We start from the raw sequence: 57,671 nt of genomic DNA on the forward strand, positions 1-57,671 counted from the left end.
CTGGGAAACTAGAGATAGATTAGATGACTCAGAGTTAGGAGAAAAATTTCGATAAAAGCAGTGCCATAAAGCTCTTAATTTCTCCCACAACTATAATGAAACGAGTCTTTGATTTTCTCAATTTGCCTCACTATCAAATTCCCCACTACCAAAAATTCAATGGAGGATATTATCCACCTATCAGGAAATTACTGCCTCAAAAATTGAGAGATTTCTCTCAAGCTGAAATTCACAACAAAGCAGTGCCATAAAGCTCTTAATTTCTTCCACAACTATAATGAAACGAGTCTTTGATTTTCTCAATTTGCCAAACTATAAAATTCCCCACTACCAAAAATTCAACGTAGAGTCTTATCCACCTATCAAGAAATTACTTCACCAAAAATTGAGAGATTTCTTTCGAGCTGAAATTCACAACTATGAATCAGACTTACAGATGAAATTTAACTGGGAAACTAGAGATAGATGATTAAAAGTTAGGAGAAAAATTTCGATAAAAGCAGTGCCATAAAGCTCTTAATTTCTTCCACAACTATAATTAAACGAGTCTTTGATTTTCTCAATTTGCCAAACTATCAAATTTCCAACTACTAAAAATTCAACAGAGGATATTATCCACCTATCAAGAAATTACTTCACCAAAAATTGAGAGATTTCTCTCAAGCTGAAATTCACAACTATGAATCAGACTTACAGATGAAATTTAACTGGGAAACTAGAGATAGATGACTCAGAGTCATCACTCAGAGTTAGGAGAAAAATTTCGATAAAAGTAGTGCCATAAAGCTCTTAATTCCTCCCACAACTATAATGAAACGAGTCTTTGATTTTCTCAATTTGCCCAACTATCAAATTCCCGACTACCAAAAATTCAACGTAGAGTCTTATCCACCTATCAAGAAATTACTGCCTCAAAAATTGAGAGATTTTTTTCGAGGTGAAATTCACAACTTAAAATCAGACTTAGATATGAAATTTAACTGGGAAAACGGAAGATGAAATGATTATTTAATTTTCTTAATTTGCCAAATTATCGAATTCCCGACTACCAGAAATTTAACTGAAGGTTTTATCCATCTATCAAGAAATTACTTCAGCAAAAATTGAGAGATTTCTTTCCACCTCATAAGCAGGTACACAAATTAATTACACATTTTTTAAGACTAAGTTCCTTAGATTGTAAACATTATATAGAATCAGAGTAAGTCAATAATTTTGTTTAGGTGCTTAATCACAAACTAGAATCAGACTTATATATGACATTTAATTGGAAAACTAGAGATGAATTACTACGAATTAGGAGAAAAATTTCTAGAACAACAACAGTGGGATAAAGCCGTTAATGCCTACCATCAAGCAATAAAGCTCAACCCAAATTTTTCTTGGTCTTACTATAAATTAGGACAAGCTTTGACTAAACTACAAAAGTGGGATGAAGCTATTACAGCTTACCGTCAAGCCATCAAATTAAATCCTGATTTTCCTTGGTCTTACCATAACTTAGGAAATGCCCTTATTAAACTAGAAAAATACTCAGAAGCTGTGGTTGCTTACCGTCAAATTCTGAAAATTAATCCTGATAGTTATTGGGATTACAATAAATTAGGAGAAGCACTGGTTAATGTTGGAGAATTTGAGCAAGCCATTGTTTCTTATCAAACAGCAATTCAACTCAAACCAGAACTTAAAGGTACTCATCAAAAATTAGCAGATATTCTCTTTCAAATTGGCAAACTAGAAGCAGCAGAAATAGCATATCGTCAAGCAATAAAACTAAATCCAGAAGTAGTTTGGTATCGCCAATGTCTGGGAGATGTTTTACTTAAACAAAAAAAATTAGATGAAGTGATCGCTACTTATTTGGAGGTTGCTCAAGTTAGACCGGATTTACCTTGGATGCACCTACAGTTAGGAGATGCTTTTGCCCAACTTTCTCAATCAAATTTAGATGAAACTATCAATTATTATTGTCAAGCTATTAAAAATCCAGACCAATATCCTATTTATCAAAAAGCACTATATCTCATCAGAGAAAATCCAGAACTATACTTAAAATTAGGAACAGCTTTAGCACAAGCAAATCAGATTTCTGGAGCCATCATTATCTATTATATGTTGCGAGAAATATTCCCTAGTAAACATCAAATAGATATCTTTCGGGAATTAGAGAAAATATTACGGCAAAAAATTCAACTAGAACAAGATTTAAACTCATATTATGCTGCTGTAGAAACTAATCAAGATAGTCAATCTTACTATTATCTAGGATTAGTTTTAACCCAACAACAAAAATGGTTAGAAGCTTCTATTGCCTATCATCGTGCCATAGAAATTAATCCTGATTTTGCTTGGTGGTCTGATACTCGTCTCTGGGAAACTTTTGAAAAATTAGGCAAACTTGAGGAGACAGTAAATTTATTTCAGAAACTTATTGAAAATCAAAATAATTCAGTTTCCACTTACTTAAACTTAGCAGAAGCTTTAACTCAAGTAGGGAGAATTAATCAGGCAATAAAATATTATCAAATAGCCTCTAAAAATTATATTTATAAAACCCATCCCACCTTTGTTAACCAACACTGGAATTCAAAACAATTATCTGAGGCAAACTTTCTCATTATTGGAGTAGGCAAAGGAGGAACCACTTCTCTTTATAGCTATATAACTAAACATCCCCAAGTTTTACCTGCCATCAAAAAAGAGATACATTTTTGGTCTTTCAATTTCCATAGAGGTATAGATTGGTATCAAGCACATTTCCCTTGCATTTCAGAGTCAAAAAAATTTTTAACTGGAGAAGCAAGCACTACCTATTTTGATGCTCAATATGCTCCCTGTAGAATCTTTCATTTTTTTCCCAAAACCAAATTAATTCTGATTATGAGAAATCCTGTTGATCGAGCAATTTCTCATTACTATCATCAAGTACGTTTAAATAAAGAATTTCGTTCTTGTGAAGTAGCAATTAATTCTCAACTTGAAAAACTCAGCAAAATTTATCATCCTAATTATTGGAATTTTGCAGGAGATTATATAGCTTCTGGGGTATATGTAGAATTCCTCAAGAAATGGTTAGCTATTTTCCCTAGAGAACAATTACTAATTTTGAAAAGTGAAGACTTTTATCGTGACTCGGCAACTACCATGAAGCAAGTTTTCGACTTTCTAGATTTGCCAGATTATCAAATTCCAGACTATCCAAAATTAAATGCTGGTTCTTATTCTTCTATTAGTGACTCACTCCGACAAAAATTAAGTGATTATTTTCAACCTCATAATCAACGTTTAGAAGCATATTTGGGTATGAAATTTAATTGGTAGAAAGTCAGCATTCAGCTATTAGCAGTCAGCTATCAGCTATTAATTCATTGCCTTGAGAGGTAGAAGAAGTTTTGAGGTTTTAGGCAGAGCGGTTTTATTCTAAACTGTGCCATTTTATGTATTGAGGAAACTCCCTTATTTCAAGCTTGAGGAAATTTATGTTTCGCTGTCTGAAAATCAATAAATTTATTACCAAAATCTAGAATGAAATGAACCTGGGTTTTAGGTGTTGGTTCAACAATTAACAATTGTCTCTCTTTAGAAGAGATAAGGTTGACTCATAAGGATTTATTTCTCTTTTATCCTTGTATCATTCCTGATAATGAGTGACCAAAAAACTTTCTCCTCCTTATATCTTAATCAACTCCCTCTCCTTACCGAAAAATTCTGGTCTAAAGCCTCCTCTTTTAAGGAGATAAAAAAAAGAGAATGTTCCATATTTCAACCCTCCTTATTGCAGAGGTACTGATAACTGATAACTGAAATGACTTCTCTTTTTAATCTTTACTATTTGTCAATGGCTAGTGCAGGATGGCGGAAATAACTGACCAGTTATAAAACCCTAAAACAATTACAAATCAATACTTTTGAGTTTTGTACGGGCGAATGCCATTCGCCCCTACGACTTTTAACTTCCGTGTAGCGGCGCTAGAATTACTTAAGTATTTGCACTTGTTCAAAATTTGTTTTTTTGAGGTTATATCTCTCGGCTGAAAATTGGCAGATTTGAGGTGTGATTAACGTAAATACTAGGTTGTAGCCTTGTATTGAAGAGCCTATTCTTAGGTTTAGTTACAACATTGGCACAATATCTAATGTACAAACTATGTACTAAATCGCTGAAACAACGCAAGCTCGTGAAATATTTTGTAATAATTTGGGGAAAATTAGGCTACTTTGATTTAGAGAAATAATATTAAAAGCTGATTTGATTAGTCAAAGCTATATTGAGCGATCGGGATTTAGTTCTATTTTTGAAAGTTACTTTGCAATACTCTGAAAAAGTAGAATGGGAAGTAGTAATAATTTTCTGATTGCTTTGTCATACTATAATTCTTTGCAGCGATCGCTCTATTTCTGGATTTTCCTGTTTTGAGTAAGTTGAGAAAAGTCTATGGAGAAAGATTTAGCTGAATCGCCGAGAAGCCTCACACCATCATAAGCAGATTTGGTGGATGAATCGGCTGCAAATTGAATAGATTCGATGCCCATTCAATTTGCATGCTATCTCAAGCAGAAGCTTTTGCCCTAGTTGAAAAACTTGTATTATGATATTGCAATAACCCCGGAAATTTTCCACCATGCGCACTGCCTACCAATATAAATTAAGGCCCAACAAAGAACAGTTAGCCACAATAGAAATGTGGTTAGAATTGTTGCGTCGGCAGTACAACTATAGATTAGGCGAGCGGTTTTCGTGGTGGTCAGAAAACCGTTGTCCAGTTAACGCCTGCCCCTTGGTGATGCCCATTCCTCAACTAAGAGACCACCCAGATTATTACTCTCAAAAAAAAGATTTAGTCAATACCAAAGACAAATTTCCAGAATATAAGCTAATTCATTCTCAGGTCCTGCAGGATTGCATAAAACGGGTAAAACTTGCCTTTGATAGATGGTTGAAAACAGACAAAAAAGGAACTAGATTAGGGAAACCAAGATTTAAAGGAATTGGACGTTATCGCAGTTTTACTTATCCTCAAATCAAGCAAAACTGCATAGAAGGAAACAAGATAAACTTGCCAAAAATAGGCAATATAAAGTTGATTCAACATCGACCGTTACCTGATGGTTTTCAAATTAAAACAGTAACAATTAGTCGTAAAGCAGATGGTTATTATATAACTTTATCCCTAGAAGACAAATCAGTTCCAGCTTTCACAAATAAAGTTGAACCTACATTAAAAAACACTCTGGGAATTGATATGGGATTGAAAGAATTCTTAGTAACAAGTGAAGGAGAGTCTATCCCCATCCCTCAATACTATCGCTCATCTCAGAAACGGTTAAAGACTCTACAAAAACGTTTATCTCGAAAGAAAAAAGGAAGTAAAAGGTGGCTCAAGGCTGTTAAAGCTGTAGCCAAACAACATAAAAAGGTCGGTGATAAACGTAAAGACTTTCACTTCAAAACAGCCAATGAATTATTATCAAAAGCGGATATTATTGCCCATGAAAACTTAAATATCAAAGGGCTAGCAAAGACTCATTTGAGTAAATCAATTAACGATGCTGGATGGGGAAAATTCCTTTCTATTTTGACTGTCAAAGCCGAGAATGCTGGACAGAAAACCATAGCAGTAAACCCCAAAAATACAAGCCAAGATTGCTCAAATTGTGGTGAAAAAGTCCCCAAAGAATTAAACATACGAACCCATTATTGTCCGCACTGCGGCATAGCAATAGACCGCGACTTGAATGCAGCGATAAATATCAAAAATAGGGCGGTAGGGCATTCCGTCTTTAAAGCTTGTGGAGCCCGACGGGATACCGGGGCTACGAAACGAGAAGCCCACACTATACCGTCAGGTTAGTGTGGGAGTATGTCACACTAAGTACCTTAAATTCTGGTTCATGCTGTTAATAGTAGAGTTAAAAATTATTTCCATGAATAATCAAATCTTATCCAACCAAAAAATCAAAGAGCAAGAACAATCAAATACTGAAATTTGTTCTACATGGCCTTGCGTAGCTGACCGAACTATAAACTTTATCATTGTGCATTGAGAAGCTGGTTTGTTAATTTCTAGTGCTGTTGGTTTATCTATAATTATTTATGTAGCCACAATTTCGGCAGTAAAATCAATCAAAGCGATCGGGAAGTAATATCAAATCCGGTATAGCAATGAGCGCTCAGGTATTTACAATGTCCAGCTCAAAGTGCAGTAAGCGAAAAGGTGTACAAAAAATAATGTGTAAATATGCCAGCGCACATTGCTATAGTAATCGACCAAGAGAAAATCAAGTTCAATATTTCAATCCCAATGCTTTCCTACGGAATGCTACGCAAACAGGCAGAGGAACTGATAACTGATAACTGAAATACCCCAAAAACTAATATCGCGACAACAGAATCTTAACCTCCTCCTCTATATCCATATCCTTCATCGCCTCCCACTGAGCTTGACGCACAGCAATAAACCCTTGAGCCAACTCAGACCCCAAAGCATTTTTCAAAACATCATTATTATTTAGATGAGCGATCGCCTCTCCCAAAGAACTAGGCAAAGCATCTATCCGCCGCGCCTCCCTTTCTGTAGAAGGTAGATTTCCTGGGTCAACTGCCACAGGTTCCCTAACATCAAGACCACGATTAATCCCATCCAAACCAGCAACTATTACACTTGTTCTAATCAAAGTCTGAAATTAATTGATTGGATAATCACTTCTGAGTATAAACTTCAGTTATTTACTTTTTTTATAGTAATCTTCTATTCCCGCCTTTAATACATTGACAACTGGGTGATTTACTGATTGCATCAATGCCTCAATTCCCATTGCTTGAATTACACTGATAATTTTGTCTTTCAAAGTTGGGTTATCGTCGATTTTTTGAATAATTTCGTCTGCCACCTTTCCTTTCTGAGTTAATGTTTCAGTGGGATAATCTTTCTCTAGTTGTTCGAGTAATTCTTGGATTTCTTGTGCTGCTTCTTTTAATGATTTTTCTTTACTTTCATTGAATTCATTGTTTTGTGTAATGTTGTTAGTATTGTGGTCACCGGCGATAGGCGCAATTATATTTCCGTTACCATTACTTGTTACTTTCTGTGAATTTGTTTCCATTTGTCTCTCCTGATTGTTTTTTAATTGAATATGCAAATTAACGCTTAGTTGATATATAAATTGAGTGAGTTTGTTTTATGGTTTTTGTTCACTTTCATTGGATTCATTGTTTTGTTCAATGTTGTTAGTATTGTCTTTACCGATGATAGGCGTAATTGTATTTTTGTCACCATTACTTTTGACATTTAGTGAAGTTGTTTTCATTTGTCCCTCCTGACTGCTTTTGAATAGATTCTCAAAATGAACGCTTAGTTGATATATAAATTGAGTGAGTTTGTTTTGTGGTATATGCTCCTGGTCTACATTAATTAGACCTGGTATATTCTGATTTTTCAGTTCCTTCAATGCTTCTTGATAATTGCTACGGAAATTTTGTTCAAAGTCTTTTTTTGTCAAGTCACCTTTGGAATTAATTTTAAAATAAACGTTGCTATTTTTTTGGATACTTAATTGATTCATACCAAGAAGCACAACTTTCTTCTGATAATTTTCTTCTACTTTTTTAAAGCAATAGATAAAAGCTTGCCAATTAAAGTCTTCACTTTGATCAAAACTTATCTTTACTATTTTAGCTCGTGAATATGCATAACAACCCCATATAATCAGGGCAATGAGAATAATAACAACTAAAATACAAGATATAAGGGATAGTTGAGATATTTTTAAGGATAGTTCATCTATTTTTTTGGCATTATCTGAGAAGGATAAGCTCTGATACTTCCCTATCTGATACTTCCCTAGTTGTTTTTGAATCTCATCCTGTGCTTTATTTCCATCAATTAATTTGTTAACATAATCACGCCATTCTTCCTGACTTTCATGAAATGCGAGTCCATAGGGTTCACTATTTAACAAATTATATTTAGGATATAAATAGTAATCATTTGGATTTTCTATTCTTGTTTTCCTTTCTAATTCACCTTCCAAAAGCACACTATCAGTGGCAAATCCTGTAATATTACCTTGTTTCAAAAGATCTATTCCGTCTGCTCTTGTCTTCAGATTATCGTGAGTTGTAGTAGCTAGTGGAAATAACAGTTTAACAAATGAAATTGTAGTTGTATCTTTGATTAAACCAATACTTAAGCCCTCAAAATCCGGTTTTTCTTGAACTTTTTTTTGATTCTCTCTTTTGATTAAAATTCTCGTACCTGTTTTAAAAAAAGGCTTAGAAAAAATTATATTCTCATATATCTTATTGTCGGTATTCTTTACTATCGTATTTGGGCCACATTCAATATCAATAGATCCGTCTCTCAATAAATCATATCTTATTAATTTTTCTTTTTCATCTTCTGCTTTTGTGACATCTTCATCTTCTGCTTTTGTGACATCTTCATCTTCTGCTTTTGTGACATCTTTATATTCTCGTGTTATTTTTATTCCTGTTTTCCTGTACTTTGCGTTTAAGTCATCTAATAAAATGTTTTCAACAAAATTTTTGCAGAAACCGTCTGCTTTATCATCAGGATTTTCAAAATAACTAATAGGATAAGAGTCTGGTCTAATGCCAACAACCAAAGTATCCTTAGTCCCATTTTCAAATTGTTTTAAGATAGATTCTCTATTAGTTTTCTCTTGAGATGAATTTTCCTGTGACATCACAGGTACATTAACAGTTAATGCTACTAGGAGTGGCATTAAACTAAACAAAAACTCTAGTTTCATAGTGCTTTGAGAAACCTTGACTTTTGAATATTTGTATGAGGTATTACTTGGTAGGCATTCCGCTCCCGGTGTTGCGCCTAATGGCTGTGATTGAGTTTTTCTACTTATCGCGGATCTGAGATGCACCCAACTTTGATGTCGGCAAGGGGTCTCCCGTTATACGAATGTTAACGGGAGGGGAATTGCCGACCAACAAATAAACCGCGTAGCGTCCACTTAGTTTCTTGCATTTTGTACTTTTTTGTGTTAAATTTGATTGAATCAGGAGTAGCGGTAATACGCACCTGATAACAGCACATAGAAAACGACATAGAGTATGGGGTTCAATTCAGAAGTTAAGCGTCAACCCGTGAAAAGGTAAAACTCTTGAGGGAACTTTCCGGAGTACAGAATTGTTTAGTACAAAAAGGCGGTGGGTCTCATCGTCTCTGTCTGTGGAGGGTTAAGTGGTTGCACTCCCTTTGAAACAGAAAGCCCGCGTCCGTGAGGTGGGGAAGCCTACATCATAATCTTTGATTTGATGTAGGAGAACGTCACTTAACCTGCTTTAACACTTTTCCCTCTTTGATGCAAATATCCGGAATTTTTTTGACTATTGTAGAGTTTTCATAATACAAATTAAGGAGCAGAATGTCAGTTTAATTATTACTCAATATAACTATCAATAACTTTCATAATATTAACCGCCGTTAATTTCACATAATTATCCATATATTTAGTACCAGGAGTAAGCACAGGTAAATTTTTCCTGTAAGTAGGCAGCCAAAATTCACTATTAATACTCCAATTTTTAACAGTACTTTGATAATTTTCCAGATAATTTTGAATCAAATACTCATAGACAAACTGTTTTCTAACACTTCGACTTTTAACTTCCTCTCGATTTCCTGGATTCAGATAATAATCAAAGTTGGCATATTTAATATCAATCACCTGAATAGAGATTTTATTCATAATTTTATTCAGGAAATTACTAAAGCTTTGATTGATTTCTTTGAGAGAGCGGAGTCTATCCTTATCCCGAAAGAGAGACAGATAAAATATGTTGTCTTTAAGGAGATATTCAGACCCCAAAACATAATCAATAAACCGTTGAAAAAATCTATCGGCAGATAATATGCCAAATTTAAGAGCTAGATAAAATATGTGATTCAAATTTTCCATCATTTGTAGTTGTTCGAGACTAAAGTCATCCAAAATTTCCCAATAAGAATAAAACTGATTTGGCAAGGAGTTAACTATCAGTGTATCTCCATCAAGTTTGCAGAATTTAGCCAACTCGTTAAAAGTATGATTTTCTAGTTCTGGGTTTTGATTAAGAAAGGCAATTTTTAATTGATATTTATTGCATTTAAAGGTGGTGTAGTACTGTAAGTCATTCCAATTTTTGACTTTTTCAATTTTATATGAAGTTGTAGGTGGGATTGAATTTGGAAGTGTGGAGTTTGAGCGATTATTTTTAGTATTAAATGAAATAACTACAGCATCGGGAAAAATATCCTTGCCGTTGACATGAAAAATCTTACTCAAATCAATAATTCTATTTTTGTAATTCAAATGAGCAATTATTTCAGAAGCAATATATCGGCTATTCAGATAACAGACAAAACATGGATTTGTGTATCTGAGCAGATAAGTTAAACACATTCCCTCCCAAACACTATGAAAATTATTAAATCCCCATATTTTGCCATCTTCTACATCATCCAATTCCCCAAATAAAAATTTCTCAACTGCATCATAAAAATCCCAATAATCTATATCTTTTAACGCTGTATAGTTATCAATTGTTTCTAAAGCATCTCTCAAAGTATTGATGATTAAGGAATAATAGTTTTCGCTAAACAGACTATATTCATACCCAATATACTTTTGCCGAAACCTAGCAGATAGAGCAGTAATTTCTGGATTAACATTTTCCCCTAATTTTTGTTTAATCTCAGTAAATATATAACAATACATTGCCACAATATCAGAAGCTTCATAAGATATTTGTTGGCGAGGAATATCAATAGAGTCAATAAAAATAGCACCATTATTCAGGAAAGTAGATTTGTGAAGATAACGATGAATTTTACTATAGTCTATAGTTTCAGATTTACTAAGACGAGAGACAAGTGCTAATATTTTCAATTCATCGTAGACATCTAAAATATTATCTAAGGCATCAAGTTTGCTATAAAAAATGCTTTCTTGATTATTGTTTATAATAACTTCTTTTCCTGCTTCCTGTTTTAATACACCGTCACGGTCATTAATTTTGATATTTTTCTGCAAATATCCTTTTTCTTGATAAATATTTTGCACAATTTTCAGAACTTTATAGAGCTTGAAAAATAACTCACATTTAAAGTCAAATTTATTAATATTCGGGTCATCCTGAGTGAATCCTTTAGGTAAATGAAAAATCAACTTACCCCCCTTTTTTTCAATGCCGACAAAAGAATATTTAGTATTAACTCTAGGCTTTAATTCGGCAAAATTTATCATTTTTATCAGGAAGGAAAAAAGTGTTTAGTTATCTAGGAGAGAGGGAAGCAAGGAAGAAGTAAAGCAGATAAATAAATTTAGGGACTAATGTTAAGTCCAGATAGTTAGTGATTGAAATAAACCAGGGCAATAAATTTAGAGACTAATATTAAGCTCAGATAATCGGTAATTATAAAACCAAAATATGAATTTCTTATCCACAACAAAGCCACTGACTACAAAATATCAGACTAAGCAAAAATTTCTATTGCGACATACGCAATAAAGCCACCGACTGCCAAAATATCAGACCGAGTAAAAATTCCTATTGCGACATAGGCAACAAAACCACCGACTGCCAAAAAAAATATCAGACTAAGCAAAAATTCCTATTGCGACATACGCAATAAAGTCATGGCAAAATATCAGACCGAGTAAAAATTCCTATTGCGGCATAGGCAACAAAACCACCGACTGCCAAAATATCAGACTAAGCAGAAATTCCTATTGCGACATACGCAATAAAGCCATGGCAAAATATCAGACCGAGTAAAAATTCCTATTGCGGCATAGGCAACAAAACCACCGACTGCCAAAATATCAGACTAAGCAGAAATTCTGATTGCGACATACGCAACAAAACCATGGCAAAATATCAGACCGAGTAAAAATTCCTATTGCGACATACGCAACAAAACCACCGACTACCAAAATATCAAACTGAGTAAAAACTCCTATTGCGACATACGCAACAAAACCACCGACTGCCAAAATATCAAACTGAGTAAAAATTCCTATTGCGACATACGCAACAAAACCACCGACTGCCAAAAAAATATCAGACTAAGCAAAAATTCCTATTGCGACATACGCAACAAAACCACCGACTGCCAAAAAAATATCAGACTAAGCAAAAATTCCTATTGCGACATACGCAACAAAGCTACTAGACTTCTCCTAAAAATAAATTGCGATCTAATAATCAAAAATCTTATTTTGGTCTAGAAATTATGAGCAGAACATATCCACAGTCATCCTCAATTCAATCGCAACCTTTACTGAGAATTAAGTATGAATAAAGAGAAAAATTATTAGATACAAGCAATAAAACTACACGAACAACGGCAGGAGTTAGTATCAACAAAAAAGGTGAGAATTATTACACATGGTAGTAGTAGAGCGCCATGATTATCCCCATCAGAGAAAATCATTTTCACTTTAATTTATTGAAGAAATTTGACAACATTTCAACTACCTTTGAATTTAATTCGGAGGAGTATAAAACTAATGCCAATGATATCTTTAATTAGGGCTTGCTGATTAAATATAAAAGCACTGACAGATAAAAAATCAAGCCTTTCAAGGAGCGAAAAAAGTACCTGATTTTCAGTTGAAAACCCTCAAAAACTTAGCATAAGAGGCAGAAATTTTAGCAGAAAAATCAAGGAAAAAATATATCCGACTATCCCCTAATTAATTCCTCGTTTCTCCTAACTACTCTCTACTCCCCTACTCCCCTACTCCCCCGCTCCCCTACTTCTGAAAAAGACTTTTTCAGCAAACCCTAATTACTGGTTTCTAATAATTGGGTAATTGTTACCACCAAGTCTGCTAAAACAGGTCATTTCAGTTATCAGTTATCAGTTGTAAAAAAACTCAAGCAATCGAGAAATTGTTAAATAAATTACGAGCAAATTAAGTAACAATTTTTATAATACTAAATCTGGTTGAAAATCTTACCGAAAAATTAAGGTATAAAGCCTCTCCACTCATGGATACAAAAGCGGTCGTTTTGCTAGCGCATAACTACGTTAACGGCTGTCGCCGACATGTTTGCGTAGCATTCCGTAGGAAAAAGCGGAGCTTCCTGAAGGGTGGGATGGCTAGGTCTCCTCACCATATCCAATCGACCAAGAGAAGAAAAAAATTCCTTTTAACCCAATCCTCTTCTTTTCAAGGAGAGGTAATTCTAAATTCTAAATTCTAAATTCTAAATTCTTGAACTCTTTCCTTTTTTATTCTGCCTTTTCCTGTATTAAATATCCTCTAGAAACAGCCAAAAATAAAATCAGTTAAAAAGTCAACCATTCACAAGAAATAATCGCATCAATAAAATCATCAGATAAAGCAATAAAATCAGAATATGTAATTAATTTCATACTTTGTTTATCCCCTTTTGATAATAAATCTTCCAAAGGTCTTCTATCTCTAGGAAATACACTATCCCACAGATAAAACATTAACTTATTTTCTATAGATTCTTTAGTAACTTGATTATCTTCAGACTTCAAAAACCAAACCCCAATTTGTTTATCTTCAATGCGGCGAATTAGATGATGATTTACCTTAATAAAATCATTCAACTTATTCACAAAAGAAACCCATTTCTCATCCCTACCTTCGATCGCTATATCTTTAATTTTTTCTATTCCATAACCAGGCACATCCACATATTCCCAATCCCATCTCCGTTTGAAAGCACTATCTAAATAATAAATCGACTCATCCGAAGTATTAATCGTCGCAATAATTGATAAATTTCTAGGAATAGAAATTCTCTGACTTGTCAAATTTTCTAATACCCTTAAACCATCCTGATTATCACTCATTTCTAAATTCATCTTTGTCATCTTACAAAAAACATCAAAATTACTTCCATCCACTTGTATATTTTTATCAGTTGTTTGAGCATCATACCCCATCGAACCTAACAAAGCCACTATTTCTAACTGTGATAAATTGATATCATAAGTTGACCAATTATCTGTTTCTCTATCTAATAATTGAAAAATAGGACCGAATATAGCAGCAGCATTACCTCGGTTTAATTCGTCAATTACTAACAGCACATTCTCATTATTATTATTAACTAAATGTTTGTAAGCTAATCCTAATGCTCGTAAAAAATGACCTTGATAAAATTTATATATAACTGAACTGCCGATAGTCTGTGGCAATAACTTTCCGACAAAATCAGCATAAGTATATTCAGGATGAAAGACTGTTTTAATTGTATTTTCTAAGGATTTTGTTTGCTCATTCCATTGAATTTGTAAAGAATTATTTGCTATCTCCCGTACTTTATAACTTTTGCCAGTACCAGGACTACCAAATAGAATTTTTTGAATAGGTTTAGTTGCTAGAGCTATTTCTGACATAAATTAATTTCATAAGTCTACTTTAACTACTCAGAGTAACTTAATACCAATTCCCAAAAATAATGCTATACTTCCTCAAGACTTCAGTTATTAAGTAATAAATAAGTAAGAGTAATGTTTTTAACGATTCGTTTCCATTAAGTGAAGATATCTTATGTCTTTGAACCCTACTTCCTACTCCGTAGGGACGTTAGATATAACTTCCCTATCTTCTCTCAAGAAGAAGATGTAGCAAAAATGCATGAGATTTGGTATTATACACAATTATTCCAGTCTACTCTTGACTATTTAAAATTTACCTGTTATTGTATGCCTGGAATATAAATAGCAATCCTATAATAGGTTTTAACTAAATAGGTTTTAACTAAATAGGTTTTAACATTTAATCATAGTGGTTTAGTTTCCAAATCTCATTTACGCTTGGGTTTGGAGACCAAACCCCTACAGTTTTTTTTTCACAAATCATTTAGGATTACTAAACTTGAATAAATATCTAGGCAAAATTAATAGTAGAGGATTTCAAGATGAAAAGAGAACACTACACTGAAGTCAAGCTTCCCAATGGGATGAAAATATTTTGTCTGCTCAAAAATGAAGTGAAGTTGGTTTATTCAGAAGTTCAGGATTACATAAAAAATGGGATTGAGTTGCACGAAGGCAATACTGTGTTTGATGTAGGAGCAAATATTGGTTTGTTTACTCTATTGACATATCAACTATGTAATAAAAATGTAAAAGTTTATGCCTTTGAACCTATCCCAGAAATTTTTGAAGTGCTGCAAGCTAATGTGCAACGTTTTGATGCGGAAAAACTGATGGTATTTCCCTATGGACTTTCTCAGGAGTCCAAGAGTGTTACCTTCTTTTACTATCCAAAGGTTACTATCGGATCTACAATGTACCCTCCTTCAAAAGAGGAAATAGATGAGCTTAAGCAGACGCTGATGCAAAATCTCATAAAAAATCTCAACATTGGCTGGACTAGCTGGATTCGTTGGATTCCACCATTTCTACGTCAGCTTATTATCGACAACCAAATAGAAAAAGGTTTTCAAGGAAAACAAGTCACTTGTCAGTTAAGAACATTATCGGAAGTTATACGGGAGCATAATGTTGAGCAGATTGACTTGCTCAAAGTGGATGTGGAGAAAAGCGAGTTAGATGTACTTTTAGGTATTGAGGATCGGGATTGGCAAAAGATTAAACAAGTTGTAGTGGAAGTTCACAATTTAGATTTTAAAATCGAGAAAACTACTTCCCTCCTCAAAGAAAAGGGATTGAGCAAGATTACAGTAGAGCAGAACCCTTTTTTCAACAATAACAGCATTGTATCTTTGTATGCCTTGCGACAGAAGTCTGAAGAAAAATAGGCGTTGGTGAATCAAGCTATAAATTAGAGTGATTGAAAAGTCAAAGTTAATTTTGGGCGTTATGTGTAATTTTCACCAGATGTCTAATAATGACAATAGACCACCATTAAAGTGCACCACCTAAATTTTTAACAAAAAAAATTATTTCTAACTAAAAATAGTAACGGTGCGCAGTAACGCACCGCCAGCTATGATTTATTTGACATCCTCTCCCGTTATAATCTTTGATTTAACGGGAGATTCCCAAACCTCACCAGTATGAAAATTGCTATACATAATAATCTCACCCAAAAAATAATCAGGCTAAAGATTGACGCATCGGAGTACGACCGTAAGGATGTCCCTTATAACTAATTACGATTTGATGAGCTAACCATAAATCTAAACACCGACGCATTAATAGGTAGCGATCGCGCCAAAGCTGATGGCACTTGTCCGTAGATGGGCAGTCAATCACCATTACTACCCTAGACCCAACTAATTCGCGGCTTAACTGACAACTGTCTAAATCTATAGGACTACGAGTCTGAAACCGTTCAATTGCGACAGATTCTATATTATTCATCTAAAAATACTTTGGTAATGTGACGTTCTCCTACATCAAATCAAAGATTATGATGTAGGCTTCCCAACCTCACGGATCGGGCTTTCTGTTTCACAGGGAATGCAACCACTTAACCCTCCGCAGACAGAGACGACAAGACCCACCGCCTTTTTGTACTAAACAATTCTGTACTCCGGAAAGTTCCCTCAAGAGTTTTACCTTTTCACGGGCTGACCGCGAACTTCACTCCTTAAACCTCATACTCGCTATTTGTTTTCATGGTTCTCTCAGGTGCGTACTACCGCTACTCCTGATCTAATCACAATAACGCAAAAAAAAGCACACAATGCAAGAAGTAAGTGGACGCTACGCGGTTTATTTGTTGGTCGGCAATTCCCCGACTGTTAACATTTGTATAACCTAGACTGCAAAGGTCTAAGGCTAGTCAGGTGTTGGCTGGCAAAGACTTCAAGCAGTCTGTCCAAGCCTTTGAACTTTAGTCCTTGGGTTCCTGACTACTATCTTTATTGATTATAAAATAAATATAAAGAACTTTGGGAATAATGTAAAGCAGAAATTTGTGTAATTTATAGTTTTCTTGCTGTCAAAATAGATACCATTTATTCAAACAAAAGTCAAAAATAAAAAGTCAAAAGTTTTTGTTTTACTGATAACTGATACATTTTATTTCGGATAAAATGTTTAAAAGCCAGTAGAGATTAAAGAAAAAAAAGTCTATAGCTGAAATGACAGTTACTCACAATGCACCAGTTTTTGATCGGCGCTATCCTAATATTTTAGATATATTCAGATTGTCCCTATAGGTAAAGCAGTTGAAAGAAAGGTGAGGACAGATCAAAAGCAGAAAATTCAGACCACGCCAGATTTTTCCTTCTGCCTTCTGCCTTCTGCCTTCCGCTATAAAGCAAATATCAATCCAATCATTGGGAGGCCCCGTGTTATCTAGCCTGACAGCAACTAATTCTCGCCGAGCTGAAATAGTCGAAATTGTGTTCCGTAATGGTTGGGGCTATATGAAAACCCTTCTCACAGGGGGCAAAACTGGCGAACCAGATATACCAACACCAGAAGTTCTACGCAATATTCTGGTAGATTTAGGCCCAGTATATGTAAAGCTCGGCCAGCTACTTAGTACCCGTCCAGACTTATTACCAGCAGACTATATAAATACCTTGTCAAGTTTGCAGGCCAATGTACCAGCAGTACCTTGGTCAGAAGTGGAAATCTTAATTCGTCAACAATTATCCCAACCTCTAGAAGAAATATTTAGCGATATTAATACTGAGTGTGTAGCAGCAGGGTCTATCGCTCAAACTTATAAAGCGACCTTAAAAGACGGTACTGAAGTAGCTCTAAAAGTTCAACGTCCAGGTATTGACAGATTTCATTGTATATTCTATTAAATTGTAAAGTAACAAATAAGCACTTGTTTTCAGAGTATTTTCTAATTCAGTCTCTATTTTTTTAGCTTTACTACTTCCTTGACTTTCTGTAATTAATTTTATTTTTCCTTGCTGTAAACTTTGGAGGAAAATAAAATATTTACTTACTTCTTCAGAACGTTGATTAAAATCTTCAAATGATATAGCCATTATTTACCTAATAGTCGATCTCTGGCATATTCAATTCGCCGAGCTACCTTAACCTTGGAACTACTTGCATAACGCTTTGCGTACTCTTTAAATTCCTTTGTATTGAGTAAATCATTTCCTTGATACTGAAGATTATTTTTTTCTCTCAAGGCAAGAGCAATACCCACAGAAAGAGATTCAAATTTAACTCTACTTGTTGTTTTATCCAAATTTTTACCTGAGCGAAAACCATTAGGAAAATGTTTGATCACAAAATCTATCATTGCTTCAAATTCAATTTTCATTTCCTTTAAATTTATTTTTTCATCTTGATTCACATTTCTCAAATACTCATCAAGAAAATTGCCAATTACTATTTTACTTTGAAAATTTTGATAATTATTTAAGAATGCAAAAAAACGTAAGACATATTCTTGAGGTTCACGTCTATCAATAGCAGTTTCAGAAAAAGAGCAAAGGTCTCTAAATGTTGATGATTCTGATAATTATTGTAATAAATTAGTAACTTTTCCAGGTAATATGCCTATACGTTTCTCCATTTCATTTAATTGAACACTACCAGTATTAATTCTTTCAAAAACATCTCTTCGTGTTTCCTCATCTGCTTTTTCTGTTAATTCAATTATCCGAACAGTAGCTCTGTTGAAGCGTCTCTGACGAGAAGGGAGTAAGTCTTCAAATCTAAAATTATTTAGTTGACTTAACTTTTTCAATTCACATAGTTTGAGTTCATTATTAATAAATCTAGTTAGGGTACGAATACGTTGAGTACCATCAATAATTTCTAAACGAGCTTCATCTTCTTCATTTTCCTTATCATTAATATCAGCCACAAATATAGGAGGTATTGGCAATCCTAAAAATACAGACTCAATAAATTTTGACTGATCTTTTTCTTTCCAAATCATCTCTCTTTGATAATCAGGTATAAATAACTCATTAGTATCGTCTTCTATTCCTTCCATATATTTCTGAACAATAACTTCTACTGGATATTCCGTTGTTCGATAATCAACAGCCTTTTGCTTTTCCCTAATCTCAGCTTCAGCAGCTTCTTTTTGTGCGTTAGTTATTTTGGGTTTACTGTTAGTAATTTTCGACTTTGATGGCATATTTTTGTTTTAAGTAGTTTGTTTAAACCTCAAAGTATATTATAACAGTCGAAGGAAAGGTTAGGACAGATAAAAAGCTTAAAACTCAGACAAAATAAGATTTTTCCTTCTCTCCTAGATAACTAAAATCTTCTTCCTTCTGCTATATAACTTCAGAGACTATTCATCAAGTAAATATTTAAGATAATTACAAATAAAAAAGACATATATTCTGTATAAAATATTTGGTATAGTAATCCTAAATAATTCGCGATCATTGTTATTGCTTCGGTTTTTCTCATTCCCTATTCCCTATTCCCTATTCCCTATTCCCTATTCCCTATTCCCTAAAATCTACAATATCTCACAACTCAAATAAGATTGCTATATTTTGATATAACAGTCATTTTTTGTAGTGCTAATTACAAATAATATCCAGTAGAAATTTCACCTATTGACAGGACAGGAATCTACTATTGTTATTCTTTGATATCTATAGCAAGCTAGAATATATGATAGAAATAATTCTAAAATTTAAGCAATAAAGTTATGACAAACCAACAAAACCAAATTACCCAAACTTATGCTCAAGATGATGCCCAACAAATTCTGCAAATTGCCCTAGCACGTCGCTCTGAAGGAGGCGAACTAACAAGAGCACAAGTATTAGAAATTGCTAATGAGATGGGTATTTCTCCAGAAGACTTAGCAGCAGCAGAACAAGAATGGCTTTCCCACCGGAGTGAGTTTCAGGAAAAACAACTTTTTAATCAAGTTCGTCGAGACAAATTAAAGCAAAGTTTGATTAAATATGGCATTGTAAATTCATTTTTATTGTTGCTGAATTTAGTAACTGCTCATACTCTTTCCTGGTCTTTACCAATTTTATTATTGTGGGGATTATGGTTGGCTTTAGATGCCTGGAAAACTTTTCAAATTGAAGGAGAAGAATATGAAAAAGCCTTTCAAAAATGGCGTTTGAAAAAACAATTAGGTCAATCTTTTGGCTCTTTAGCAAATAAAATATTAAAAAATTTACAGTCTTGAAAAGAAATGGATATACTGCCTAAATTATAGATAGGAAAGATAAGGTTTGTTCGATTAATTAAAACCAGGAAAAATCACTCCTAATTCCTTACCTAACAAATAAGCGATCGCTCACTTAAATTAAAGTTTACAGTCTTGAAAATAAATGGAGATACTGCCTAAATTATAGATAGGAAATATCGGGTTTGTTTAATTAATTAAAACCATGGAAAATTACTCCTAATTCCTTACCTAACAAATAAGCGATCGCTCACTTAAATTACTCAAATTATTGAAAAAGCGAACACCTATTATATCAAGTCTGCTAAAGAATAAGGAAGAAGACTTAAAAGCCTGAAAAAAACTTAAATTTTCTGTAGATATTCACCCTAACTTTTACACAAACAATACCAGTGGACATGATATTATTAGTGTGAAAATATTTATTTTAAATAAATTCAAAAACACCATGAGATTTATTAACCCCAAAATTGATTATGCCTTTAAAATAATCTTCAGTTTCGATCAAAGTCAAGATATACTAAGAAGTCTTTTTAACTTCCTTCTTCCTTCTTTCTTCTTCCTTCAAAATAAACAGAAACGATCGCTCACCTCAGTAATTAAGAGAGCGATCGCGACAAATTTCTTACTAATTTTTTGACAAAGTAGCCGATATTAAACTGATGATTTAAGCATCCAAAATAGAAACAGTAACTTCACCAGAATTATCATCTTCATAAACATCAAGAAATAAAGCACTAACTATAATTGCTTCTTTGACTTCCAATGTAATCGTATCATCATATCCATTTAAAGAAGACCATGTAGCTGAAGTTTCAACATTTGTCTTCAAGTTAACAAATTTGCCACCATATATCCAGAGTAAAACAAATGGTTCAGCACCCATACCACTACCATAGCTAAATGATCCACTCTTAATCCGCAAAACATACATACCAGGATCTAAACTTGCAGATGCAGCCTCTTTCTGCAGGTTTTCCATCCATGTTTTGTCTACTAATAAACAATTCTTCTTACTATCAACAGTGAGGTTTTTCATGTTACTATCTTCTTTTTAGTTAGATTAGATGTTAGTTTTTGGCCTGTTTAAAACAGATTCAATTGGGCTTACCTACCACTATGATTACTGGAGTAAGCATCAATCATACTATCACAATACAGCCCATAGAAAAATAATAAATTTAGTTAGTTATACCATTTTAAAAAAATAATGTTACGAATAATAAGTCTGATTAAAAGACACCTGCAGTAGATATTCCTTTGACATAAAAGAGAATTTCCTAGCTCAAAACTGGTATTGGAGCCATTTATCCTGACTCTGTACTCCTCACTCCTGACTCCTAATAAATAGCCTAGTCATTTGTAGCAAACATTTATCAAATTGGTATTAGACATTTATTAAGACTTTTGCCCAAAATTTAGTCCTTCATCTTTGACGTATTACTCCCAATTAGTGAGATAAGCAATGATAATAGCTTCTATAAAAATAAATGATTAAAGCATCCTATTGAATGAAATTCCATAGAAAAAAATAAGACTAAAAGGGTGCATCTCAATATTTGCAAAAATACTTTTTTCCTATATATTCCCTGTTGCCTGTTGCCTAAAAGCGATAATTTTTTGGCTTTATTCAAAATTGAGATGCACCCGACTAAAATCTTTCAATTTTTCGCGCTTCATCTGATAATTTTGCTTCCTTTTGACCAATAATTCTTGCCCTACCATTGAACAAACCAATAGGAGTATCAAACAACTCTACCAATTCTGCTTTACCTGATATTATTTTCATCGTTGTTAGAGGCAACTCTTTTAATAACCATCTACTCAAACGATACACATATTCCTTTGTTTTCAACTCTCCCATTAAATCAACACCATAGAGTTCATGCAAATATTTATTCGACTTTCCATACCTGCGCCATTGACTTTGTAAATCTTTCCAAGTTGAACGATGACGATGTTTAACTACAGCATTTTCTACAAACTTAAACTGATAAGAAGTTTCTCGTAAAATACGCCAACAAATATCAGCATCTCCACCCGTTGTTAAATAAGGACGAAATAATCCTACCTCTACAAAAGCTTGTTTTCTAATCGCTAAATTAGCAGTTTGACCATAAGGACAAAATGAATTAGCTAAAGTATGTTTTTGAGAAAGAGTATCTTGTTTATCAGCATATTTTTCTAATAAACTATCCCCAGGTAAAGCAAGTATTTCTCCCACGACAATACCAATATTAGAGTCAGAAAATGGCTGAATTAAACTTTCTAACCATTGAGGTTGAGGACGACAGTCACCATCAGTAAAAGCAAATATCTCGCTACTAGCAGCACGAATACCAGCATTACGAGCAGCATAAGAACTTTGAATTTTATTTTCAGTAACTAGACAAATTGTAATTTGACTTGACCGTGTTGCTGCTTCAATTACTGACTTACTGCGATCGCCACTATTATTATCCACAAGTAAATACTCTACTTGGTCAGCAGGATAGGTTTGCGACCGCAGACATTCTATCAAGTCTGGCAAGTCTTTCTCACCATTATAAATTGGTACAATTACCGAAACTTTTGTCATGATCGGTTTTTCAATTAATAATTTATATCATGTCCGAATAATTAGACATCTTCAGAAAAGAGGCAACAGGTAACAGGCAACAGGCAACCCACCCCTAGCCCCTCCCCCTCCCAGGAGGGGAATAATTGATAATTTATCGATAATAATTGATTTTATTTTTGATTTTTGGAGATGTCTATTAGTGATCAAAAAACTTTCTCCTTTTCCCGATCTTCTTTCTTGCTTCTTTAACTTCCCTCCTGACTCGGTCCTCCTGACTCGGTCTTCCTGACTCCTTTTTTTTAAAATAAACACAAGCTAGCCAAAATTGCACTAACTGAGTAAAAACATCCCACCACTTGAGTTTCCGACCAACCAGATAATTCTAAATGATGATGAAAAGGAGCCATTTTAAATAAGCGCTTACCTACACCATCTGGTCTTTTTGTTGCCTTGTAATAACCCACTTGAGCAATAACCGAAAGAGTTTCTATTAAAAAAATCACACTAAGAATTAATAATATCCATAAAGTATTAGTTAGTAGAGCAACTGCAGCTAAACTTCCACCCAAAGCTAACGACCCTGTATCACCCATAAATACCTTAGCAGGATTGCGGTTATGAGCAACAAAACCGAGACAACTACCACTCATACAAGCACAAAAAATCATTAACTCCGGAGCAGTAGGAGCTAAATAAGCAGCTAACCCTAAAAAAGCAACTGCTCCCAAACCTCCCATCAAACCATCAACGCCATCCGTAAGATTTGTCGCATTACTTTCTGCGACTAAAACAAAACCTGCCAGAGGCCAAAATAGTAATCCTAAAGATAATTGTAAACCAAATGGTAAAGCAATATTAGTAACCGTACTAGGTTCACTCCATGCTAGCCATCCACAAAATAGCATTGCAAAACCCACCTGCAAAGCCAATTTCATTTTTGGAGATATTCCCTTATTAGACTTACGTTGCAAAATTCTCCAATCATCCAACCAACCAATAAAACCATAAGCTAGAGTCATTGCAGATACTGCCATGACATCTGGATGAAATTTCGATAATAACAGAGCGATCGCTACTCCTACTGGTACAAAAAATATACCTCCCATAGTTGGAGTACCTGCTTTTTGTAGATGTGCTTGGGGGCCATCCTCCCGGATTATTTGTCCAGCTTTTAGTCTTCTCAGCATGGGTATAACCCAATACCCCAAACTTGCAGTTGCTAGACCACATAGAATTAGAGGTAAGCTCAGAGATTCTATACCGATAATTCGATTAGCCATGCTATCTAAAATTAGGGCAAAAGAGCTTAATCCTAAACCCAGACCCAAGAATAAATTTTCTCCCGATAAAGCAATAGATTTGCGAAAAATTAGCTTATTTTGCATAAAAAATCTCCTCCACACACACTTTTTGATACTTTAGGTTTGATTAAATAATTATCAAATTCATCTTTTAAATGAATAGCTTTTTGGTAATTAATTATTAATTATTAATTATTAATAATTAATTGTTGAAAAATATCTATTCACCAGAGTCATCGGCATTTCCTTCTAAAACATCATCATCACTAAAATTGTCATCTACAGCTATCAATTCTGAGATTTCCTCTTCCTCTTCTAGATAATTATCTGATTCTGAAGGATCTCTAGGTAACATTCTGCCTGATGTTTCTAACCAGTCCACTATAGATGAGTCTCGTTGGGTAGGAATTACATCTGCCGGTTCATGACGAGGTATTAGAAGCAGGGAGGGATTGTAAACTAGAACTGGTTGTGACTGAGATTGGTTATTTCTACGACTAATAACTCCTACTGGTTTTTCTACTGCTTGTTCTACCTTTGCCTCCACCATACTTGGTGACACAACCTGTAGTTGTGGGTTTACTGTTTCCTGTACCGTAGTCGGCTGTTGTACTACAGGTTGTGGATTTACTGTTTCCTGTACCGTAGTCGGCTGTTGCACTACAGGTTGTGGATTTACTGTTTCCTGTACCGTAGTCGGCTGTTGCACTACAGGTTGTGGATTTACTGTTTCCTGTACCGTAGTCGGCTTTTGTACTACAGGTTGTGGATTTACTGTTTCCTGTACCGTAGTCGGCTTTTGTACTACAGGTTGTGGATTTACTGTTTCCTGTACCGTAGTCGGCTTTTGTACTACAGGTTGTGGATTTACTGTTTCCTGTACCGTAGTCGGCTTTTGTACTACAGGTTGTGGATTTACTGTTTCCTGTGCCGTAGTCGGCTGTGGCACTACAGGTTGTGGATTTACTGTTTCCTGTACCGTAGTCGGCTGTGGCACTACAGGTTGTGGATTTACTGTTTCCTGTACCGTAGTCGGCTTTTGTACTACAGGTTGTGGATTTACTGTTTCCTGTACCGTAGTCGGCTTTTGTACTACAGGTTGTGGATTTACTGTTTCCTGTACCGTAGTCGGCTGTGGCACTACAGGTTGTGGATTTACTGTTTCCTGTACCGTAGTCGGCTGTTGTACTACAGGTTGTGGATTTACTGTTTCCTGTGCCGTAGTAGGCTGTGGCACTACAGGTTGTGATGGATTGTTTGTTTGTTGTTTTTCTTCCATATATCCTCAGTCAAGGAATTTTAGTAAGTCTATCCTAATATCTTTATATTTACTAATCTCCTCTATCCGGTCTATTGGATTTTAGGGGATTTTGTTTGAAATTTGCCAGCAAATAATATATATAAATGTTTTTCCTGTCCTTTTTTAAGAGATTAGATGAATTTACTTGCATCAAATCTTGAAAAAGTAGTCAGTAGTCAATAAATGAGTGAGAATGCGGTCGATGGAAATGATAACTCCACCAAATCCCATTGGCACCCCCTGTAATATCATGTCCGGAGCATTCCTCATTACACAGGGCAAATCTTCCTATTCTCACTATTATCCCCGCTCCCTAATCTCTTACTTATTTATAAGTATTCAACCGGAAATGATATAAAGTGGGGTATTAAACCCATCCCCACCAGGGAAAAGAGAATTTAAGAGGTTAAGTAAAGAAGCAAGATGGATAATGTTGCACCTAAAGATAATCTAAAATATAAAATTTTTAGATTCATTCAAACAAAGTAAAATCAATCCCAGTCGTAAGCTTATCTAAATTTTTTGCTACTATTAAGGATATCGTTAAAATTGCTTAAAACCCGGATACCCTAAGAATGTTTTTGAAATTTTCTTCTTCTGCAATAAAAGAAAATTGTCAGCTTAGAATCAACGCAGATTGACAATAAACAAGAATTATGATTTATAAATCCAGATTAATAGAGACACTTACAGGCAAAAATCGTGGTTTACTAGCAAATAAATATGACCAACAAGTAATTCTAGCAGCGATCGCTCAAGTAGAAGATGATAATCCTAACCCTTGTCCCTTTGAAGCAAAAGAACTATTAAATGGCAATTGGCGATTACTTTATACTACCAGTCAAGAATTACTACGCATTGATAGTTTTCCTTTCCTGAAACTAGGAGAGATTTATCAATGTATCCGAGTCCAAGATACAGCAGTCTATAATATTGCTGAAGTATCCGGTTTGCCTTTTTTAGAAGGAATAGTTAGTGTTGTTGCTCAGTTTGAAGCTGTGTCCGAAAAGCGAGTAAATGTTAAATTTAATCGTTCAATTTTAGGTTTACAGAGTTTAATAGGTTATCAATCACCTAATAAATTAATTGCCGAAATAGAATCAGGAAAAAAATTTACTGCTGTTGATTTTAATATACAAAACCGAGAACAAAAGGGATGGTTAGATATTACATATTTAGATGAAGATTTACGCATTGGAAGAGGCAATCAAGGCAATGTATTTGTACTAACTAAAGTTTAAGGTAATATACTAACTAATTTTTGTTAATTATGAATAATACAGTGCAAATACCTAACAATTATTTTTACTTTATTGATAATTTATTAATCATTTTTAATAATCAAGTCTACTAGAAATTATGTCAAGAAGAAAAGCATTCTAAAATAGTCTCTAAAATTATTTTTCTGCCTCTTAATACCAATCATCAAAAAGAATGCTATGAACAGGAAATTGGCAAATTATGTAGATCGAGAGTTTCTCCAATCTTAATTTGTTACTTAATCTCTATTATTAGTTTCTTTTTTTTCTTTCTTCTCTCTTCTCTCTTCTCTCTTGTTAACCTTGACTATTTTGCCATTACTCGCTCAAACTGGTAAGAGTTATTGTTGCGAATAAAGGTATATTGAAACATAATTAATTAGAACTCTTCTAATAGAGAACTTAAGCGCTGCAATAAAGGATCTGCATCCGTTTTTGATTCTTGAACAGATAAATCTTCTTCTGTTGTTTTAGTAGGAGTTAATTCTTCTGACTCTTCTTGAGCTGATTTAGTAATAGGTATTTCTATCTGTGACAACTCTGTCTTGAAAGTCTCCATAACTTCGATTAATTTAGCATCTAAATTCACTTGGATTTGAGTCAACTGTTGATGCAATTGATTCAAGTGTTTTTTCAACTCATTTTCATTATATTGAACTGTGTTATTAGGTGTCTTCAATTCTTCAGAAACCAATTTTGTTTCTAACTCAGAAAAATGTTTTGTAAGCTTCTCATAAATGCGGTGTTCTAACCGTTGTAAATTTGACGCAGATTGAGCTAATTCTGTCGATGATGAAGATACATCCAAAAATTGCCATAGAGCTTGTTTACAAAGATTGCTAAAAGTTCGATATTTGTGAGAATTTAACTCTTTTTCTATAGCTGCCAATAATTGCCTATCTGCTGCCTCTTCGGTAAAAAAGACGTCTTTTTTCTGATTTTTTTCCCAAAGCATCAGGTAATATTTATGTTAATTTAACACGGGGACAGAGAAAATTTATTTTCTACTGTACCCCCGTTATTTTTTACTTCCAGACCTAGAAAAACTACACAGGAACTCAGTGCTATACTCAATTATCAACTGGATTTTAGCACCTGGGGCCATGTAAAATTGCTTAGATTGTACAACCTCAAATATGTTTGTAATGTTAACTAGCTATCAGCTATCAGCCTAAAAAGGCAGTGCATAGATAATGGTATCTGTTTGCGGAGCATTCCGGAACGTCCAAGCTTGGGTTGCTCATCCCCTTAACGCAAAGCTGTTTGCGTAGCATGACCTAGGAAACGCTGATTGCTGAAATGCTGTTTGCGGAGCATTCCGTCAGAAAATGCTTTTTAAAACTTATCTAGATATTGCTAGTTGAGCCTCTCCATAAATATATTGTCCCAGAGCATTTGCTTCTCTAGGTGGTTGAGCTAAATGAGCATTGAGACCTGCCTCCTGTAATAATTTTTCCAAATCTTCCTGGAAAAATTCTGCACCACCGCCAGTCATAACAACATCTGTCACCCTTTCTGGTAGCCACTTAATCAAACGGTCACAGAGTTTAGCAGCAAAAACCTTACGCAACTCAGGGACCACACCATCAAGATTAATAGGCTTTGTCGCTCCTTTGGGACGATAGGAACGCTGGCCTTCTGGTTTATGGACTGCTTCTAGCAAATACAAAGACTGAGCATCTGCTCCCTCAATCTTAGAAGCAACATCTTCATAAAATTGGCTCATGGCAAAAGGTTCACTCTTAGAAGCAGCTCTAGCAAACCGAAAACGGTCTACCATTAAGAAGTCTGTAGTTTGATGGCCAATATCAACAACAGCAAGAGATAGTTTGGGTAACTCTGGCTGAAATTCCTTGCCATTGTTAGCTTCACACCATAGCAAGCTACCATATCCCTCTGGCATGACCCAAACCTTATTAATTCTAATTTCGATAGGTTCGCTACCTCGATAAGACATTTTATGAGGACATTGTAATTGACTAACAATCTGTTCCTTTTCCTTTTCAAATTGCTCTTGGGAATAAAATGGTAAACCCATCACAACTGAAAATTCGCCCTTGAGCTGAAAATAACCAGCACAGGCCAAAATTTTAATGAGAGCATCCTCGACTTTGGACTTGGCAAAAGAGCGTTCATCACCGAATAGATTGGCCCCGAAATCAGCAGCCAACTGACCTACAGCATATCCAGAGCCTTGATATTCTAGCCACATATCTAATAGTGGGTCTGTAGGTTTAGACTCAAAATTACCCGATCTGACTTGTTCTAAACTTAATTGTTTGACATTAGCTGGAATAAAAACTACACCATTTGGAGTCCGACTAACACAAGCTTTACTAGCTGTCCGTCCTAAGTCCACACTAAGGATTGTTTTTTGACCGACACTAGGTGGTTTCTGGGTCAGCATTGCTGCTGCTGCTGGCTTTTTAATAACCATTAGGCTGTATTACCTCACTAAACTTTTAAATCAAAATACTGCCGTTGTTAAAAATCCTAAGTTTATAAATGAATTAAGACCTACGGCATTAAGCGAATAAAATCGCTGAATAAAATTAACATAGAAGGTAGAGGTACAGTACCTTCAGAATTTCCATGTCAAGATGGAGAATACACACTCTGTACTTTTACACCTTCACTTCTGTAGTAGGGGGAGATTCCCATATCAGGTGTGAGACCTTCTTCTATATGAAAAGTGGAGATTTTCAGACTTCCTCCAGATAGCTTTTTGGTCAAACCTGTTCTTTTGAGCCGAGGACATATAGCTAACTAAATATAATATTAGATATTAGTCCGATCAAAATTATGATTAAAGCTTCGTTTCACGAAGCTCCCTTCATTAATTAAACAAGTTAATGACACTTTGCAGGAATTGTTATAAGAATTTCTAAGTTAATTAAAATAACTTTCCATGAACTTAGCATCTTAAGTTAAAAATATTTAGCACATACAAAAGAAAAGGAAGAGGAAAAAAGTTGATTTTTTGACCGTGCCTCACTTCACTTCTTAGGTTAGTGAAACCTCTAGGGAACTAGAGTAATCCCCTACTTCTGACAAAATGACTTAATTCATTTAGGGATTTAATAGGGATTTAACCTTAAATTAATACTTCCTTCTTAATATTCTTGATAATACCCTTCACTTATTTTCTCATCAAAACAGAGAATTTCAGTATTCTCTACTCAATATATATGTTGCTAACCCTAGCCTCAGATTACTTACATTGGGGATAACTCTACAGGAATTTCTAGTCCCCTAATTTTTTTGTTTCAATGCCAGGAGATTTGTTCTGGAAGTCCAAGTAGTTGCCCTAATGTCTATTGTTAAGTTACATTTAGTTAAGATTATGAGTATTTTTTGGTCGCTGGACTAGCGGTGTCAGTGCCAGTAGCTCATGGGGAAACCACGGCAGTTGCTCCACTTGGGGAGACCCCAAGACCGCACTGCCTCCCCAATACCACCCTGGCTTATCTGTGGAGCAAACCTTTAGACCTGAAAAGCAGGTGCATTCTTAGCCTTTGCCTAACATTCAGTAGGAAAGCTCCTCTGGAAGAGGCCGCAGAAACCCAAATAGTAATACTTGGGACTCTCCGCCTTTAATCAAACTAGGTGGGTAAAGATGTCAAGAGTGTAAAAAATCACACTATCTATTTCAATTCAATTTTACTAAAAGAGGCCAATAATTTATGAAAATTTCTTGGAGAACAATTGTACTTTGGAGTTTACCAGCTCTAGTCATCGGTTTTTTTGTCTGGCAAGGAGCATTTTCCCCAACAGTAGCAAACATGGGTAGCAATACCGCCAGTACCCGAATGAGCTATGGTCGATTCTTGGACTACTTACAAGCAGAGCGAGTGACAAGCGTAGACCTTTATGAGGGTGGCCGTACAGCTATTGTTGAAGCAGTCGATCCAGAACTAGATAATCGGGTCCAACGACTAAGAGTAGATTTACCAGCTAATTCCCCAGACCTAATTTCTCGTCTACGAGAGGCAAATATCAGTTTTGACAGTCATCCCCCACGCAATGAAGGAGCAATATGGGGCCTATTAGGAAATTTGATTTTCCCAGTTTTGTTGATTGTCGGTCTGTTTTTCCTCTTCCGTCGCTCCAGTAATGTTCCTGGTGGCCCTGGACAAGCAATGAATTTTGGTAAGTCTAAGGCCCGCTTCTCCATGGAGGCGAAGACAGGTGTACTGTTTGATGATGTGGCTGGAGTTGATGAGGCCAAAGAAGAGTTACAAGAAGTTGTGACTTTCCTCAAAAAACCAGAAAGATTTACTGCTGTAGGAGCGCGTATTCCTAAAGGTGTATTGTTAGTTGGCCCTCCGGGAACTGGTAAAACTTTGTTGGCCAAGGCGATCGCTGGTGAAGCTGGAGTTCCATTTTTCAGTATTTCTGGTTCGGAATTTGTGGAAATGTTTGTGGGTGTGGGTGCTTCCCGCGTTCGCGACTTATTCAAAAAAGCTAAGGAAAATGCTCCCTGTATTATCTTTATTGATGAAATTGATGCGGTAGGTAGACAACGTGGTGCTGGTATCGGTGGTGGTAATGATGAAAGGGAACAAACTCTTAACCAGTTGTTGACAGAAATGGATGGTTTTGAGGGTAATACTGGTATCATTATTATTGCTGCTACTAACCGCCCTGATGTATTAGACTCTGCATTATTACGTCCAGGTAGGTTTGACCGTCAAGTTGGTGTTGATGCTCCAGACATTAAAGGTCGTTTGTCCATTCTGGAAGTTCACGCTCGCAACAAAAAGATCAGTGAAGAAGTATCTCTAGATGCGATCGCTCGTCGTACTCCTGGTTTTACAGGTGCAGATTTGGCTAACTTGTTGAATGAAGCTGCAATTCTCACTGCTCGTCGTCGTAAAGAAGCAATTACTATGCCGGAAATTGATGATGCTGTAGACCGGGTGGTCGCAGGTATGGAAGGAACTCCACTCATGGATGGTAAGAGCAAGCGATTAATTGGTTATCACGAAATTGGTCATGCGATAGTTGGTACTTTGATTAAAGACCATGACCCGGTGCAAAAAGTTACTTTGATTCCCCGTGGTCAAGCTCGTGGTCTCACCTGGTTTATGCCCAGTGAAGACCAAGGTTTAATCTCCAGGTCACAAATTTTGGCTCGTATTACTGGTGCTCTTGGTGGTCGCGCTGCTGAGAAAGTTATTTTTGGTGATGCTGAGGTGACAACTGGTGCTGGTAATGACCTCCAACAGGTTACAGGGATGGCACGTCAAATGGTGACTCGTTATGGTATGTCCGATCTAGGTCCGATGTCTCTGGAAACTCAACAAAGTGAGGTATTTTTGGGCCGCGACCTAATGACTCGTTCAGAATATTCCGATGAGATCGCTTCTCGTATTGACGATCAAGTTCGTACTATTGTTGAACACTGTTATGAACACGCTTGTAATATAATGCGTGAGCACCGGGTTGTTATAGATCGTTTAGTCGATCTGCTGGTTGAGAAAGAAACTATTGATGGTGATGAGTTCCGACAAATTGTGGCTGAGTACACTAATGTTCCAGAAAAAGAAACTTATGTTCCAATTATGTAATTGAGGTTTTACACTTCAATTAATTTAGTAGGTTGATGATGATACAGCAGATTCGGTAGTATATGAGGTACAAATATTAACGAGCAAGTGCGGGCTTCTTGCCCGTCATAGTAGTCATGGTAGTGCGGGTATCTTGCCCGCCACAAATGTACCTCACTGATTATGAAATATGCTGTATATTACCTGATTTACTAATAGTTTAAGTGCGAAATATAGAGTCTAAGAAAAGAACTGAAAGTTAAGTAACTTTTGTACTTAATTTTTGGTTCTTTTAAGATAGCAGAAGGAAGAAGGAAGAAGGAAGAAGGAAGAAGGAAGAAGGAAGAAGGAAGAAGGAAGAAGAAGGCTTTATATCAAATCCGTTTAATTAGGTATAAAAATATTGTCCATCTTCACCATTACCGAATAATTAATGTTTAAAGCCTCTCCTTTAAAGGAGAAAAGTGGTCGTTTTGCTGGCGCACAACGCACGTTAACGGCTGTCGCCGACATGAATGCGAGCGCATTCCGCACCGAAAAGCGGGCGTTGTCTGAGTTTTAAGCTTTTTATCTGTCCGCGCCCTTTCCTTCGACTGCTATATGAAATAGAATTTTAATGCTATAGTTTTAAATAGCAAAAATTTGGGTATTTAATATAAATATTGAACCCAAAATCAAAATATTTTCCTTCTTTCTGATTCTTTTTGACTTCTAAAAAATATGACAATTTCAACAGAATATCAACAACGACGCGAACAATTAATGGCAAAAATTGGCAATGGTACAGCTATATTTAGAAGTGCGCCAATGGCTGTCATGCACAATGATGTAGAATATGCGTATCGTCAAGATAGTGATTTTTTTTATTTAACAGGTTTTAATGAACCGGAGGCAGTAGCAGTTATTGCACCACACCATGAAGAACATAAATTTATTTTGTTTGTCCGACCAAAAGACCCGGAAAAAGAAACTTGGAGTGGTTATCGCACTGGTGTGGAAGCTGCTAAGGAATTATATGGTGCTGATGAGACTTTTCCTATTAATGAATTGAATGAAAAATTGCCTGGATATTTGAAAAAGGCAGATAAAATTTACTATCGTTTGGGACGCGATCGCCACTTTAATGATACAATTCTTCGACATTGGCAAAATTTGATTCGGGTCTATCCGAGAACTGGTACAGGACCGATCGCTATTCAAGATGTGGGGACAGTTTTGCATCCGATGCGTCTGGTTAAAAGTACTGCGGAATTAGAACAAATGCGCAAAGCTGCTGATATTGCTGTTGATGCTCATAATTATGCCATGAAGTTTGCCAAAGCGGGGCAGTTTGAATATCAAGTTCAAGCTGAAATAGAGTATATTTTTTCTCGTAATGGAGCGACTCCAGCTTATCCTTCTATTGTTGCTTCTGGTGCTAATTCTTGCATTCTTCATTACATAGAAAATAATCGGCAAATGCAAGAAAATGATTTGCTGTTAATTGATGCTGGTTGTGCTTACAATTATTATAATTCTGATATTACTAGAACTTTTCCTATTAGTGGTAAGTTTACACCGGAACAAAAGATTATTTATGAGTTGGTTTTAAGAGCGCAACAAGCAGCAATTTCTGAAGTAAAACCAGGAAATCCTTATAAACAATCTCACGATACAGCAGTACGAGTTTTAGTGGAAGGATTGATGGATTTAGGAATGTTAAAAGGTGATATTGAGGAAATAATTAAAGAGGAAAAATATAAGCCTTTTTATATGCACAAAACCGGACATTGGTTGGGTTTGGATGTACATGATGTGGGTGTTTATCAGTGGGGAGAAAATCCTCAAAATTTACAACCGGGGCAAGTTTTAACTGTGGAACCTGGTATTTATATAGGTCCGAATATTAAACCAGTTGAAGGGCAACCAGAAGTAGATGAACGTTGGCGTGGAATTGGAGTGAGAATTGAGGATGATGTTTTAGTTACCGCAGAAGGAAATGAAGTATTAACTGCGGGAGTTCCAAAATTAGTTGAGGAATTAGAAGATTAAATTTGTCTTCTTTTACTTAATAGACATCTCCTCCAAAAGAGGGAATAGGGAACCCACCCCTCGCCCCTCCCCCTCCCAGGAGGGGAGTAATTGATAATTTATGTACGATAATTGATTTGATTTTTTATTTTTGGAGATGTCTAATAGACATCTCCAGAAAAGAGGGAGTAGTAGAGACATTGTATGCAACGTCTCTACAGAGTAGGCGGAAATAATTAATGATTTATGTACGAGAATTAATTTGATTTTTTATTCTTGGAGATTTCTAGTGAAAAAAGAGTCAATTAATATCATGTCCGTTTGAATAGTTATAAATAATAAGGGAAGAGTCAGGAGTCAGGAGGGAAAAAGAGGAAAAAGTTTTTTCATCACTAAAAACAGCATTTAGCTGGAGCGCTAAAAAAAAATCAAGGGTTTACAGCAGTTTTCTAGTTGATGAGGTACAAAGTTTTATTGCTTTAGGCAACAGCTCCGGAAGGCAACAGGCAACAGGGAACAGGGAATATAGGAATAAATAGTCTTATAGCTGTACCTCACTATCCTCAAAAGTGCTGTAAGTCTACCACTATATTTGAAAAAATTAGTGGTGCGCCTTTTATGGGGGTTTGAATTCCCCATTATACACACTGAAAATGCTGACTGCTGAAGTCCTGATAGCTGACTGCTACTTCAATACCGAGAATAGTTACAAACATTGCTGAACCATTATTATTTTTGGGCATTGGTATCACACAAAACCAGATTTTTCCTTCTTCCTTCTTCCCTTTTCCTTCTTCCTTCTTCCTTCTTTATACCAACTTAAAACTAGAAATAATGAACAATAAAATTGAAATTATAACAGCAGATAAAGTAAATTTAACTAATTGCGATCGCGAACAAATTCATATTCCTGGTTCGATTCAACCTCATGGGGTATTGCTAGTTTTGCAAGAACCAGAATTGGATATTATTCAAGTTAGTAATAATACAGAAGAGTGGTTAAATATTCTCCCTGAAAATTTGCTCAACCAAAATATCAAATATCTATTAGAACCTCAACAAATAGATTCTATACGTAATAGTTTAACAGGAGATTTTGAATATCTAAACCCACTAAAGTTATCGATACAATGTGGGGATGAAACCAAATTATTTAACAGTATTGTACATCACAATAATCAAGTAATAATTTTGGAACTTGAACCTTGTCAAATTGAATTAGAACAAGATTTTTTCCAATTTTATCGACTCACTCGCCACACTATTACTCGGATTCAAAAGTCTGCAAGTTTACAGGAACTTTGTTCAATTGTAGTGAAAGAAATTCGTCAATTGACAGGGTTAGACCGAGTGATGATATATAAGTTTCATGTCGATAATTCAGGAGAAATTATTGCCGAAGCTAAACGGGAAAATTTAGAACCTTATTTAGGTTTGCATTATCCAGCTAGTGATATTCCTGAATCATCACGACATTTGTATAGCATTAACTATCTGCGGATTATTCCAGATATTAACTATCAACCTGTGGAGTTGTTTCCTAAAAATAATCCTTTGACCAACCAACCCTTAGATTTAAGCTTTTCTGTATTGCGGAGTGTTTCCCCAATTCATATAGAATACCTACAGAATATGGGTGTAAAAGCCTCTATGTCAATCTCTTTATTAAAAGAAGGAAAATTATGGGGATTGATTGCTTGTCATCACTACTCAATTAAATATATTCCCTACGATTTACGAACAGTTTGTGATTTTTTTGGACAAGTAATGTCTGTTCATATTACTACAAAAGAAGAACATGATAATTTAGATTATAAAATTCATCTAAAATCTATACAGTCTCAGGTAATAACAGCTATTTCTAAATCTGAAAATTTATTGACGGCCTTCACAAATATTGGAGAAAAATTATTAACAATAGTAGGGGCAACGGGAGCAATAGTTTATGCAGAAGGAGAACTGCAAAAAATAGGAGAAACTTTCAAAGATGAAGAAATTGAACCTTTGCTTAATTGGGTCAAAACTAACATAAAAACTGACATATATTATACAGATTCTTTACCGAAAGTTTATCCTCCAGCTAATGAATTTAAAGAGATTGCTAGTGGTTTATTAGTGTTAGAAATTACCAAAGTCCAAAAAAATTATGTGTTATGGTTTCGCCCAGAGGTAAGTCAAACAGTTAATTGGGCTGGAAATCCACAAAAACATGGCAAAATTGAATCGGATGGTAGCATTACACTTCTGCCTCGAAAATCTTTTGCAAAATGGCTCGAAACAGTTGAATGTCATTCTCTTCCTTGGCAATCTTATGAAATAGAAGGAGCACAAGAACTCAAAAGTGCTATTTTGGGGATTTTAATGCGTAAAATGGCTAAATTAGCAGAAATAAATCTAGAATTAGAACAAAGTAATAGTGACTTAGATTCTTTTAACTATATTGCTTCCCACGACCTAAAAGAACCTTTACGAGGTATTCATAATTATGCTACATTTTTGATGGAAGATTATGGTGAAATTATTGAGCAAGATGGTCGCCAAAAATTAGAGACTTTGGTGCGTTTAACTCAACGGATGGAAGATTTAATTAACGCTTTATTGTTTCTTTCCCGTTTGGGTCGTCAAGCACTTCATAAAGCTCCGATTAATCTGAATGAATTAATTGAAAATGTGTCAGAAGTTATTAGGATGAGTAAACCTAATGAATCTATTGAAATTATCACAATGGAGAATTTACCGATAATTTATGGTGACAAAATTCTCATGGAAGAAGTATTTAGCAACTTAATCAATAATGCTGTTAAATATAATAAAAAAACTCATAAAACTGTAGAAATTGGTTATAAACAAACTGAAGAATCTGCCTGTTTAATATATGTTAAAGATAATGGTATAGGTATTCGAGAAAAGCATATAGAGACTATTTTCAAACTTTTTAAGCGATTACATGGAAAAGATAAATTTGGTGGCGGTACAGGAGTAGGTTTAACAATAGTCAAAAAAATCATTGAACGTCATGGCGGTCAAATTTGGCTGGAGTCTAATTACGGAGAAGGAACAACGTTCTATATCAAATTATTGGAGAATTAATCATCAATGAGTGAATTACTAAATAAACAAAAAAAAAATTTATCTTTGCTAATAGTTGAAGATAGTGAAGAAGATTATATTACATTGATCCGACTTCTAAGAAAACAAGGTTTTGATTATCCTATCTATCACTGTGTAGATGGAGATGACGCATTAGATTATGTTTTCCAGACAGGAGAATATTCTCCTGAAATAGCTCCTCGTCCTACAATGATTTTAATAGATTTAAATCTGCCAGGAACTGATGGACGGGAAGTAATTGAAATTATCAAAAATCATCAACAATTAAAAATTATCCCTATAGTTGTATTTTCAACTTCATCCAATACTAAAGATGTTCAAAGTTGTTATGAACAGGGAGTGAATAGCTATATGGAAAAACCAGTGAATCTTAAAACTTTTAGCAAAAACATAGAAGATTTTTTATCCTATTGGTTTGAAACAGCTATTTTGCCTAATAGTTGAGTTATATCATGTTCCTATAAGTACCTGTGCAAAATTAATTTAATATTTGTCAGCAGAGAGTAGGGACGTTGCATGAACATTCGTATGTAGTAGTGCACAAAAAATATACTTGTGTGGTTCAGCAGTAGCTCTAAAAATCATCTTTCCTAGTTATTACCCAATCATCAAAGATACAAGTAATTTAGCTTTACTACTTAGAAATACATAACATAATACCATTTTGATAAATATTTACTAAAAATACTTAAGGTGTTTTTAATAGTCAGTAGTTCAAGAGTCATGAAAAATCAAATCTATTGTTTTCGTAAATATAGATATTAAAATAATGGCGTTGCTGAATTGAAGTATGAATGTGCGATTGTTTGGTTCTGGTAAAGCCCCCGCGCATCCCCCATTCAACAAAAAGCGAAGCATCTTCTGGCTTCCCATCCTTGAAAAGCGAAGCATCCTCTGGCTTCCCCCTTTCCAAGGGGGACGGGAGAGGGATAAAAAAGGGGGACGGGAGGGGGATAAAAAAGGGGGACTTTTAGAGTTTTATTCCCCCCAATTTTGGGGGGCTAGGGGGGCAAAATCATACCCAGAATCAGCAACGCCAAAATAATTTAGTAGGAAAACTATGCTGTATTTATCGCATTCTTTTTTCACCTTTGTATTAAGAATTTATAAGACATCTATACATTCTTGTTCGCCCCTATTTCTATTGAACAAAAGGAGAAACTCCGCCAGATATCTTAGATTTAGATGCGCCTTATTAATATTAGAATATTTGCCGTGCTAGTACAGTAACTATTTATTTATTTTATGCCTAGTATTGCGTGATTATAACTATTAAACTATAATCTACAATATATTTTAGGGTGATGAATACAGTAACAAAAACTTGTTAACTATTTTGAAAATATAGGAGATCGATCAAATCAAGAAGTTTACTTCATTAACTTGCCAATCTAAATATTTAGTATATCTAGCTGTAGTAAGCTTAACCATTAATAATTGTGGCCTGATAGGTTGAATACCCTACCATCACTCGCATTGTTATCACTCATACTGACTACTTCCTCAAAGAAGCACAAAAATGCCTAACTCAAGCTATAGCAAAATTCCCCATGGTGACAGCAATGTTAGCACGCCTGAAGCCTTATCACCGACAATAACTATTTTACTCCTAGATGATTCTGAGGTCGATCGCTTCACCTACATTCGTTATCTTCAATCAGATCCAGACCGCACTTACCACATAATAGAAGCCGAAACCTTAGAAGAAGGAATAGAAATGTGGCACTCGGAGCGACCAAATATAGCCTTGGTTGATGTAAATTTGCCGGATGGAGATGGATTGGAGTTCTTAGAAGCAATTGCCACTCACTACCCTAAAGCTCAATTACCCGTAATTGTGCTAACTGGATTGGGGGATGAGCGGGTTGCAGTACGAGCAATGAAACTAGGAGCAGCAGATTATCTGGTCAAGGGAGATCTTACAGCTACCTCACTATGCGCCTGTGTTAGTCAAGTTTCTGTTCGCACCACAGTGCTTACTCAGCTAGAACTGAAATCTGCAATCATTAGGAATCCCCTGGTTGTTAATCCCGATACAACAGTCAGAGAGGCCATTACCTTAATGAATAACAACAGTGATGCCAAAAAAGCAGATAGGCCAGAAAAAGATCGTCATCAAGGGGCAAGGTCAAGCTGCGCGTTAGTAGTTGAGGATGGGCGGGTCGTAGGTATTATGACTGAGCGGGATGTAGTCCGCTTAAGTGCCCAGCAAAAACCCCTCGAACGCTTGGTAATGAGTCAGATTATGACACCTTCTGTCATTACCCTACCTGAGTATGATTTTACTGATTTGTTTTCTGTAATTAACCTGCTTCAGCAGCATCAGATTCGTCACTTGCCGATTCTAGATGAACACGAGCATCTGGTTGGATTAATTACCCACGATAGTTTGCGACAAATTTACCAACCAACTGACCTGCTACAACTACGTCTGGTGCGTGAAGTAATGAACAGTAAGGTTGTTTGTGCCACACCTGAGACATCCCTGTTGAAAATTGCCCAACTGATGAGCGATCGCTATATTAGTTCAATTGTGATTGTGGAACCTGGTACAGAATCACTGCAAATTCCGGTGGGGATGCTGAGTGAGCGAGACCTGGTGAAATTTCAGGCATTGGGTCTAAATCTAGAAAATTCCATAGCAGAGGCAGTGATGAGTAAACCGCTGCTGACAGTTAAACCAGAAGCGTCACTTTGGACTGTGCAAAAGATTATAGAAGAGCACAACATCCGTCAGTTAGTGGTGAAAGCAGAACAAGGAGAGCTTATAGGTATTGTGACACAGAGCAGTGTCTTGCAAGCTATCAATCCTTGGGAAGTTAGCAAGTTGATGGAAGTTTTGGAACAACGGGTAGTGCGCTTAGAGGCAGAGCGAATTAAACTACTGGAAAGTCGGACTGTGGAACTAGAAAGCTTGGTGGAAGCGAGAACTAATGCTCTCAAGGCTAAGGCAAGTCGCGAAAAATTAATGATGACTGTAACAGACCAGATTAGGTCGTCGCTGGATTTGCAGAACATTCTTGATACAGCAGTACGAGAAATTCCCTCCCTGTTGCACTGCCATCGGGCAATGGTTTACCAATTCCATCCTCAGTCTTCTGATACTGTGGTTGCTGAGTCAATTGCTGAAGGTGAGCGATCGCTATTGGATGCAGAATTTGCGCGTGTCTGGGTGACACCTGAATGGATGGAGCAGTATCGCCATGGTCAGATTCGGGTAGTAAATGACGTATATGAATCAGATATAAGTCCAGATCGTCAAGAAATACTTGTAAGTTTCGGTCTTCGTGCTACCCTGGTTGTGCCAATTATAGTAGAAAAAGAACTGTGGGGTCTGATTCTTGCTAGCCACGATCATGCCTATGTCTGGAAAAAAAATGGGATCAATTTACTGCAACGATTATCTGTTCACATTGCCATTGCGATCCAACAGGGAAAAGCTTATGAACAAATAAAGGTTGAACTGGAAGAACGGCGACGAGCAGAATCTGCCTTGAATAAGAGCGAAAATCGTTACTCTACATTAGCTGCAACTGTTCCGGTGGGAATTTTTCGTACTGATATGACAGGGAACTGTACCTATGTTAACGATCGCTGGAGTCAGATTGCCGGAATATCTGTAGAGGCAGCAACTGGAACTGGATGGCAACAGGCGTTACACCCCGACGATCAAGTGATGGTTGCCACAGTCTGGGAGCAATTTATTCAAGGCAAGCATTCTGGCCAAATGGAATATCGCTTGCAACATCCTGACGGTACTGTGAAGTGGGTGTATGCACAAGCGGTGGCAGAATGGGATACTGAGGGGCAGAAAATCGGTTATGTTGGCACAATTACTGATATTAGCAGTCGTAAACAAGTTGAAGAAACTCTACGCAAAAGTGAAGCTCATTTAAGAGCGGCACAAAAAATAGGTAAACTGGGGAGTTGGGAATTCGATCTAACAACGGGGGTAGTTGCTTGGTCGGAGGAAACTTTCCGCATTTTGGGAAAGTCGCCAAAAGTGAGAACTCTAACCTATGAAGATTTCCTAGAACTTGTCCATCCTGAAGACCGTGAGAGTATAGACCGTGCAGTTCAGGCTACCATAGCAACTGCTCAACCCTACAAAATCGAATGTCGCATCTATCAACCCAATGGCTCTTTGGTTTATATCTCGGCTCGTGGCAGACCCCTGTGCGATGTCTCTGGTAAAGTAATATACATCATAGGTACGGTACACGATATCACCGAGCGTAAATTAACTGAAAAGCAGTTGCAAGAAGCAAAAGAAGCTGCCGAATATGCTAACCGTGCCAAGAGCGAATTTTTAGCCCTGATGAGTCACGAAATTCGTACTCCGATGAATGGTATTCTGGGACTCACCCACTTGGCTTTACAAACCGATCTTACCTCCTACCAGCAAGACTATCTCACCAAAATCCAGAGTTCCGCTCAATCATTGTTGGAAATCATCAACGACATCCTCGACTTTTCCAAAATCGAAGTCGGGAAACTGGAACTGGAATCTATTCCATTTGAATTAGATCAAATCCTGAATCAAATCAACAATGTTCTTGGTCTAAAAGCTACTGAAAAAGGGCTAGAACTATTATTCCAGGTTGGGGATCGGATTCCCCAATATTTAATTGGAGACTCACTACGCTTAACTCAAGTGTTGATGAATCTAGCGAGTAATGCTGTCAAGTTCACCGAAACAGGTAGTGTTACCATTGGAGTTCAACTACTCACTCATAGCCAGGAAACTGTGTGCCTGAAGTTTCAGGTGCAAGATACAGGAATTGGTATTAGTCCTTCTCAGATGGAAAAACTATTTCAATCCTTTACCCAGGTTGATGCTTCTACCAGTCGCAATTATGGTGGTACAGGGCTAGGATTGGCAATTTGCAAAGGTATTATTGATGTGATGGGCGGCACCATTGGGGTTGAAAGTGAGCTTGGTGAAGGTAGTATATTCTACTTTGAACTAGAACTGGGCTACCTCTGGGACCCTGCCAATGATTATGATTATCTGGTACTCACTGATTCTAGAGAGACTCAATTGTCCTACATGACAGAACTTGAAGAAATTCAGGGAGCTGATATTCTACTGGTAGAAGACAATGCAGTGAATCAACAAATTGCCAAAGAATTGTTGCAAAAGGTGGGGTTGAAAGTAGATTGCGCAACTAATGGAAAAGAGGCGATCGCTAAAGTTATGGAGCAGGTTTACGACCTAATCTTGATGGATATTCGGATGCCAGGAATGGATGGACTAGAGGCTACTCGCCGTATCCGTTCTCTGGCAAAGGAGGACGACAGCGGAACAGAATGGTTTGCCACAGTGCCGATTATTGCGATGACAGCTAATGCTATGGATATAGATAGAGCTAAAAGTTCGGCAGCAGGGATGAATTATCATCTATCCAAACCTGTGAACCCCCAAGAGTTATATGAGACTCTGCTGAAGTGGATTATTCCAACTAACAGTTCCTCTGTACCCACGAATAATATCCCTAGTCTTCTCCCAGAAAAGACTTATCTTCCAGAGACTGCTAAATTATCTCTACCTGGTCTGAATGTCAATTTGGGTTTAGAGTTTACGGGTGGTGACTGGAGTGATTATCAGGATATTCTGAGACTGTTTCAAACCTCTCAAAAAAAGTATGACGCTGAAATCCTAACAGCACTAAACCACGGAGATTTGAAGCAGGCGTTATATTTGGTTCACTCCCTCAAAGGGGTAGCAGGTAATATTGGAGCAGATACCGTCTACAAGTCTGCTGCTTCCCTACATCGGGATCTACAAAGTGAAACTCCCGATCTGGAAGTTTTATCTACCAAAGCTTTAATTTTAGCCCAACAGTTTCAGCAAGTATTAGAGAGCATTGATATATTTCTAGATAAATTCACGAGTCAGTAGTTATATCAAATCCGAGTAATTAGTTATAGCAGTTTCACAAAATATTGTTACAATGGAATCGGTACAAAATTATTGAGCGATCAAACTCCGTTCCGCTTTTAGGTGGCGCGGTGGTAGGTGTAAATTCAAGAGGGAAGATTTGATAGGAGTGGAAATTTGGGATATTTATTCAACATTGAGAGGAAAATTTTTTTATTATACTTAGGGCTTGCTGATTAAATCTAAAAGTATTTACAGATAAAGGTTTTAGCCTTTTTGTAGCCTTTAAAAAGTGCCTGGGAATCAGCTCTTCACGTTCAAAAAGGAGCGTATTTTAGGCGCATAGTTGGGCAGAAAAATCATTCTTACAATTGTTACTCCTACCTCCTCGCTCCCGACCCATTTCTCCCCTCCTGGGAGCAGGGCTAATTCATTGTCGTAGCGAGAATATTCATCAGAAATACATTTAATTGTGCAAATATACAAATCTCCCCATCTCCCCAGGGCTAATTCATTGTCGTAGCGAGAAGATTTACAACCCTATATTTTTTTGAGTTCCTATGCTTCCCCCTCTTCCCCCTCTCCCCCCTCTCCCCCCTCTTCCTTTTTTCTAGGCGTGACAATAAATAGACCCTGCCTCCTGGGAGGGGGAGGGGCGAGGGGTGGGTTGTCTCCTGTCTCCTGTCTCTTGTCTCCTACCCTCACTCATAAGACTAGTGAAGCGCAAACCCTACTTAATCATCCGGACATGATATAAATGATAAATATTGTGACAATATTAATGTTTGATACTAATTCCTAAAAATAATGCTATTATTATACCAATATTGAAAAAAGAATGCTTAACTTAAGTGATACTTCAATTATTAAGTAATTAACACAGACTGAATATTTTTTTTGATAATTAGCACGTCAGTTATTCTTAATTATTCTTATGTTTACTTCTCCCCTACTCCCCCGCTCAAGAATTTGTGTAATTAAAATTGGACTTAAGATCAAGTCTAATATCTCGGCTCCAAGAATTCTCCGTTAATAGAAGAAGAGTTTTTAGAGGTCTCTTCAGGCAACCAACGACATTCTAATTTTCCGGCTTCTATTTGAGGTACTTTAATAGCAAACCCATCACCATCACCTACCATAGAAAATCCAAAACCAACAGAAGTTCCTAGTAATACTAAAGCAACTGTTCTAAACATTTGTATATCTCCACTAATATAAGTTTAATTACTTCTTATTTAAAGATACAAAGCCAAAATCAAAATTCCGCAACAATTATCGATCTTAATATTAGCTCTATAACCCACATTCGGAACTTCAAGAGCGTATCATTAAAAGTAGTATATAAATTTGTATTTTGGTAGGTATTTATCATAAGCAAATCATCTCAATTACTTTTTTCGTTCATCAAATTCCGAGTCAAAAGTTTACGCATAAATACTTGTTTGATTGATTACTCGATCACGGCAGTTATGATTTTCTTCTCAAATTCTGTCTGCTGTATAGCTGTCTCCTGACTCCTTCTTCGGTTGCTACATTTTGTGGTGCGGAATGTGGGCTATAAATATTATTAATATCAAATCCGTTTAATTCGGTATACAAAAATGTTCATCTTCAACCATTACCAAATATTTCTCGATCTTCCCCTCCACGGTCGGCCCCCGCGGGTGGGTCCCCATCTAATTACACCGATGCTACCGGATTTAATCTGACACATTTGTATGTAATGATTAATGCTTTGCTAATAAATATCTACAGTATCTCTGTTATATTTTCCGGATTTTATGATTACAGCAGTTTTGGTATTATCTAGGCTAGAGATTAAAGCAAATTACAGTAGGGAAGAATAGCTCAAATTCATTGGAAATATAACTCATATATTCCTTACTCCCTACTGTTTGTATCGGTCTACTTTAACTTATTTAATTACAGTTTGTTGAAATTTATCATCCTAAAATACCTTAACCACCGCTAATTTTAGCTTTGTAGCCCAATTTAGTTAAAATCTCCAGTAATTTTTGCTTATGTTCTCCCTGAATTTCAATTTCATTATCCTTAACAGTGCCACCCGCACCACATTGATTTTTCAGTTGTTTCAGTAAAGTTGTCAAAATTTCCTGGTTTGACTGAAACCCACTAATAATTGTAACTGTTTTTCCTTTGCGACCTTTGCGGGATGCTTGTACTTTTAAATTTTGTTGATTTGGGGGTAAGTTTGGTGTCGCTCTTTCTGTTGCTGGGGAGGTGGCATTATTACCAAACTCTGAGTAAACTACCCGATCACCTTTAGTAGATTTCATATTAGAGGAATTATTTTTTGAACGACCCATAACTTTTAAGGAATATTATTTAGTAATTTAAATAATCAGTATATCATATATTACAGCAGTTTTCTAGTTGATGAGGTACAAAGTTTTATTGCTCTAGGCAACAGGCAACAGCTCCGGAAGGCAACAGGGAATATAGGAATAAATAGTCTTATAGCTGTACCTCACGCTTCCTCAAAAGTGCTGTAAGCTAAGTATAATAAGTATTATAAAACTTAGTTCAACAATAGGAATATAAATTTAACTGGGAAATTTGAGTAGCGATCGCCATTCGAGATTTATTTCCTCTATTTAACTAGCTATCAGCTTTTAGCGCTTCAGCTTTTACTAGAGTAGAAAAAACCAGATCGAAAAGTTCGGTAACACTTAATAGAGCAGTTGGAAAATGTTGCTAATATGTAACTAAAGACTAAACTCTATTAATTCTAGATAAGTACTATGAATAACCTTCCAAGTCATCCCTCTGAATATTCTGCCAATCAATCGAGTAGTGATAACTTATTATGGCAATATGTTCAATCTCTGAATCAAGAAACCGTAGCTCAACTTTCTAAACCAGAACCAGAAGTTGCTCAAATTATGGAACAAAATTTAAGAGGAATATTGGGAAATTTACCACCAGAACATTTTGGTATGACTATAACTACGAGCAGAGAAAATCTCGGTCAAATGTTGGCTTCTGCTATGATGAGTGGTTACTTTTTACATCAAGCTAAACAAAGAATGGAACTTGACAAATATCTCCAAGTCCTGCATTCTAGTTGAGATAGCTAAAAATTTACTTGAGGTGATAAATTCCACAAACAATAGGATGAATGAAAGAGGATAGTTTGAAATTAAATAGTTAATCTAAAAAGTATTTCCGATCATTGTCCCAAAATTAGAATTATTGGGTGCATCTCAATGCGTGAATAAAGCCAAAAATTTATCGCTTTTAGGCAACAGCTCCAGAAAGCAACAGCGGTGTGACCCCGCGACGACGCCAGCTCGCTTGCAGAATGTTGACTCCTTTTCGGGAATGCGCACTCCTGTGAGGCAACAGGGAATAAGCAATAGGGAATATAGAACCCCTGATCGTATCTTCATAAATATCAAGTTTTTTTAGCTAGGAGTCAGGAGACAACCCACCCCTCGCCCCTCCCCCTCCCAGGAGGGGGAGACAGGAGACAGGAGGGAAGAGGGAAGAGAGAAGATGTGGGGAGAGATAATAAAAAAAATTCAACACTCCTTCTTCAGATTTTTTCTCAAAATTGATGTGCGAAAAGACTTGACTACCACAATTATATAGATATCAAATGGGTTCTATATAGGAAAAAAGTATTTTTGCAGATATTGAGATGCACCCGAATTATTGTACAAAATTAACATCCTCTTTCAGCTACAAAATAAATAGCAATTAACTGAATTTATGACAGCTGATTAGTTGTCTAAAAAAATAATTATGATCAATCATTCTCAAGTTAAAAATCAGGAACTTACTAAAAAATATGCCAGTCAAACTTTATCTAAAATTATCCCAATTCCTACTAATTTAAAAACAGATGCTTTAATCGAAACTTTGGAGAAGCACTCTCATACTCGTCAATTAATTATTCTCCAAGATTTTCCAGATCCAGATGCACTTTCAGGAGCTTGGGCTTATAAGTTAATTGCTGAACAATATGATATTCAGTGTGATATTGTTTATGCTGGTACTCTCAGTCATCAAGAAAATATTACCCTTGTTAAATTGACTGGTTTGCCAATCCAAAAATGGACAGTAGAAACTGCTAAAAAAAAGGATTTATCTGTTTACCAGGGATGTGTTTTTATTGATAACCAAGGTACTACGAGTCAGCTCACTTCACTGGTGCTAAAAACTATTCCTGTAGTGGCTGTTATTGACCACCATACTCTACAAGAAAACTTAAAGCCAGAGTTTGTAGATATTCGGCCTTCAATCAAAGCTACAGCTACTATCTTAACTCAATATATTCAAGCAGGATTACTAGAATTTGATAATAATACTATCGAACATATAAAATGTGCTACAGCTTTGATACATGGTATCAGGTCTGATACAAATCAGTTATTACAAGCAACAGATGAAGATTTTCTCGCGGCGGCTTATTTAAGTCGTTTTTATGATGCAACGTTATTAAATGCGGTGCTACAATCTTCTAGGTCTCAACGGGTGATGGATATTATTGAAAGAGCTTTGTCTCATCGCTCTATATATAATAATGTTTCTATTTCTGGTGTTGGTTATCTTCGTGCTTTAGATCGAGATGCTATTCCTCAAGCTGCTGACTTTTTAATCACAGAAGAAAATGTTCATACTGCTGTTGTTTATGGTATTGTTCAAGATGAGGAAAAAGAGTTAGAAGTAGTAACTGGATCGTTGCGAACTAATAAAATTACTCTAGATCCAGATGAGTTTATTAAAGAAGCTTTTGGAATGGATACCCAAGGCAATTTTTTTGGTGGAGGGCGTTCCCAAGCAGGAGGTTTTGAAATTCCTATAGAATTTCTTTCTGGTTTTAATTTTAACAGTGAATATGCTCAAAAAAAATGGGATGTTTTTAATATTCAAGTTAAGCAAAAGCTTTTAAAATTAGTCAATCCTAACTAAATAGGCATCTCCGAAAGAGAGAGAGTAGGGAGTAGGGAGTAGGGAGTAGGGAGTAGGGGGAAATAATTGATGATTTATGCGTATGGGATTGATTTGATTTTTGATGATCGCGCCTATGTCTAATAGAGAAATACTAAAATTATGACTACTTAATTATTAGGCGTTGGTGAAAAGAGGTATGATATTTTGTCCGGATAAGAGCGCAAACAAAAAAACTTTCTCCTTCTATTCCTTGTTTCTTCTTCTTTCTTTCCTCCTGACTCGGTCCTCCCCTCCCCTCCTGGGAGGGGTTAGGGGTGGGTTGGGAGGGGTTAGGGGTGGGTTGACTCCTAAGTAATTAAGATTAATATCATACCTTAATTTACCAACGCCAATTATTCTTTCCATAAAGCAATTCCTCCTAATAAACCATTGACATTTGGCACTATTTTTACATTTTTTGGTAATTCAAATTCAATTTTTTTTGTATTGCCACCACCAAGATAAATACAATCGCAATTAAATAAATGTTGTAGAGTAGCGATCGCCTTTTCTAAGCGCTTATTCCACTTCTTTTTACCAATATCATCTAATGCTGCTCTTCCTAACTGTTCCTCATAAGTGTCTTTTTTGCGAAATGGATGATGACCCATTTCCAAGTTTGGCACTAGCTTTCCTTCTACAAACAATGCTGAACCGAAACCAGTTCCTAAAGTAACTACCAACTCTACTCCTTTGCCTTCAATTGTTCCTAGTCCTTGAATATCAGCATCATTAGCAACTCGCACGGGTTTCCCCAAGCGTTCTGAAAGCACTGCTGCCAAATTCAACCCTATCCAGTCAGAATCTAAATTTGCTGCTGTTTTAATCACACCATCCATAACTACACCAGGGAAACCTACGGATATTCTCTCAAATTCTCCTTGTTCTGCTGCTAAAGATACAATCTCTTTTAATATTGGGTCTGGTTTTGCTGGGTCTGGTGTTTCTACACGACTACGTTTTGTGGTAGGTTCTCCTGTTTCATCTAAGACTATTACTTTAATCCCGCTGCCACCAATATCAACTGCTAAAGTTTGTATGGTTTTAACTTCATTCATTGCTTACGCCTTTTTTTTCTGACATATTATCATCATAATTAATATTGTTTTACTCCGACAATATTTATAACCTTATCTTAATTATTTATTTAACTAAAGTCTTGGTGTAAAAATTGATAAATTTCCTGCCAAACTTTTGCCATAACATTCTTCAAAGTATGGTCGGTATCAAGTTCTATTAATTCTATCCAGGAGCGTTTGGCAACAAATTCTCGACTAGCTTGAATAGGAATCACATTGTCATTTAAACCATGAAAAATTAAAGTTGGTACAGTACGTTTTAATTTTTTTTCTTCATACTCGATCAAATCAACTATAAAATCATAATTCAATAGTAAATATTTTTTTTCTCCATAATGGTATATCCAATAATTTCCCCTTTTTTGCCATTTTTGTAAATTTTCCCCCCCTAAATTTTGTTGCCAATGGGATAAAAAATTAAAGGCTGGTGCCAGTAAAATTATTGCTTTAATCTTGAAGTTTCGTTCTGCTAAAAAAGTAGATGTTAGACCACCAAAGCTAGAGCCAATTAATATTATTGGTTTAGATTTTTTTGTGATTTCTGACTCTACTTGATGAATTTGTCTTGTCAAAGTTAGGTTGAAAAAATCATTTTGATTTAAGTCAAGAACATTAAGATTGAGGTTTATTTCGGCGAAGCGATCGCGTAAATATATAGCTTTATTAGATTTGGGACTAGAAGCAAACCCATGTAAATAAATATAGGTGTAATTATTCAGCATTTTTTCAAGTCAAATTGAATATAAAAATTAGGTGAGCGTTCGATAAATCAGTTATCATTTATCAGCAAAGATATCGGGTGCATCTCAATGCGTGAATAGAGCCAAAAATTTATCGCTTTTAGGCAACAGCTCCAGAAAGCAACAGGCAACAGGAAATATATAGGAAAAAAGTTATTTTTGCCAATATGAGATGCACCCAATATATCCCTTTGTTAAACCCGGGACTAGAGATTAATCTGTACTTTTTGTTTGTTTATAAAACAATCTTATAACAAATCTTAAAAAGTTTGCTAAATATCGGCTTTGCTCCAGGAAAGAAGATTAAAATAGTAAGGTTTAGGATTAAAAGCTGCCCTGGTGTAGATATGAGTAATTCCAAGTTCAAGTCCTCAATATTTGAAATATTAGATAAGTTTAGATAAAATTCCCTTTCTCCTCGTGAATTAGGGGAAAAATTTGAAACATTAATGTTAAATTATCTCAAAAAAGATACTACTTATCAAAAATATTTTAGCGAAGTTTGGTTATGGATGGATTTTCCGAAAAGGGGAAGTATGCCTGATACTGGTATTGATTTGGTGGGATTAGTACGGGATACTGGGGATTATTGTGTGATTCAATGTAAATGTTATTCTCCAGACCATACTTTAGAAAAATCAGATATAGATTCGTTTTTTACTGCTTCAGGAACAAATTTATTTCAAAAACGGATGATTATTTTTACTACTAATAAGTGGAGTAAAAATGCTGAAGCAGCTTTGAAAAATCAACTAATTCCTGTTTTTCGGGCTACTATTTATGATTTAGCAAATAGTTCTATTGATTGGGATAAATATAATTTCAATAATCCTGATTATTTAGAGCTTAAGCCTAAAAAACAAGTCAGACCACATCAACAATTAGCTATTGAAAAAGTTCTCACTGGTTTTGAAACTGCGGATAGAGGGAAGTTAATTATGGCTTGTGGTACTGTTCATTAATTGATAATTGATAATGGACAATTGATAATTACCTCTGGTTAAACCCGTTCTTGATTGAATATAAGGAAATATTATTTCTTTTCTTGGTCGATTGGATATGGCGAGGGGACCTCGCCATCCCTCGACCGCTTTTTTTCCCTTAAAAGGGGAGGCTTCAAGGCGCGAATTATTTAATTATTAATTATTAATTATTAATTATTCGGTAAAACTTTTACTTCTTTGAAAATTGCTGAACAATTGCCTAAGAAAAATAATCTGATTCTATTTTTGGTTCCTTCTATTTCTTTACTTTCTCAAACTTTAAGGGAATGGACGGCAGAAAGTGAGATTAATTTTCATAGTATTGCGGTTTGTTCTGATACTAAGGTGGGGGAAAATAAGAGGAAATCTAAAACTGATGAGCGTGCTGATATTACTGTTAATGATTTAGCTTTTCCTCCTACAACTAATGCTCAGGATATTGTTGAATCTTATTATGCTTTTAATCCCCCCCAACTCCCCTTTGAAAGGGGGGAGGAAGAAAAAGAAAAAGTAACTTTGGAAATGGGAGGGGAAGAAAGAGAAAAAGTAACTTTGGAAATGGGAGAGGAAGAAAAAGAAAAAGTAACTTTGGAAATGGGGAAGGAATTTAAAGTCCCTCTTACAAAGGGGGATTTAGGGGGATTATTAACTGTTATTTTCTCTACTTATCAATCTATTCAAGCAATATCTGAAGCTCAAAAAATTGGTTTACCAGAATTAGATTTAATTATCTGTGATGAGGCACATAGAACTACGGGAGTAACTATTGCTGGAACTGATGAATCTTATTTTGTGAAGGTTCATAATCAAGATTTTATTAAGACTAAAAAACGGCTGTATATGACGGCAACTCCGAAAATTTATAGTGATGATACTAAAGTTCAAGCAAGGGAAAATGATGCTTTTTTATGTTCGATGGATGATTCTGAGATTTACGGTCAAGAATTTCATCGTTTAGGTTTTGGTGAAGCGGTTAGTACGGGTTTATTAACTGATTATAAGGTGATGGTTTTGGCGGTTGATGAAAAGTTTGTTAGTGCTACTTTTCAACAACAGTTAGCTGATGCAAATAATGAGTTAAATTTGGATGATGCGGTAAAAATTGTTGGTTGTTGGAATGGTTTATCAAAACGTTTACTTAAGGATGCGACTGGGGAGGAAATAGAAGATAATTATCCGATGAAGCGGGCGGTTGCTTTTTCCCGGAGTATTAAAGATTCACAGAAAATTGTGGCATTATTTGCTAAGATTATTCATCAATATCAACAGTTAAATCCTGATGATGAGGAATTTTTACAATGTGAATTAGATCATGTTGATGGTACACAAAATTCTTTGGAAAGAAATGACAAATTAGAATGGTTAAAAGCTGACACTAATACTCAAGAAAATATCTGTAGAATTTTGTCTAATGCGCGGTGTTTATCGGAAGGAGTTGATGTTCCGGCGTTGGATGCGGTGATATTTCTTACTCCTTGTAATTCTGTGGTGGATGTGGTTCAGTCTGTGGGGAGGGTGATGCGGAAAGCTGAGGGGAAAAAGTATGGTTATATTATTTTGCCTGTGGGTATTCCGGCAGATATTTCTCCTGATGTTGCTTTGAAGGATAATCAAAAATATAAGGTTATTTGGCAAGTTTTACAGGCTTTACGGGCACATGATGATAGATTTAATGATACTGTTAATAAAATTGATTTGAATAAACGCCGTCCTGAACAAGTTAGTGTTGTGGGAGTTGGTGGTAAGGAAAAAGATGATTATGGGGGTACAAATGTAGATGCTTCTTATAAACAATTGGAGTTAAACTTAAATTTTCCTGTGGAAGAATGGCGAGATGCTATTTATGCGAAGATTGTTGTTAAATGTGGTAATCGTCGTTATTGGGAAGATTGGGCAAAGGATGTGGCAAAAATTGCTGAAAGTCATATTTCTAGAATTAAGGGTTTATTGGTGGGGGCGAATGGCAATTCGCCCGTGAAACTGAATGTAAATTCGCCTGTAAAACTGAATATAAATTCATCTATAAAACAGGTTTTTGATGATTTTTTAGCAGGGTTAAATCAAAATATTAATCCTAATGTAACTGAGGATGAAGCGATTGAAATGTTATCTCAACATTTAATTACTAAACCTGTTTTTGATGCTTTGTTTGAAGGGTATGAGTTTACTAAGTTTAATCCGGTTTCTCAGACGATGCAAAAAATGCTGGATGTGTTGGAAGGTGAATTTTTGGAGAAGGAAGTTGGAGGTTTAGAAAAGTTTTATGACAGTGTGAGGGAACGTGCTAGTGGTATTGATAATGCGGAGGGTAAACAGAGGATAATTAATGAGTTATATGATAAGTTTTTCCGTACTGCTTTTCCTCGGTTAGCGGAAAGATTGGGAATTGTTTATACTCCGGTGGAGGTGGTTGATTTTATTATTAAAAGTGCTGATTTTGCTTTGAAAAATGAGTTTGGTTTGGGTTTAAGTGATGAGGGTGTACATATTTTAGATCCGTTTACTGGTACGGGTACTTTTATTGTGAGGTTGTTGCAAAGTGGGTTGATTAAAAAGGAAGATTTACCACGAAAGTTTGGTTATGAGTTACACGCGAATGAGATTGTTTTATTAGCTTATTATATTGCAGCGATTAATATTGAGGAAACTTATCATTTTTTAGCTCAATCTTTTTCAGAATCTGTCATTGCGAGGCGGAATAAACAAGAGGATAATATTAATATTGATAATAATAATTTAGCTGAAGCAATCTCTAATCATGGTGAAATTGTTTCCGGGGGAGAGTCGTTTTTATCAGGAGAGTTGACGGATAAAAATTTCCCTCACAATGACAAAAATTCTAATAATATTGATAATAATAATTTAGCCGAAGTAATTTCTAATTATGCTGAGATTGCTTCGGGGAAAGAGTCATTTTTATCAGGAGACTTTATGGATAAAAACTTCCCTCACAATGAGAAAGTTTCTAATGATTTAGGAGGTTATCAAAGTTTTAATGGAATTGTTTTGACTGATACTTTTCAAATGTTTGAAAATGAGGGTTTTGAGTTAAAAGAAATTATCGAAAATATTTTTCCTGAAAATAATCAACGGGTAATTAAACAAAAGAAAAAGGAGATTACTGTTATTATTGGTAATCCTCCTTATTCTAGTGGTCAAAAAAGTGAAAATGATGGGAATAAAAATATTAAATATGAAAAGTTAGATGAAAGAATTGCTGATACTTATGCAAAATATTCTAGTGCTACTTTAAAAAACAGTCTTTATGATTCTTACATTAGAGCTATTTGTTGGGCAACTGATAGAATAAAAGATAAAGGGATAGTTTGTTTTGTCAGTAATGGTTCATTCATTGATAATAATGCGATGGATGGTTTGAGAAAATGTTTAGTTGATGAATTTACGAGTATTTATTGTTTGAATTTAAGAGGTAATCAAAGAACTTCTGGAGAACTATCAAGAAAAGAAGGTGGTAAAATTTTTGGTTCGGGGAGCCGTGCTACTATTGCTATTACTTTGTTAATCAAGAATCCTGATAAAAAGCAGGAAAGCAAATTATTTTATTATGATATTGGTGACTATTTAAGTCGGGTAGACAAATTAAATATCATTAAAGACTTTGGTGATATTTCGACTATACAATGGCAAGAAATAATACCGAATGAAAATTATGATTGGATTAATCAACGTAGTGATAATTTTGAAAGTTTTATTTCGTTAGGTGATAAGAAAAATGCAACTACGAAAACTATTTTTGATGTATATTCAAGTGGAGTAAAAACAAATCGTGATAATTGGGTTTATAATTTTTCTCATCAATCAGTCGTTGATAATATGACGAGAATGATTGATTTTTATAATCAACAAGTTGAAGGATTTAAAAAATTTGTAAAAGGTAAAACTTTGACTAATGCTGAACAAAGAAAAAAACAGGTAGAAAGTTTTATTGATACTGACGCTAAAAAAATTAGTTGGTCTGGAGAACTAAAGGAAGATTGTGGAAAATTAATAATACATACTTTTAATCCTGATCAAGTATTTCAAGGTCTGTACCGTCCTTTCTGTAAACAGAATTATTACTACAACAAAGACTTAAATAATCGTCTTTACCAAATGCCAAAAATTTTTCCTAATCAAAACGTAGAAAATTTAGCAATTTGCGTAACTGGACGTGGTTCTACAAAAGATTTTTCTGCTTTAATAACTAATTTTTTACCTGATTTAGAATTAATTTCCAAAAGTCAATGCTTTCCTTTATATACCTACGAAAAACAAAGCGACTTAGGCGAACTATTTGCAACAAACAACACAGAACAATACACCAAAAAATCAAACATTCCTGACACTATCTTAAAAGACTTCCAGAAAAAATATCAAGACAAAACTATCAACAAAGAAGACATCTTTTATTACATTTATGGAGTTCTCCACTCCCCAGAATATAAACAAAGATTTGCAGCAGACTTGAAAAAAATGTTACCCCGCATTCCCTACACCAAAGACTTTTGGAAATTCAGTAAAGCAGGAAAAGAATTAGCATATTGGCATTTAAACTATGAAACTATAGAACCTTATGAATTAGAAGAATTTAAAAAAGACTTATTCTTAAACGATGAAGATTATCGAGTCGAAAAAATGACATTTGGTAAAAACAAAAACGGCATAGATAAAACCATCATCATCTATAACAGTAAACTCACATTATCACAAATTCCCCTAGAAACTTACCAATATAAAGTATGTGATAAATCAGCTTTAGAATGGGTAATAGAAAGATATAAAATTACCAAAGATAAAAAAAGTGGAATAGTCAACGACCCCAACAACTGGTCAGAAGATTCCCGTTATATAGTAAACCTAGTAAAAACGATAGTCAGAGTCAGTTTAGAAACAGTCAAAATAGTCAAAAACTTACCTCCCTTAAACGAGAGAAAATAGCGATCGCTCCATATAGTAGTTGCCATTACTAGCGCGGACATTTCGGTAGACCGCAGTAGGGGCGAATGGCCATTCGCCCCTACAGGGTTTTGGTCATTTCAGTTATCAGTTATCAGCTACTGCTAGTAGCACGTCAAGCTTGAAATAGTGTTTGAGGAAAATTCTCCAAACCTTCTCATAGCAAGAGTTATACTAAAAAAATTTAATACATCATTTTCAGCTTGACGCGCTACTACAACCTAACACCTAATACTTTCTTCAACGTAAAGTTACTAACTCTTCTGAAGTGGAAGGGTGAATACCAATAGTGCGGTCAAAGTCTGCTTTGGTTGCCCCCATATTAACAGCGATCGCCATTCCTTGGATAATTTCACCTGCATCTTTACCAACCATGTGTACTCCTAAAACGCGCTCAGTATTACCCTCAACTACCAATTTCACCATTACTTTCTCATCTGCACCTGTGAAACTGTGGAACATTGGGCGGAACTTGGCACGGTAACATTTGATGGAGTCGCCAAATTTTTCTCTAGCTTCTGCTTCTGTTAAACCGACAGTAGATCCTTCTGGTTCTGAGAAGACTGCTGTGGGAATATTTTCTAGAGAAATGGATCGAGGAATATTACCAAATTCTGTATCAGCAAAAGCACGACCTTGGGCAATAGCAACAGGAGTTAAATTTGCTTTATCTATACAGTCTCCCACTGCATAAATATTTGGTTGAGTAGTACGACAGTTATCACTAACGGCAACTGCACCACTGACTGTTTCTACTCCAGCGTTTTCTAAATTCAAACCTTCTAAGTTTGGTTTGCGACCAGTTGCACAGAGGAAAGTATCGACAATTAAAGGTTCGGTATTTTCTCCAGTTAAGTGAACTTTTAAACCTTCTTCGACTTTCTCAATTTTTTCTACATTTGTATTAATGCGGAAGTCTACTCCATGTTTTGCCATACCTTCTTGAATATTGCTGCGGATGTCTTCGTCAAAACCTCGCAAAATTAAATCCCGACGAATAATTTGAGTAACTTCAGTACCGACACCATTTAAAATTCCGGCAAATTCTACACCGATATAACCACCTCCCCAAACTGCCATTCTTTTTGGTTGTTCCTTGAGGTGGAACATTTCACGGGAAGTAATACTATGTTCAATTCCAGGAATGTTGATTTTTTCTGCTTTCCCACCGACAGCAATTAAGATTTTGTCCGCTGTGACTTTACGATCGCCTACTTCTACAGTATGGGGGTCGATAAATTTGGCATATCCTTCTATTAGTTCCACTCCCGCTTTTTCCAGGAAACTGATGTGTAGTTTATTCAAACGTAGAACTTCTGTATTTACAGCATCTATTAATTTATGCCAATCAAAACTTGGTTCTACTGGACTCCAACCATAACCTACTGCATCTTGATACAAGTGGGAAAATCTAGAACCGTAAACCATCAGTTTTTTTGGGACACATCCTCTAATAACGCAAGTACCTCCTACTAAATCATTTTCAGCGATCGCTACTTTTGCCCCATAAGATGCTGCCCTTTTTGAAGATGCTAACCCTCCCGATCCTGCACCTATCACAAATAGATCGTAATCGTATGCCATAATTTAATATCCTCTGATTGATATTTTAACTATTTTGTTGTTGATATTTTTTAATTATAACTGTTATGGCTTCTCTTTTTATTTTGTCATTAGGCAGATAGGTTAAATTAGGACAATAATTTAGAGGTATTCAGCTATTACTTGACAAACATAATGTAATAGTTTGCCATAATTTCATATTCTTGAGTTGAGATTTTTACTATTATTCATTAAGTTGATTTAATCAAACTTTAACTGTCTGAGGTAATTATTAATTATTTAGGTTTCCTAGCTACTACTGTGGGATATATTCTAGCATTATCCCAAATCAATTCTATTTCATCAAACCCAACAGTTTG

Annotated in this window: 40 protein-coding genes and 3 pseudogenes (1 of these 43 running past the window's edge); 20 read left to right on the forward strand and 23 right to left on the reverse strand. The window is 35.6% G+C overall.

Translation table 11 applies throughout. The annotated features are described in order from the left end of the window. The first annotated feature begins 95 nt into the window (after nucleotides 1–95). The 4 genes from F6K15_RS05005 to F6K15_RS05020 all read left to right on the forward strand — a co-directional run bounded on the left by F6K15_RS05005 (nucleotide 96) and on the right by F6K15_RS05020 (nucleotide 3,321). Nucleotides 96–251 (forward strand): hypothetical protein, encoded by a 156-nt coding sequence (locus F6K15_RS05005; RefSeq protein ID WP_293057849.1) that lies wholly within the window; start codon nucleotides 96–98, stop codon nucleotides 249–251. 26 nt (nucleotides 252–277) lie between these two features. Further along, a complete protein-coding gene (locus F6K15_RS05010; protein ID WP_293057852.1) occupies nucleotides 278–469 on the forward strand; it encodes a hypothetical protein in 192 nt (63 codons plus the stop codon). A gap of 341 nt (nucleotides 470–810) precedes the next feature. Continuing rightward, nucleotides 811–999 carry a hypothetical protein gene (locus F6K15_RS05015; RefSeq protein WP_293057855.1) on the forward strand — a complete coding sequence of 63 codons (189 nt, stop codon included), beginning with the start codon at nucleotides 811–813 and terminating at the stop codon, nucleotides 997–999. A 282-nt stretch (nucleotides 1,000–1,281) separates the two neighbouring features. Beyond that, a complete protein-coding gene (locus tag F6K15_RS05020; RefSeq protein WP_293057858.1) occupies nucleotides 1,282–3,321 on the forward strand; it encodes a tetratricopeptide repeat protein in 2,040 nt (679 codons plus the stop codon). Between the two features lie 1,071 nt (nucleotides 3,322–4,392). Here the strand turns inward: F6K15_RS05020 and F6K15_RS05025 are convergent. Continuing rightward, nucleotides 4,393–4,533 carry a hypothetical protein gene (locus tag F6K15_RS05025; protein ID WP_293057860.1) on the reverse strand — a complete coding sequence of 47 codons (141 nt, stop codon included), beginning with the start codon at nucleotides 4,531–4,533 and terminating at the stop codon, nucleotides 4,393–4,395. A gap of 89 nt (nucleotides 4,534–4,622) precedes the next feature. Here F6K15_RS05025 and F6K15_RS05030 point away from each other — a divergent pair, with 89 nt between their 5' ends. Then, nucleotides 4,623–5,852 carry a transposase gene (locus tag F6K15_RS05030; RefSeq protein ID WP_293057863.1) on the forward strand — a complete coding sequence of 410 codons (1,230 nt, stop codon included), beginning with the start codon at nucleotides 4,623–4,625 and terminating at the stop codon, nucleotides 5,850–5,852. 520 nt (nucleotides 5,853–6,372) lie between these two features. Here the strand turns inward: F6K15_RS05030 and F6K15_RS05035 are convergent. The 5 genes from F6K15_RS05035 to F6K15_RS05055 form a co-directional block, all read right to left on the reverse strand. Further along, a complete protein-coding gene (locus F6K15_RS05035) occupies nucleotides 6,373–6,675 on the reverse strand; it encodes a hypothetical protein (RefSeq protein ID WP_293057866.1) in 303 nt (100 codons plus the stop codon). A 48-nt stretch (nucleotides 6,676–6,723) separates the two neighbouring features. After that, nucleotides 6,724–7,104, reverse strand: coding sequence for a hypothetical protein (locus F6K15_RS05040; RefSeq protein ID WP_293057868.1), 381 nt, complete (start codon nucleotides 7,102–7,104; stop codon nucleotides 6,724–6,726). 75 nt (nucleotides 7,105–7,179) lie between these two features. Continuing rightward, the gene (locus tag F6K15_RS05045; RefSeq protein WP_293057870.1) at nucleotides 7,180–8,772 is read right to left on the reverse strand and encodes a transporter substrate-binding domain-containing protein; all 1,593 of its coding nucleotides are present in this window, start codon (nucleotides 8,770–8,772) and stop codon (nucleotides 7,180–7,182) included. Between the two features lie 645 nt (nucleotides 8,773–9,417). After that, nucleotides 9,418–11,262 carry a hypothetical protein gene (locus F6K15_RS05050; RefSeq protein WP_293057873.1) on the reverse strand — a complete coding sequence of 615 codons (1,845 nt, stop codon included), beginning with the start codon at nucleotides 11,260–11,262 and terminating at the stop codon, nucleotides 9,418–9,420. 2,051 nt (nucleotides 11,263–13,313) lie between these two features. Beyond that, nucleotides 13,314–14,399, reverse strand: a complete 1,086-nt coding sequence (locus F6K15_RS05055) for a restriction endonuclease (RefSeq protein ID WP_293057876.1) — start codon at nucleotides 14,397–14,399, stop codon at nucleotides 13,314–13,316. Nucleotides 14,400–14,923: 524 nt separating this feature from the next. On the opposite strand from F6K15_RS05055, the gene F6K15_RS05060 reads away from it, so the two are divergent. Continuing rightward, nucleotides 14,924–15,769: an FkbM family methyltransferase gene (locus F6K15_RS05060; protein WP_293057879.1), complete on the forward strand. Its 846-nt coding sequence runs from the start codon at nucleotides 14,924–14,926 to the stop codon at nucleotides 15,767–15,769. Between the two features lie 298 nt (nucleotides 15,770–16,067). Here the strand turns inward: F6K15_RS05060 and F6K15_RS05065 are convergent, their stop codons facing one another. Beyond that, a complete protein-coding gene (locus tag F6K15_RS05065) occupies nucleotides 16,068–16,334 on the reverse strand; it encodes a hypothetical protein (RefSeq protein ID WP_293057881.1) in 267 nt (88 codons plus the stop codon). Nucleotides 16,335–17,269: 935 nt separating this feature from the next. On the opposite strand from F6K15_RS05065, the pseudogene F6K15_RS05070 reads away from it, so the two are divergent. After that, a pseudogene (locus F6K15_RS05070) lies at nucleotides 17,270–17,713 on the forward strand (AarF/UbiB family protein); the annotation flags it as partial. On the opposite strand, the gene F6K15_RS05075 reads toward F6K15_RS05070, so the two are convergent. The 3 genes from F6K15_RS05075 to F6K15_RS05085 all read right to left on the reverse strand — a co-directional run bounded on the left by F6K15_RS05075 (nucleotide 17,687) and on the right by F6K15_RS05085 (nucleotide 19,038). After that, nucleotides 17,687–17,926 (reverse strand): MAE_28990/MAE_18760 family HEPN-like nuclease, encoded by a 240-nt coding sequence (locus tag F6K15_RS05075; RefSeq protein WP_293057883.1) that lies wholly within the window; start codon nucleotides 17,924–17,926, stop codon nucleotides 17,687–17,689. The pseudogene F6K15_RS05070 and the gene F6K15_RS05075 sit on opposite strands and share 27 nt — an antisense overlap. Then, nucleotides 17,926–18,210 carry a hypothetical protein gene (locus F6K15_RS05080; protein ID WP_293057885.1) on the reverse strand — a complete coding sequence of 95 codons (285 nt, stop codon included), beginning with the start codon at nucleotides 18,208–18,210 and terminating at the stop codon, nucleotides 17,926–17,928. The genes F6K15_RS05075 and F6K15_RS05080 overlap by 1 nt, the downstream gene beginning before the upstream one ends. Before the next feature lie 201 nt (nucleotides 18,211–18,411). Then, nucleotides 18,412–19,038 carry a DUF262 domain-containing protein gene (locus tag F6K15_RS05085; RefSeq protein ID WP_293057887.1) on the reverse strand — a complete coding sequence of 209 codons (627 nt, stop codon included), beginning with the start codon at nucleotides 19,036–19,038 and terminating at the stop codon, nucleotides 18,412–18,414. Nucleotides 19,039–19,566: 528 nt separating this feature from the next. Between F6K15_RS05085 and F6K15_RS05090 the strand changes: the two genes are divergently transcribed. Next, nucleotides 19,567–20,064, forward strand: a complete 498-nt coding sequence (locus tag F6K15_RS05090; RefSeq protein ID WP_293057889.1) for a 2TM domain-containing protein — start codon at nucleotides 19,567–19,569, stop codon at nucleotides 20,062–20,064. Between the two features lie 667 nt (nucleotides 20,065–20,731). Here the strand turns inward: F6K15_RS05090 and F6K15_RS05100 are convergent. From F6K15_RS05100 to F6K15_RS05115, 4 genes are all read right to left on the reverse strand, one after another. Further along, nucleotides 20,732–21,103 (reverse strand): hypothetical protein, encoded by a 372-nt coding sequence (locus tag F6K15_RS05100; RefSeq protein ID WP_287524997.1) that lies wholly within the window; start codon nucleotides 21,101–21,103, stop codon nucleotides 20,732–20,734. 612 nt (nucleotides 21,104–21,715) lie between these two features. Continuing rightward, entirely contained in the window at nucleotides 21,716–22,642 is a 927-nt protein-coding gene (locus F6K15_RS05105; RefSeq protein ID WP_293057896.1) for a glycosyltransferase family 2 protein, read from the reverse strand. Between the two features lie 281 nt (nucleotides 22,643–22,923). Beyond that, nucleotides 22,924–24,009, reverse strand: a complete 1,086-nt coding sequence (gene mraY / locus F6K15_RS05110; RefSeq protein ID WP_293057898.1) for a phospho-N-acetylmuramoyl-pentapeptide-transferase — start codon at nucleotides 24,007–24,009, stop codon at nucleotides 22,924–22,926. A 136-nt stretch (nucleotides 24,010–24,145) separates the two neighbouring features. Further along, nucleotides 24,146–25,204 carry a DUF3134 domain-containing protein gene (locus F6K15_RS05115; RefSeq protein ID WP_293057900.1) on the reverse strand — a complete coding sequence of 353 codons (1,059 nt, stop codon included), beginning with the start codon at nucleotides 25,202–25,204 and terminating at the stop codon, nucleotides 24,146–24,148. Nucleotides 25,205–25,881: 677 nt separating this feature from the next. Here F6K15_RS05115 and F6K15_RS05120 point away from each other — a divergent pair. Further along, nucleotides 25,882–26,466: a PAP/fibrillin family protein gene (locus tag F6K15_RS05120; protein ID WP_293057902.1), complete on the forward strand. Its 585-nt coding sequence runs from the start codon at nucleotides 25,882–25,884 to the stop codon at nucleotides 26,464–26,466. Nucleotides 26,467–26,863: 397 nt separating this feature from the next. On the opposite strand, the gene F6K15_RS05125 is transcribed toward F6K15_RS05120, so the two are convergent. Both F6K15_RS05125 and F6K15_RS05130 read right to left on the reverse strand, forming a co-directional pair. Continuing rightward, nucleotides 26,864–27,439: a hypothetical protein gene (locus tag F6K15_RS05125; RefSeq protein WP_293057904.1), complete on the reverse strand. Its 576-nt coding sequence runs from the start codon at nucleotides 27,437–27,439 to the stop codon at nucleotides 26,864–26,866. A gap of 387 nt (nucleotides 27,440–27,826) precedes the next feature. Next, on the reverse strand, nucleotides 27,827–28,921 hold the full coding sequence (locus tag F6K15_RS05130; protein ID WP_293057906.1) for a ParM/StbA family protein: 1,095 nt from the start codon (nucleotides 28,919–28,921) through the stop codon (nucleotides 27,827–27,829). A 1,246-nt stretch (nucleotides 28,922–30,167) separates the two neighbouring features. On the opposite strand from F6K15_RS05130, the gene ftsH2 reads away from it, so the two are divergent. From ftsH2 to F6K15_RS05160, 6 genes are all read left to right on the forward strand, one after another. Beyond that, on the forward strand, nucleotides 30,168–32,054 hold the full coding sequence (gene ftsH2 / locus F6K15_RS05135) for an ATP-dependent zinc metalloprotease FtsH2 (RefSeq protein ID WP_293057908.1): 1,887 nt from the start codon (nucleotides 30,168–30,170) through the stop codon (nucleotides 32,052–32,054). Between the two features lie 249 nt (nucleotides 32,055–32,303). Then, nucleotides 32,304–32,474 carry a hypothetical protein gene (locus F6K15_RS05140; RefSeq protein ID WP_293057910.1) on the forward strand — a complete coding sequence of 57 codons (171 nt, stop codon included), beginning with the start codon at nucleotides 32,304–32,306 and terminating at the stop codon, nucleotides 32,472–32,474. A gap of 279 nt (nucleotides 32,475–32,753) precedes the next feature. Next, entirely contained in the window at nucleotides 32,754–34,064 is a 1,311-nt protein-coding gene (locus tag F6K15_RS05145; RefSeq protein WP_293057912.1) for an aminopeptidase P N-terminal domain-containing protein, read from the forward strand. 813 nt (nucleotides 34,065–34,877) lie between these two features. Next, a complete protein-coding gene (locus tag F6K15_RS05150; protein ID WP_293057914.1) occupies nucleotides 34,878–37,133 on the forward strand; it encodes an ATP-binding protein in 2,256 nt (751 codons plus the stop codon). A 6-nt stretch (nucleotides 37,134–37,139) separates the two neighbouring features. Continuing rightward, nucleotides 37,140–37,598, forward strand: a complete 459-nt coding sequence (locus tag F6K15_RS05155) for a response regulator (protein WP_293057915.1) — start codon at nucleotides 37,140–37,142, stop codon at nucleotides 37,596–37,598. Nucleotides 37,599–38,673: 1,075 nt separating this feature from the next. Further along, nucleotides 38,674–43,056 (forward strand): response regulator, encoded by a 4,383-nt coding sequence (locus tag F6K15_RS05160; protein WP_293057917.1) that lies wholly within the window; start codon nucleotides 38,674–38,676, stop codon nucleotides 43,054–43,056. Nucleotides 43,057–44,036: 980 nt separating this feature from the next. Here the strand turns inward: F6K15_RS05160 and F6K15_RS05165 are convergent. After that, nucleotides 44,037–44,231, reverse strand: coding sequence for a hypothetical protein (locus F6K15_RS05165; protein ID WP_293057919.1), 195 nt, complete (start codon nucleotides 44,229–44,231; stop codon nucleotides 44,037–44,039). Nucleotides 44,232–44,993: 762 nt separating this feature from the next. Beyond that, on the reverse strand, nucleotides 44,994–45,362 hold the full coding sequence (locus F6K15_RS05170; RefSeq protein ID WP_293057921.1) for a translation initiation factor: 369 nt from the start codon (nucleotides 45,360–45,362) through the stop codon (nucleotides 44,994–44,996). A 435-nt stretch (nucleotides 45,363–45,797) separates the two neighbouring features. Between F6K15_RS05170 and F6K15_RS05175 the strand changes: the two genes are divergently transcribed. Then, nucleotides 45,798–46,124 carry a DUF760 domain-containing protein gene (locus F6K15_RS05175; RefSeq protein ID WP_293057923.1) on the forward strand — a complete coding sequence of 109 codons (327 nt, stop codon included), beginning with the start codon at nucleotides 45,798–45,800 and terminating at the stop codon, nucleotides 46,122–46,124. Nucleotides 46,125–46,800: 676 nt separating this feature from the next. Continuing rightward, nucleotides 46,801–47,970, forward strand: a complete 1,170-nt coding sequence (locus tag F6K15_RS05180) for a bifunctional oligoribonuclease/PAP phosphatase NrnA (RefSeq protein WP_293057925.1) — start codon at nucleotides 46,801–46,803, stop codon at nucleotides 47,968–47,970. Nucleotides 47,971–48,195: 225 nt separating this feature from the next. On the opposite strand, the gene F6K15_RS05185 is transcribed toward F6K15_RS05180, so the two are convergent. The 3 genes from F6K15_RS05185 to F6K15_RS05195 form a co-directional block, all read right to left on the reverse strand. Continuing rightward, entirely contained in the window at nucleotides 48,196–48,357 is a 162-nt protein-coding gene (locus tag F6K15_RS05185) for a hypothetical protein (protein ID WP_293057927.1), read from the reverse strand. Continuing rightward, nucleotides 48,345–49,049 carry an ROK family protein gene (locus tag F6K15_RS05190; protein WP_293057929.1) on the reverse strand — a complete coding sequence of 235 codons (705 nt, stop codon included), beginning with the start codon at nucleotides 49,047–49,049 and terminating at the stop codon, nucleotides 48,345–48,347. Before F6K15_RS05190 ends, F6K15_RS05185 begins: the two co-directional genes overlap by 13 nt. An 89-nt stretch (nucleotides 49,050–49,138) precedes the next feature. Beyond that, nucleotides 49,139–49,792 (reverse strand): YqiA/YcfP family alpha/beta fold hydrolase, encoded by a 654-nt coding sequence (locus tag F6K15_RS05195; RefSeq protein ID WP_293057931.1) that lies wholly within the window; start codon nucleotides 49,790–49,792, stop codon nucleotides 49,139–49,141. 464 nt (nucleotides 49,793–50,256) lie between these two features. Between F6K15_RS05195 and F6K15_RS05200 the strand changes: the two are divergent. The 3 genes and pseudogenes from F6K15_RS05200 to F6K15_RS38145 form a co-directional block, all read left to right on the forward strand. Next, nucleotides 50,257–50,772, forward strand: a pseudogene (locus tag F6K15_RS05200) (restriction endonuclease); the annotation flags it as partial. Between the two features lie 213 nt (nucleotides 50,773–50,985). After that, nucleotides 50,986–52,308: pseudogene (locus F6K15_RS05205) on the forward strand (DEAD/DEAH box helicase family protein); the annotation flags it as partial. Nucleotides 52,309–52,311: 3 nt separating this feature from the next. Beyond that, nucleotides 52,312–55,731, forward strand: coding sequence for a type ISP restriction/modification enzyme (locus tag F6K15_RS38145; protein WP_363267351.1), 3,420 nt, complete (start codon nucleotides 52,312–52,314; stop codon nucleotides 55,729–55,731). A 258-nt stretch (nucleotides 55,732–55,989) separates the two neighbouring features. Here F6K15_RS38145 and gor read toward each other — a convergent pair whose 3' ends face one another. Further along, nucleotides 55,990–57,333 (reverse strand): glutathione-disulfide reductase, encoded by a 1,344-nt coding sequence (gene gor / locus F6K15_RS05215; protein WP_293057935.1) that lies wholly within the window; start codon nucleotides 57,331–57,333, stop codon nucleotides 55,990–55,992. A 254-nt stretch (nucleotides 57,334–57,587) separates the two neighbouring features. Continuing rightward, a protein-coding gene (locus F6K15_RS05220; protein WP_293057937.1) for a class I SAM-dependent methyltransferase crosses the window boundary here: on the reverse strand, nucleotides 57,588–57,671 show its end. It continues 867 nt past the right edge of the window; the window shows 84 of its 951 coding nt (coding positions 868–951); the start codon falls outside the window, past its right edge; it ends in the stop codon at nucleotides 57,588–57,590.

Origin of the sequence: Okeania sp. SIO2B3 (assembly GCF_010672525.1) — a bacterium.
GTDB lineage: Bacteria > Cyanobacteriota > Cyanobacteriia > Cyanobacteriales > Microcoleaceae > Okeania.

Excerpts from the sequence above, each read along its gene's own strand:
- F6K15_RS05005 (WP_293057849.1), top strand. The coding sequence starts at position 96 with ATGAAACGAGTCTTTGATTTTCTCAATTTGCCTCACTATCAAATTCCC.
- F6K15_RS05010 (WP_293057852.1), top strand. The coding sequence starts at position 278 with ATGAAACGAGTCTTTGATTTTCTCAATTTGCCAAACTATAAAATTCCC.
- F6K15_RS05015 (WP_293057855.1), top strand. The coding sequence starts at position 811 with ATGAAACGAGTCTTTGATTTTCTCAATTTGCCCAACTATCAAATTCCC.
- F6K15_RS05020 (WP_293057858.1), top strand. The coding sequence starts at position 1,282 with ATGAATTACTACGAATTAGGAGAAAAATTTCTAGAACAACAACAGTGG.
- F6K15_RS05025 (WP_293057860.1), bottom strand. The coding sequence starts at position 4,533 with ATGGGCATCGAATCTATTCAATTTGCAGCCGATTCATCCACCAAATCT.
- F6K15_RS05030 (WP_293057863.1), top strand. The coding sequence starts at position 4,623 with ATGCGCACTGCCTACCAATATAAATTAAGGCCCAACAAAGAACAGTTA.
- F6K15_RS05040 (WP_293057868.1), bottom strand. The coding sequence starts at position 7,104 with ATGGAAACAAATTCACAGAAAGTAACAAGTAATGGTAACGGAAATATA.
- F6K15_RS05045 (WP_293057870.1), bottom strand. The coding sequence starts at position 8,772 with ATGAAACTAGAGTTTTTGTTTAGTTTAATGCCACTCCTAGTAGCATTA.
- F6K15_RS05050 (WP_293057873.1), bottom strand. The coding sequence starts at position 11,262 with ATGATAAATTTTGCCGAATTAAAGCCTAGAGTTAATACTAAATATTCT.
- F6K15_RS05055 (WP_293057876.1), bottom strand. The coding sequence starts at position 14,399 with ATGTCAGAAATAGCTCTAGCAACTAAACCTATTCAAAAAATTCTATTT.
- F6K15_RS05060 (WP_293057879.1), top strand. The coding sequence starts at position 14,924 with ATGAAAAGAGAACACTACACTGAAGTCAAGCTTCCCAATGGGATGAAA.
- F6K15_RS05065 (WP_293057881.1), bottom strand. The coding sequence starts at position 16,334 with ATGAATAATATAGAATCTGTCGCAATTGAACGGTTTCAGACTCGTAGT.
- F6K15_RS05075 (WP_293057883.1), bottom strand. The coding sequence starts at position 17,926 with ATGGCTATATCATTTGAAGATTTTAATCAACGTTCTGAAGAAGTAAGT.
- F6K15_RS05080 (WP_293057885.1), bottom strand. The coding sequence starts at position 18,210 with ATGAAAATTGAATTTGAAGCAATGATAGATTTTGTGATCAAACATTTT.
- F6K15_RS05085 (WP_293057887.1), bottom strand. The coding sequence starts at position 19,038 with ATGCCATCAAAGTCGAAAATTACTAACAGTAAACCCAAAATAACTAAC.
- F6K15_RS05090 (WP_293057889.1), top strand. The coding sequence starts at position 19,567 with ATGACAAACCAACAAAACCAAATTACCCAAACTTATGCTCAAGATGAT.
- F6K15_RS05100 (WP_287524997.1), bottom strand. The coding sequence starts at position 21,103 with ATGAAAAACCTCACTGTTGATAGTAAGAAGAATTGTTTATTAGTAGAC.
- F6K15_RS05105 (WP_293057896.1), bottom strand. The coding sequence starts at position 22,642 with ATGACAAAAGTTTCGGTAATTGTACCAATTTATAATGGTGAGAAAGAC.
- mraY (WP_293057898.1), bottom strand. The coding sequence starts at position 24,009 with ATGCAAAATAAGCTAATTTTTCGCAAATCTATTGCTTTATCGGGAGAA.
- F6K15_RS05115 (WP_293057900.1), bottom strand. The coding sequence starts at position 25,204 with ATGGAAGAAAAACAACAAACAAACAATCCATCACAACCTGTAGTGCCA.
- F6K15_RS05120 (WP_293057902.1), top strand. The coding sequence starts at position 25,882 with ATGATTTATAAATCCAGATTAATAGAGACACTTACAGGCAAAAATCGT.
- F6K15_RS05125 (WP_293057904.1), bottom strand. The coding sequence starts at position 27,439 with ATGCTTTGGGAAAAAAATCAGAAAAAAGACGTCTTTTTTACCGAAGAG.
- F6K15_RS05130 (WP_293057906.1), bottom strand. The coding sequence starts at position 28,921 with ATGGTTATTAAAAAGCCAGCAGCAGCAGCAATGCTGACCCAGAAACCA.
- ftsH2 (WP_293057908.1), top strand. The coding sequence starts at position 30,168 with ATGAAAATTTCTTGGAGAACAATTGTACTTTGGAGTTTACCAGCTCTA.
- F6K15_RS05145 (WP_293057912.1), top strand. The coding sequence starts at position 32,754 with ATGACAATTTCAACAGAATATCAACAACGACGCGAACAATTAATGGCA.
- F6K15_RS05150 (WP_293057914.1), top strand. The coding sequence starts at position 34,878 with ATGAACAATAAAATTGAAATTATAACAGCAGATAAAGTAAATTTAACT.
- F6K15_RS05155 (WP_293057915.1), top strand. The coding sequence starts at position 37,140 with ATGAGTGAATTACTAAATAAACAAAAAAAAAATTTATCTTTGCTAATA.
- F6K15_RS05160 (WP_293057917.1), top strand. The coding sequence starts at position 38,674 with ATGCCTAACTCAAGCTATAGCAAAATTCCCCATGGTGACAGCAATGTT.
- F6K15_RS05165 (WP_293057919.1), bottom strand. The coding sequence starts at position 44,231 with ATGTTTAGAACAGTTGCTTTAGTATTACTAGGAACTTCTGTTGGTTTT.
- F6K15_RS05170 (WP_293057921.1), bottom strand. The coding sequence starts at position 45,362 with ATGGGTCGTTCAAAAAATAATTCCTCTAATATGAAATCTACTAAAGGT.
- F6K15_RS05175 (WP_293057923.1), top strand. The coding sequence starts at position 45,798 with ATGAATAACCTTCCAAGTCATCCCTCTGAATATTCTGCCAATCAATCG.
- F6K15_RS05180 (WP_293057925.1), top strand. The coding sequence starts at position 46,801 with ATGATCAATCATTCTCAAGTTAAAAATCAGGAACTTACTAAAAAATAT.
- F6K15_RS05185 (WP_293057927.1), bottom strand. The coding sequence starts at position 48,357 with ATGGAAAGAATAATTGGCGTTGGTAAATTAAGGTATGATATTAATCTT.
- F6K15_RS05190 (WP_293057929.1), bottom strand. The coding sequence starts at position 49,049 with ATGAATGAAGTTAAAACCATACAAACTTTAGCAGTTGATATTGGTGGC.
- F6K15_RS05195 (WP_293057931.1), bottom strand. The coding sequence starts at position 49,792 with ATGCTGAATAATTACACCTATATTTATTTACATGGGTTTGCTTCTAGT.
- F6K15_RS38145 (WP_363267351.1), top strand. The coding sequence starts at position 52,312 with ATGCGGAAAGCTGAGGGGAAAAAGTATGGTTATATTATTTTGCCTGTG.
- gor (WP_293057935.1), bottom strand. The coding sequence starts at position 57,333 with ATGGCATACGATTACGATCTATTTGTGATAGGTGCAGGATCGGGAGGG.